This is a genomic window from Bacillus sp. RC51 (assembly GCF_044908115.1).
GTDB lineage: Bacteria > Bacillota > Bacilli > Bacillales > Bacillaceae_G > Bacillus_A > Bacillus_A mycoides.
The window spans coordinates 288358-345089 of record NZ_JBIYCW010000003.1 but is presented as its reverse complement, the minus strand read 5'-3'; the positions used below and the strand labels follow the sequence as shown (position 1 = coordinate 345089).

The 56732-nt window shown below is 36.9% G+C and carries 70 protein-coding genes, 2 pseudogenes and 1 riboswitch (2 of these 73 only partly in view); of the genes and pseudogenes, 21 read left to right on the top strand and 51 right to left on the bottom strand.

Features of this window, described 5'->3' with window-relative positions; genetic code table 11:
• A protein-coding gene (locus ABH959_RS10215; protein ID WP_404492541.1) for a phospho-sugar mutase crosses the window boundary here: on the bottom strand, positions 1-68 show its 5' portion. Its footprint begins 1657 nt before the window's first position; 68 of the gene's 1725 nt are visible here — the first part of the coding sequence; the start codon lies at positions 66-68; its stop codon lies beyond the left edge, outside the window.
• A gap of 143 nt (positions 69-211) precedes the next feature.
• On the opposite strand from ABH959_RS10215, the gene cdaS reads away from it, so the two are divergent.
• A complete protein-coding gene (gene cdaS, locus ABH959_RS10210) occupies positions 212-817 on the top strand; it encodes a sporulation-specific diadenylate cyclase CdaS (RefSeq protein ID WP_002067925.1) in 606 nt (201 codons plus the stop codon).
• 189 nt (positions 818-1006) lie between these two features.
• Here cdaS and pepA read toward each other — a convergent pair whose 3' ends face one another.
• From pepA to ABH959_RS10185, 5 genes are all read right to left on the bottom strand, one after another.
• Entirely contained in the window at positions 1007-2491 is a 1485-nt protein-coding gene (pepA, locus tag ABH959_RS10205; protein ID WP_404492540.1) for a cytosol aminopeptidase, read from the bottom strand.
• A 276-nt stretch (positions 2492-2767) separates the two neighbouring features.
• Entirely contained in the window at positions 2768-3394 is a 627-nt protein-coding gene (locus ABH959_RS10200; RefSeq protein ID WP_219301091.1) for a 3D domain-containing protein, read from the bottom strand.
• Positions 3395-3480: 86 nt separating this feature from the next.
• Complete coding sequence (locus ABH959_RS10195; RefSeq protein ID WP_002089308.1) at positions 3481-3798, bottom strand: YuiB family protein; 318 nt, start codon at positions 3796-3798, stop codon at positions 3481-3483.
• Positions 3795-4301, bottom strand: a complete 507-nt coding sequence (locus ABH959_RS10190) for an NUDIX hydrolase (RefSeq protein ID WP_002015875.1) — start codon at positions 4299-4301, stop codon at positions 3795-3797. Before ABH959_RS10190 ends, ABH959_RS10195 begins: the two co-directional genes overlap by 4 nt.
• Positions 4302-4420: 119 nt before the next feature.
• Positions 4421-5629 carry an NAD(P)/FAD-dependent oxidoreductase gene (locus ABH959_RS10185; RefSeq protein ID WP_002067919.1) on the bottom strand — a complete coding sequence of 403 codons (1209 nt, stop codon included), beginning with the start codon at positions 5627-5629 and terminating at the stop codon, positions 4421-4423.
• A gap of 464 nt (positions 5630-6093) precedes the next feature.
• Here ABH959_RS10185 and ABH959_RS10180 point away from each other — a divergent pair, with 464 nt between their 5' ends.
• From ABH959_RS10180 to ABH959_RS10170, 3 genes are all read left to right on the top strand, one after another.
• Complete coding sequence (locus ABH959_RS10180) at positions 6094-7083, top strand: NAD(P)/FAD-dependent oxidoreductase (RefSeq protein ID WP_061690105.1); 990 nt, start codon at positions 6094-6096, stop codon at positions 7081-7083.
• 165 nt (positions 7084-7248) lie between these two features.
• Positions 7249-7725: a GyrI-like domain-containing protein gene (locus tag ABH959_RS10175; RefSeq protein WP_113938362.1), complete on the top strand. Its 477-nt coding sequence runs from the start codon at positions 7249-7251 to the stop codon at positions 7723-7725.
• A gap of 175 nt (positions 7726-7900) precedes the next feature.
• Positions 7901-9148 (top strand): MFS transporter, encoded by a 1248-nt coding sequence (locus ABH959_RS10170; protein WP_098168722.1) that lies wholly within the window; start codon positions 7901-7903, stop codon positions 9146-9148.
• A 17-nt stretch (positions 9149-9165) separates the two neighbouring features.
• Here ABH959_RS10170 and ABH959_RS10165 read toward each other — a convergent pair whose 3' ends face one another.
• A complete protein-coding gene (locus ABH959_RS10165) occupies positions 9166-10047 on the bottom strand; it encodes a helix-turn-helix domain-containing protein (protein ID WP_113938363.1) in 882 nt (293 codons plus the stop codon).
• 80 nt (positions 10048-10127) lie between these two features.
• On the opposite strand from ABH959_RS10165, the gene ABH959_RS10160 reads away from it, so the two are divergent.
• The gene (locus ABH959_RS10160) at positions 10128-10589 is read left to right on the top strand and encodes a 2-thiouracil desulfurase family protein (protein ID WP_002139334.1); all 462 of its coding nucleotides are present in this window, start codon (positions 10128-10130) and stop codon (positions 10587-10589) included.
• A gap of 30 nt (positions 10590-10619) precedes the next feature.
• On the opposite strand, the gene ABH959_RS10155 is transcribed toward ABH959_RS10160, so the two are convergent.
• The 7 genes from ABH959_RS10155 to ABH959_RS10125 form a co-directional block, all read right to left on the bottom strand.
• Positions 10620-10973 carry a YxeA family protein gene (locus ABH959_RS10155; RefSeq protein ID WP_113938364.1) on the bottom strand — a complete coding sequence of 118 codons (354 nt, stop codon included), beginning with the start codon at positions 10971-10973 and terminating at the stop codon, positions 10620-10622.
• Between the two features lie 170 nt (positions 10974-11143).
• The gene (locus tag ABH959_RS10150) at positions 11144-11323 is read right to left on the bottom strand and encodes a hypothetical protein (RefSeq protein WP_113938365.1); all 180 of its coding nucleotides are present in this window, start codon (positions 11321-11323) and stop codon (positions 11144-11146) included.
• A gap of 32 nt (positions 11324-11355) precedes the next feature.
• Positions 11356-11547: a hypothetical protein gene (locus tag ABH959_RS10145; RefSeq protein ID WP_016093487.1), complete on the bottom strand. Its 192-nt coding sequence runs from the start codon at positions 11545-11547 to the stop codon at positions 11356-11358.
• An 87-nt stretch (positions 11548-11634) separates the two neighbouring features.
• A complete protein-coding gene (locus ABH959_RS10140; RefSeq protein ID WP_404492539.1) occupies positions 11635-12393 on the bottom strand; it encodes a hypothetical protein in 759 nt (252 codons plus the stop codon).
• A 268-nt stretch (positions 12394-12661) separates the two neighbouring features.
• The gene (locus tag ABH959_RS10135) at positions 12662-13015 is read right to left on the bottom strand and encodes a HesB/IscA family protein (protein WP_002034566.1); all 354 of its coding nucleotides are present in this window, start codon (positions 13013-13015) and stop codon (positions 12662-12664) included.
• A gap of 41 nt (positions 13016-13056) precedes the next feature.
• On the bottom strand, positions 13057-13923 hold the full coding sequence (gene dapF / locus ABH959_RS10130) for a diaminopimelate epimerase (RefSeq protein WP_002015893.1): 867 nt from the start codon (positions 13921-13923) through the stop codon (positions 13057-13059).
• A gap of 328 nt (positions 13924-14251) precedes the next feature.
• Positions 14252-14491, bottom strand: coding sequence for a YuzB family protein (locus tag ABH959_RS10125; protein WP_002015892.1), 240 nt, complete (start codon positions 14489-14491; stop codon positions 14252-14254).
• A 428-nt stretch (positions 14492-14919) separates the two neighbouring features.
• On the opposite strand from ABH959_RS10125, the gene ABH959_RS10120 reads away from it, so the two are divergent.
• From ABH959_RS10120 to ABH959_RS10110, 3 genes are all read left to right on the top strand, one after another.
• On the top strand, positions 14920-15990 hold the full coding sequence (locus tag ABH959_RS10120) for an NAD(P)/FAD-dependent oxidoreductase (RefSeq protein WP_002192372.1): 1071 nt from the start codon (positions 14920-14922) through the stop codon (positions 15988-15990).
• A 263-nt stretch (positions 15991-16253) separates the two neighbouring features.
• Entirely contained in the window at positions 16254-16913 is a 660-nt protein-coding gene (locus ABH959_RS10115; protein WP_063218121.1) for an ABC transporter ATP-binding protein, read from the top strand.
• Positions 16897-17691 carry an ABC transporter permease gene (locus tag ABH959_RS10110; protein ID WP_002191065.1) on the top strand — a complete coding sequence of 265 codons (795 nt, stop codon included), beginning with the start codon at positions 16897-16899 and terminating at the stop codon, positions 17689-17691. The genes ABH959_RS10115 and ABH959_RS10110 overlap by 17 nt, the downstream gene beginning before the upstream one ends.
• Before the next feature lie 50 nt (positions 17692-17741).
• Here ABH959_RS10110 and phnA read toward each other — a convergent pair whose 3' ends face one another.
• Both phnA and ABH959_RS10100 read right to left on the bottom strand, forming a co-directional pair.
• Entirely contained in the window at positions 17742-18083 is a 342-nt protein-coding gene (gene phnA / locus ABH959_RS10105; protein ID WP_002089332.1) for an alkylphosphonate utilization operon protein PhnA, read from the bottom strand.
• A gap of 281 nt (positions 18084-18364) precedes the next feature.
• The gene (locus ABH959_RS10100; protein ID WP_404492538.1) at positions 18365-19138 is read right to left on the bottom strand and encodes a DUF2628 domain-containing protein; all 774 of its coding nucleotides are present in this window, start codon (positions 19136-19138) and stop codon (positions 18365-18367) included.
• A 487-nt stretch (positions 19139-19625) separates the two neighbouring features.
• Here ABH959_RS10100 and ABH959_RS10095 point away from each other — a divergent pair.
• Positions 19626-19901: pseudogene (locus ABH959_RS10095) on the top strand (DUF4304 domain-containing protein); the annotation flags it as partial.
• Between the two features lie 2 nt (positions 19902-19903).
• Here ABH959_RS10095 and ABH959_RS10090 read toward each other — a convergent pair.
• The 5 genes from ABH959_RS10090 to ABH959_RS10070 all read right to left on the bottom strand — a co-directional run bounded on the left by ABH959_RS10090 (position 19904) and on the right by ABH959_RS10070 (position 23432).
• Positions 19904-20707, bottom strand: a complete 804-nt coding sequence (locus tag ABH959_RS10090; RefSeq protein ID WP_404492537.1) for a leucine-rich repeat domain-containing protein — start codon at positions 20705-20707, stop codon at positions 19904-19906.
• Between the two features lie 11 nt (positions 20708-20718).
• Positions 20719-21387 carry a hypothetical protein gene (locus ABH959_RS10085; RefSeq protein ID WP_404492536.1) on the bottom strand — a complete coding sequence of 223 codons (669 nt, stop codon included), beginning with the start codon at positions 21385-21387 and terminating at the stop codon, positions 20719-20721.
• Positions 21388-21500: 113 nt separating this feature from the next.
• On the bottom strand, positions 21501-22178 hold the full coding sequence (locus tag ABH959_RS10080; protein ID WP_131246961.1) for a CPBP family intramembrane glutamic endopeptidase: 678 nt from the start codon (positions 22176-22178) through the stop codon (positions 21501-21503).
• Positions 22179-22276: 98 nt separating this feature from the next.
• Positions 22277-23071, bottom strand: coding sequence for a nucleotidyltransferase domain-containing protein (locus ABH959_RS10075; RefSeq protein WP_404492535.1), 795 nt, complete (start codon positions 23069-23071; stop codon positions 22277-22279).
• A 52-nt stretch (positions 23072-23123) separates the two neighbouring features.
• Positions 23124-23432, bottom strand: coding sequence for a YuzD family protein (locus ABH959_RS10070; RefSeq protein WP_404492534.1), 309 nt, complete (start codon positions 23430-23432; stop codon positions 23124-23126).
• A 206-nt stretch (positions 23433-23638) separates the two neighbouring features.
• Here ABH959_RS10070 and ABH959_RS10065 point away from each other — a divergent pair, with 206 nt between their 5' ends.
• The gene (locus ABH959_RS10065; protein ID WP_000431159.1) at positions 23639-23875 is read left to right on the top strand and encodes a NifU family protein; all 237 of its coding nucleotides are present in this window, start codon (positions 23639-23641) and stop codon (positions 23873-23875) included.
• A 438-nt stretch (positions 23876-24313) separates the two neighbouring features.
• The gene (locus ABH959_RS10060; protein ID WP_001137788.1) at positions 24314-24529 is read left to right on the top strand and encodes a hypothetical protein; all 216 of its coding nucleotides are present in this window, start codon (positions 24314-24316) and stop codon (positions 24527-24529) included.
• 59 nt (positions 24530-24588) lie between these two features.
• Here ABH959_RS10060 and yutH read toward each other — a convergent pair whose 3' ends face one another.
• Positions 24589-25590, bottom strand: coding sequence for a spore coat putative kinase YutH (gene yutH / locus ABH959_RS10055; RefSeq protein WP_404492533.1), 1002 nt, complete (start codon positions 25588-25590; stop codon positions 24589-24591).
• Positions 25591-25710: 120 nt separating this feature from the next.
• Here yutH and ABH959_RS10050 point away from each other — a divergent pair, with 120 nt between their 5' ends.
• A complete protein-coding gene (locus tag ABH959_RS10050) occupies positions 25711-26202 on the top strand; it encodes a phosphatidylglycerophosphatase A family protein (protein WP_078179370.1) in 492 nt (163 codons plus the stop codon).
• Between the two features lie 174 nt (positions 26203-26376).
• Here ABH959_RS10050 and ABH959_RS10045 read toward each other — a convergent pair whose 3' ends face one another.
• The 4 genes from ABH959_RS10045 to ABH959_RS10030 all read right to left on the bottom strand — a co-directional run bounded on the left by ABH959_RS10045 (position 26377) and on the right by ABH959_RS10030 (position 29464).
• Positions 26377-26856 carry a GNAT family N-acetyltransferase gene (locus ABH959_RS10045; RefSeq protein WP_404492532.1) on the bottom strand — a complete coding sequence of 160 codons (480 nt, stop codon included), beginning with the start codon at positions 26854-26856 and terminating at the stop codon, positions 26377-26379.
• A gap of 584 nt (positions 26857-27440) precedes the next feature.
• Positions 27441-28205 carry a TIGR01457 family HAD-type hydrolase gene (locus tag ABH959_RS10040; RefSeq protein WP_219301046.1) on the bottom strand — a complete coding sequence of 255 codons (765 nt, stop codon included), beginning with the start codon at positions 28203-28205 and terminating at the stop codon, positions 27441-27443.
• 107 nt (positions 28206-28312) lie between these two features.
• Positions 28313-28945: a helix-turn-helix transcriptional regulator gene (locus ABH959_RS10035; protein ID WP_113938375.1), complete on the bottom strand. Its 633-nt coding sequence runs from the start codon at positions 28943-28945 to the stop codon at positions 28313-28315.
• 78 nt (positions 28946-29023) lie between these two features.
• Entirely contained in the window at positions 29024-29464 is a 441-nt protein-coding gene (locus tag ABH959_RS10030) for a DUF86 domain-containing protein (protein WP_078422102.1), read from the bottom strand.
• Between the two features lie 147 nt (positions 29465-29611).
• Here ABH959_RS10030 and glpX point away from each other — a divergent pair, with 147 nt between their 5' ends.
• The 3 genes from glpX (at position 29612) to ABH959_RS10015 (ending at position 31738) form a co-directional block, all read left to right on the top strand.
• Complete coding sequence (glpX, locus tag ABH959_RS10025; RefSeq protein ID WP_002015911.1) at positions 29612-30583, top strand: class II fructose-bisphosphatase; 972 nt, start codon at positions 29612-29614, stop codon at positions 30581-30583.
• Between the two features lie 16 nt (positions 30584-30599).
• Positions 30600-30866 carry a DUF3055 domain-containing protein gene (locus tag ABH959_RS10020; RefSeq protein WP_002034592.1) on the top strand — a complete coding sequence of 89 codons (267 nt, stop codon included), beginning with the start codon at positions 30600-30602 and terminating at the stop codon, positions 30864-30866.
• Positions 30867-31240: 374 nt separating this feature from the next.
• On the top strand, positions 31241-31738 hold the full coding sequence (locus ABH959_RS10015) for a cytoplasmic protein (RefSeq protein ID WP_404492531.1): 498 nt from the start codon (positions 31241-31243) through the stop codon (positions 31736-31738).
• A 42-nt stretch (positions 31739-31780) separates the two neighbouring features.
• On the opposite strand, the gene ABH959_RS10010 is transcribed toward ABH959_RS10015, so the two are convergent.
• Positions 31781-32083: a YutD family protein gene (locus ABH959_RS10010; protein ID WP_002015914.1), complete on the bottom strand. Its 303-nt coding sequence runs from the start codon at positions 32081-32083 to the stop codon at positions 31781-31783.
• Between the two features lie 118 nt (positions 32084-32201).
• Here ABH959_RS10010 and ABH959_RS10005 point away from each other — a divergent pair, with 118 nt between their 5' ends.
• Positions 32202-32780, top strand: coding sequence for a YhcN/YlaJ family sporulation lipoprotein (locus ABH959_RS10005; protein WP_002015915.1), 579 nt, complete (start codon positions 32202-32204; stop codon positions 32778-32780).
• A gap of 37 nt (positions 32781-32817) precedes the next feature.
• On the opposite strand, the gene ABH959_RS10000 is transcribed toward ABH959_RS10005, so the two are convergent.
• Entirely contained in the window at positions 32818-33549 is a 732-nt protein-coding gene (locus ABH959_RS10000; RefSeq protein WP_404492530.1) for a MerR family transcriptional regulator, read from the bottom strand.
• 108 nt (positions 33550-33657) lie between these two features.
• Here ABH959_RS10000 and ABH959_RS09995 point away from each other — a divergent pair, with 108 nt between their 5' ends.
• Complete coding sequence (locus ABH959_RS09995; protein ID WP_404492529.1) at positions 33658-34473, top strand: YhfC family intramembrane metalloprotease; 816 nt, start codon at positions 33658-33660, stop codon at positions 34471-34473.
• 301 nt (positions 34474-34774) lie between these two features.
• On the opposite strand, the pseudogene ABH959_RS09990 reads toward ABH959_RS09995, so the two are convergent.
• Positions 34775-35086: pseudogene (locus tag ABH959_RS09990) on the bottom strand (hypothetical protein); the annotation flags it as partial.
• A gap of 135 nt (positions 35087-35221) precedes the next feature.
• Between ABH959_RS09990 and ABH959_RS09985 the strand changes: the two are divergent.
• A complete protein-coding gene (locus ABH959_RS09985) occupies positions 35222-35776 on the top strand; it encodes a histidine phosphatase family protein (RefSeq protein WP_404492528.1) in 555 nt (184 codons plus the stop codon).
• A gap of 74 nt (positions 35777-35850) precedes the next feature.
• Positions 35851-36330, top strand: coding sequence for a YbaK/EbsC family protein (locus ABH959_RS09980; protein ID WP_002089362.1), 480 nt, complete (start codon positions 35851-35853; stop codon positions 36328-36330).
• 20 nt (positions 36331-36350) lie between these two features.
• Here the strand turns inward: ABH959_RS09980 and lipA are convergent, their stop codons facing one another.
• A complete protein-coding gene (gene lipA / locus ABH959_RS09975; protein ID WP_002015922.1) occupies positions 36351-37247 on the bottom strand; it encodes a lipoyl synthase in 897 nt (298 codons plus the stop codon).
• Positions 37248-37436: 189 nt separating this feature from the next.
• Between lipA and ABH959_RS09970 the strand changes: the two genes are divergently transcribed.
• Positions 37437-38420, top strand: coding sequence for a M23 family metallopeptidase (locus ABH959_RS09970; RefSeq protein WP_113938382.1), 984 nt, complete (start codon positions 37437-37439; stop codon positions 38418-38420).
• 36 nt (positions 38421-38456) lie between these two features.
• On the opposite strand, the gene yunB is transcribed toward ABH959_RS09970, so the two are convergent.
• The 19 genes from yunB to ABH959_RS09875 form a co-directional block, all read right to left on the bottom strand.
• Positions 38457-39188, bottom strand: coding sequence for a sporulation protein YunB (yunB, locus tag ABH959_RS09965; protein WP_088291923.1), 732 nt, complete (start codon positions 39186-39188; stop codon positions 38457-38459).
• Positions 39189-39243: 55 nt separating this feature from the next.
• Positions 39244-39546 (bottom strand): YunC family protein, encoded by a 303-nt coding sequence (locus ABH959_RS09960; RefSeq protein WP_002015926.1) that lies wholly within the window; start codon positions 39544-39546, stop codon positions 39244-39246.
• Between the two features lie 65 nt (positions 39547-39611).
• Positions 39612-41003: a bifunctional metallophosphatase/5'-nucleotidase gene (locus ABH959_RS09955; protein ID WP_113938384.1), complete on the bottom strand. Its 1392-nt coding sequence runs from the start codon at positions 41001-41003 to the stop codon at positions 39612-39614.
• 696 nt (positions 41004-41699) lie between these two features.
• Positions 41700-43097: a Fe-S cluster assembly protein SufB gene (sufB, locus tag ABH959_RS09950; RefSeq protein WP_002015928.1), complete on the bottom strand. Its 1398-nt coding sequence runs from the start codon at positions 43095-43097 to the stop codon at positions 41700-41702.
• 48 nt (positions 43098-43145) lie between these two features.
• Positions 43146-43577 (bottom strand): Fe-S cluster assembly sulfur transfer protein SufU, encoded by a 432-nt coding sequence (gene sufU / locus ABH959_RS09945; RefSeq protein ID WP_002089369.1) that lies wholly within the window; start codon positions 43575-43577, stop codon positions 43146-43148.
• Positions 43567-44787, bottom strand: coding sequence for a cysteine desulfurase SufS (sufS, locus tag ABH959_RS09940; protein WP_002015930.1), 1221 nt, complete (start codon positions 44785-44787; stop codon positions 43567-43569). The genes sufU and sufS overlap by 11 nt, the downstream gene beginning before the upstream one ends.
• Complete coding sequence (sufD, locus tag ABH959_RS09935; protein ID WP_002015931.1) at positions 44787-46079, bottom strand: Fe-S cluster assembly protein SufD; 1293 nt, start codon at positions 46077-46079, stop codon at positions 44787-44789. Before sufD ends, sufS begins: the two co-directional genes overlap by 1 nt.
• Before the next feature lie 15 nt (positions 46080-46094).
• The gene (gene sufC / locus ABH959_RS09930) at positions 46095-46880 is read right to left on the bottom strand and encodes a Fe-S cluster assembly ATPase SufC (protein WP_002015933.1); all 786 of its coding nucleotides are present in this window, start codon (positions 46878-46880) and stop codon (positions 46095-46097) included.
• A 237-nt stretch (positions 46881-47117) separates the two neighbouring features.
• Positions 47118-47924 (bottom strand): methionine ABC transporter substrate-binding lipoprotein MetQ, encoded by an 807-nt coding sequence (metQ, locus tag ABH959_RS09925; protein WP_085312709.1) that lies wholly within the window; start codon positions 47922-47924, stop codon positions 47118-47120.
• 73 nt (positions 47925-47997) lie between these two features.
• The gene (gene metQ, locus ABH959_RS09920) at positions 47998-48810 is read right to left on the bottom strand and encodes a methionine ABC transporter substrate-binding lipoprotein MetQ (protein ID WP_219301037.1); all 813 of its coding nucleotides are present in this window, start codon (positions 48808-48810) and stop codon (positions 47998-48000) included.
• A gap of 22 nt (positions 48811-48832) precedes the next feature.
• Positions 48833-49498 (bottom strand): methionine ABC transporter permease, encoded by a 666-nt coding sequence (locus ABH959_RS09915; RefSeq protein WP_002129754.1) that lies wholly within the window; start codon positions 49496-49498, stop codon positions 48833-48835.
• Complete coding sequence (locus tag ABH959_RS09910; RefSeq protein WP_113938386.1) at positions 49491-50516, bottom strand: methionine ABC transporter ATP-binding protein; 1026 nt, start codon at positions 50514-50516, stop codon at positions 49491-49493. Before ABH959_RS09910 ends, ABH959_RS09915 begins: the two co-directional genes overlap by 8 nt.
• 307 nt (positions 50517-50823) lie before the next feature.
• Positions 50824-50931, bottom strand: a riboswitch (SAM riboswitch).
• Between the two features lie 125 nt (positions 50932-51056).
• Positions 51057-51401 carry a hypothetical protein gene (locus tag ABH959_RS09905; RefSeq protein WP_002015939.1) on the bottom strand — a complete coding sequence of 115 codons (345 nt, stop codon included), beginning with the start codon at positions 51399-51401 and terminating at the stop codon, positions 51057-51059.
• Between the two features lie 152 nt (positions 51402-51553).
• Positions 51554-51862, bottom strand: coding sequence for a thioredoxin family protein (locus ABH959_RS09900; protein ID WP_181777960.1), 309 nt, complete (start codon positions 51860-51862; stop codon positions 51554-51556).
• Between the two features lie 3 nt (positions 51863-51865).
• Positions 51866-52210, bottom strand: coding sequence for a toprim domain-containing protein (locus ABH959_RS09895; protein ID WP_000640865.1), 345 nt, complete (start codon positions 52208-52210; stop codon positions 51866-51868).
• A gap of 65 nt (positions 52211-52275) precedes the next feature.
• Positions 52276-52605: a hypothetical protein gene (locus ABH959_RS09890; protein ID WP_181777961.1), complete on the bottom strand. Its 330-nt coding sequence runs from the start codon at positions 52603-52605 to the stop codon at positions 52276-52278.
• 101 nt (positions 52606-52706) lie between these two features.
• Complete coding sequence (gcvH, locus tag ABH959_RS09885; RefSeq protein WP_000026895.1) at positions 52707-53090, bottom strand: glycine cleavage system protein GcvH; 384 nt, start codon at positions 53088-53090, stop codon at positions 52707-52709.
• Positions 53091-53131: 41 nt separating this feature from the next.
• Positions 53132-53497 carry an arsenate reductase family protein gene (locus ABH959_RS09880; protein ID WP_002129756.1) on the bottom strand — a complete coding sequence of 122 codons (366 nt, stop codon included), beginning with the start codon at positions 53495-53497 and terminating at the stop codon, positions 53132-53134.
• 590 nt (positions 53498-54087) lie between these two features.
• Positions 54088-54615: a hypothetical protein gene (locus ABH959_RS09875; RefSeq protein ID WP_404492527.1), complete on the bottom strand. Its 528-nt coding sequence runs from the start codon at positions 54613-54615 to the stop codon at positions 54088-54090.
• Positions 54616-54759: 144 nt separating this feature from the next.
• Between ABH959_RS09875 and ABH959_RS09870 the strand changes: the two genes are divergently transcribed.
• Entirely contained in the window at positions 54760-55407 is a 648-nt protein-coding gene (locus ABH959_RS09870) for a phosphatase PAP2 family protein (protein WP_113938390.1), read from the top strand.
• 54 nt (positions 55408-55461) lie between these two features.
• Here the strand turns inward: ABH959_RS09870 and ABH959_RS09865 are convergent, their stop codons facing one another.
• Positions 55462-56475, bottom strand: coding sequence for a PTS sugar transporter subunit IIC (locus ABH959_RS09865; RefSeq protein ID WP_002089394.1), 1014 nt, complete (start codon positions 56473-56475; stop codon positions 55462-55464).
• A gap of 22 nt (positions 56476-56497) precedes the next feature.
• Positions 56498-56732 carry the 3' portion of an L-lactate dehydrogenase gene (locus ABH959_RS09860; RefSeq protein ID WP_420196576.1) on the bottom strand. The gene runs 716 nt beyond the window's last position, so 235 of the gene's 951 nt are visible here — the last part of the coding sequence; its start codon lies off the right edge, out of view; its stop codon occupies positions 56498-56500.

Here is a 56732-nt window from a genome sequence, read left to right as displayed (position 1 = left end):
TGTTCTTTTAATTCTGCGTCTAATTCTGCATATGAAAGCCAGCGACTAAATTCTTGTTTCCAATTCATACTTCCATCTCCTCTCGCCTGTCGTACCTTCATTATATGAAAAAAACAACCTGAATCTCAATATTTTTTAAAATCTAGCAGGATTTTACTATAAATATTTGTATACACTATGGTTAAATACTCCACCAAAGGGAATGAGGATTATGCAAGAATGGGGCTTGTCAGAAGAGCTCAAAATAAAAACAAAGCAGATGATTGAAATTGCTGAAAAAGAATTATCAAACATGAAGCATGCAATCGATAAAGAAGATGAATGTATTTTATGTAAAATGGAAGATATTCATCATATGTTAACAAATGTACAGACGTTAGCAGCTACATATTATATTCAAGCATATTTATCACCTTATACGGAAAGCTCACATTTCATCACTACAGCTGTCCAACATTTAAGCGCTCGAAAACACGGTGCTCTTATTATTGTGGAACGAAGTGACGCTCTTGATTCTTTCATTCAAACTGGAACGACATTAAACGCACACTTAACCGCGCCACTACTTGAATCGATTTTTTATCCAGGGAACCCTCTTCATGACGGAGCCGTTCTCATTAAAAATAATCATATTGTCTCAGCAGCTAATATTCTCCCATTAACAAAAAGCATGGAAATCAATCCTGAGCTAGGAACACGTCATAGGGCTGCAATTGGCTTATCCGAGAAAATTGATGCACTTATATTAGTTGTCTCTGAGGAAACAGGGCGTACTTCATTCGCTTTAGGCGGGACGTTATATACGATTTCTTTATAGGACGAATCTTTCACTATGTAGCACTTTTTGAAACGGTAAAATAGTAAATGAAATTATATGAACCGTAACTCCAAATATATCGACGTTTCGACAAGGAGTATCGACTTACCGACAAAAACTTACAATAGTCATACCATATCAATAAGAAAAGGCTATCCCAAAAATTTGAGACAGCCTTTTCTTCAAAAATTATTCTTCTCCGAAACGCTCAACAAGTGTTGCAAGTGTACGCACCATTGCACCTGTTGCTCCAGATGGTCCTAAATCATGTGCTCCTGATGTTTCAGATGTTCCAGCGATGTCCAAGTGTACCCATGGTGTTTCTTCTGCAAATTCACCAATGAATGTCCCAGCCATAACCGCATGTCCTTCACGGCCTGGTGAGTTATTTAAATCAGCAAATTTACTGTTTTTTACACGTTCTTTATCACGTTCAAAAATCGGCAATTGCCAAATTGGCTCATCCGTTTCCATAGAAGCCTCTAACACTTGTTCAAACAATTCTTCATTATTTGTCATCGCGCCTGTTGTATGATTTCCAAGTGCAACAATTACACCGCCTGTTAATGTTGCAACATCAACTAAGTAATTTGCGCCAAGTTTCTTCGCATACGTAATACCGTCAGCTAACGCTAGGCGACCTTCTGCATCTGTATTTAATACTTCGATTGTTTTTCCGCTCATAGATGTAATAACATCATCTGGCTTAAATGCTGTACCACTTACAACGTTGTCAGTTGATGGAATAACAGCAATTACATTTTGCTCGGGGCGAAGTTCACCGATGATCTCCATCGCGCCAAGAACAGCTGCAGCTCCGCCCATATCACCTTTCATACCAACCATGCCTTCACGTGGTTTTAAAGAATAACCGCCTGTATCATATGTAATCCCTTTTCCAACAAATCCAATTACATCTTTCCACTCTTCTTTTCCTTTATAAATAAGAGCGATCATTTTTGGAGGTTCAGTAGATCCTTGGTTTACTGCAAGTAATGCACCCATACCAAGCTCTTCCATCTCTTCTTTCTCAAGAACCTTATAATCCATATCGTATTTTTCTGCTAATTCAACTGCATACTCAGCAAGCTTTGTCGCTGTTAATACGTTTGGCGGCATATTTACAAGTGTACGAGCTGAATTTGTTGCACGTCCATGTACGTAGCCAACTGTTAATGCAGCTTCAATTTCTTGTGCATCTTCCGCTGTAATAGCCGTGAACTCCTCTAGTTCCACACGATCCTTTTTATCTGATTTATACGTTTGTAACTCATATGTACCAAGACCTTGTACTTCTGCTGCAATATGAGCTACATCAATCGCATCTAATTTCTCTGTTACGAAAGAATCAAGCAAGATTGCTGCATCTTGTACTTTTGCTGCTTGTAACGCTTTAAACGCCTTACCAAGAGCAGCACGTAACGTTTCCGTTGTATATGACTCTTTCTTACCTAAACCAACAAAATAATAACGTTTAACATTTGTTTTTCCTAAGCTGTGTACTTTTGAAATGGCTTTCTTCTTAGTTGAAAGTTCTTTTTCTTCTAATAAAACTTGTAATTGTCCTTCAAACGCTTTATCCAGTTCTTGTACAAAGCTACTCGTTTTATCTCCTTCAAATAAGGCAACAATTACCACTTCATGACTTACTAATTCTTTTTGTACTCGAAACATGTTCAGACCCCCTAAATTTCTCTACGTCCATTATAACTTTATTTTCGATAAAATGCGACAATTCTAAATTCTGTTATTTCATATAAAGTGAAACTTTAATCAGCCCGCACCAATCGGGCGTTTACGGGCAGCAGGGCTCCCCCCTAACTTCTTTGCCCCAGCTGAATTTTGAGATGGGAGTTTTACCGGCCGCAAATAGCAGGATAAAGATGCTATCTCCAATATCTTCTATGGTGAAATAAGACAAGAAAAAAGTCTAGCGTTATTACCACTAGACTATCTTTGTTTTAAATATTGTCCACGAAACACTTGCATCGTTTCGTCTTGATTTAACATCGTTAACTCTTCTTCCGAGAACTTGCCATTTCCTATTTTCACTATATACACATTTACTTTTTTCTTACCCCATTGGCTATAAACATCTTTCACCGTATCATAATATAAATCGAGACGATTTCCTTTTATAGCACCGCCCTTATCAGCTACAACACCATATCCGTAACCTGGCACGAATAGAATTGTCCCAAGCGGGAATACGCGTAAATCGGCAGCGATTGTGGAATATAAATCCCTTTTTGCTTTAACACCTGAATATGTAATGCCATACTCTGGATGCCCCGCCCTCTTTCCAGTTGACTCTATACCTGATGTATAACCAGTTGCAGTCATTTCTATAACACGATATTTAGACCAGTCATTTGCCTGCTCTAAAGCATTTATCACTTCTTTACTCGGAGCAACTTTTTTCTCAATTTCTGCTGCATGTACTTCTTTTACACTTGTTCCTTCATATGATTTTATAATCTCTAATAAAGAAACTCCTGTGAAAGCCTGCCATGTTACGCATAATGCGAATGCAAGTAAACAAGTCATCATAATGCGAATACAATATCGTTTTAACATTTTTATATTCCACACTCCTTCATCGTTAATCATTCCCTATACGATGAAGGAATATGCAAAAAAATAATCTCCAAATTGATTGGAGATTAAAACATTTGATATCCACTTTTTCGAAGTTTTTTAATTATGATTCCTGCTAAAGCAGCACCTACTAATCCAGTAGATAGAATAAACACATCTGCGTGTCCTAAATGCGATACACTTGTCCCAAATGAAGAAAATGTTTCTTTTGGCTTTGAAAAATAGTCCCATACACTCGCTTTATTAATAATAAGCATACAAATAATCGGATATACAATAACCATTACCCACGTAGCTCGCAAAATCATGTTGAGTAAAAATCCAATTCCAAAAAATAAAATAAAGAACAACATCATTGAAATAAGTAGTACCGGTATACTCACTTCTTCTCCCTCTCCTTCGCATACGCCGTAAACACATGATAAGCCGTATAACCAAATTGCTCTCCTGGATTTAATGTTTTGTCCATTTCAAAATGCGACTCTGCTCTTCCTTCTAATAAATATTTGATGAGTACAGAAGTATTTTGATCATCTGCAATATTTTCCGGATGTAAAAAAGCTACTTCCGACAATTCTTTCTCCTGTACGATAACGTCTTCTCCCTCTGGCTCTAGAAGAAAAATAATCATATTATCACTAATTTCATTATGAATAACACCTGAGCGAATACCAATGATCCCCTTTACATGAGCAACAATGCCTGTCTCTTCCAATATTTCACGTTTCACAGCTTCATCAACAGTCTCGCCTTCATTAACAAAACCAGCAGGTAAAGACCATTGCCCTTTCAATCCACCGTATTTTTTCTTAACGAATAGCCATCTCCCATCTTCTGTAGCTACTAAGCCACTGACAGCTAACCACACTTTCCCTCGCTTCCCCATGATGTAACCTCCTCCATCAAAACGAACAGAATATTCTTTCTTTTTGTTTATTATACTATATTTTCAATACGAAAAAAGCAGAAACAGCTCATAGCCGTTTCTGCTTTTTCTACTATATATTAAAAGAACTTCAATTTACCTTTTTTAAGAACTAATAAAGGTCCGCCTAGTAAGAATAAGTAACGGTTGTCAATTACTTTCTTCATGAATGAAGCTTTCCAACCTGTTAATTTTTTGCCCATAACAACGCCCATTGCATCGTCATGACCTAATGAACATACAGATCCTTTATTATCAAATGCGAACTTTTTCATTTCACCTTTGCCGCGAACTAACACAGTTAAATTGTGTGCAATATTATAACCTTCTTGAATTGCAATCTGTGCTGTTGGTGGGTATGGACGGTTAATTTCTTCGTTGATGATTAACGCTGCATCACCAACCATGAATACATCTTCATGACCTGGAGCGTGCATGTACTCATCCACTTTAATACGTCCGCGCATTGCTTCAAATCCAGACTCTTCCACAATACCATTACCACGAACACCTGCAGCCCAAACTACAGTTTCAGATTTAAGAAGTTCAGCATCATCACCGTTGGCAACGATAATACCTTCTTCAGTTGCTTCCTTAATTGCTGTACCGATGCGGAATTCTACACCTTTTTTCTCGAGTTGTTTTACAGCGTACTCTACTAATGCTGGATCGAAACCAGGAAGTGCTGTTGGAGCAGCTTCTACACAGATGATACGTGCTTTTTCACGTGGAACATCATACTCTTTGCAAAGTTCAGGAATACGGTTTGCAAGCTCACCTACGTACTCGATACCAGTAAATCCAGCGCCACCAACAACGATTGTTACTAACTCATCACGTTTTTCAGTCGCATATTGAGCGAATTTTTCTTCCATATGCTCACGAATTTGACGAGTTGCATTAATGTTAGTGATTGAGAATGCATGCTCTTTTAATCCTTTAATTCCGAACGTTTCTGATTCGAAACCAAGACCGATTACTAAGTAATCATACTCTAATTCACCATCTTTTAAGATAATACGTTTTTCAGCAGCTTTAATCTCTACTACTGTATCTTGTACAAAGTTCACTTTATTTGTATCGATAACGTCTTGAATATCTAGACAGATTTTATCATCTTGTAATGTACCAGCTGCACTCTCATGTAACCAAGTTGCTTGGTAGTGATAGCTGTTGTTGTTTACTAACGTAATTTCAGCTTCACTTACAGATAATGTTTTTTGCAGACGAACAGTCGTAATCATCCCGCCATAACCTGCACCTAAAACTACGATTTTTGGAGTCTTCACTAAATCACAACCCTTTTCTTTATATAATAGTAATAAAAAATAATACCAAGTACTAAAAAATCTATTTGTCAAGAATGTGGAATTTATCACATTCTATATCATAACAAAACGCAGTCAAAAAATCGTACGAAATTTGTCATAGAAATTTAACATAATACTTCCCTATATTAGTCGGTTTCATTCCATAATTCAAGCACCTAGAGAATTATCAATATTTTAAAATAACATAGCGTTTTCAAGGGTTTTTCAGCCTTTTTTTCATGTATTTTCCTTTCGTTATATTTTATACAATTCTAAAACATCTATGCGAAAACTTACTTATTATTCAGTCGTTTCCAGAAGTATTATTAACTGAAATATGCTATCATTTATTTGAAAGTGTCATCATTTGCAGGATTTTCATGTACATATGAACAATATATGAAATCAATATTAAAATTCCATCATCTATAGGGGGAATGAAAATGACAGAAAATCAAAAAGTTTACGACATAACGATTATTGGTGGTGGCCCAACAGGACTATTCACCGCATTTTATGGCGGAATGAGACAAGCAAGTGTAAAAATTATTGAAAGCTTACCTCAACTTGGAGGGCAATTATCCGCACTATATCCCGAAAAATATATTTATGATGTAGCTGGATTCCCAAAAGTGCGCGCACAAGAGTTAGTTGATAACTTAAAAGAACAAATGAAAAAGTTCGATCCAACCGTTTGCTTAGAAGAAGCTGTTGATACTCTTGAAAAACAAGCTGACGGTATATTTAAGCTTGTTACAAATAAACAAACTCACTACTCTAAATCTGTCATTATTACTGCTGGTAATGGTGCTTTCCAACCACGCCGCTTAGAATTAGAAGGCACAGCAAAATACGAAAAGAAAAACTTACATTATTTCGTTGATGATATGAATAAATTTGCTGGAAAACGCGTCGTTGTATTCGGCGGTGGTGACTCAGCAGTAGATTGGACAATGATGTTAGAACCGATTGCGGACAAAGTTACAATTGCTCATCGCCGCGATAAATTCCGTGCACATGAACATAGCGTAGAAAGCTTAATGAATTCCCGTGCAGAAGTAAGCACACCTTACGTTCCAGTTGAACTTATCGGTGATGATACTATTGAACAAGTTGTTCTTCAGCACGTAAAAACAGAAGAAAAAATTATCATCGATGTTGATGACGTAATCGTAAACTACGGCTTCGTTTCTTCACTTGGTCCAATTAAAAATTGGGGCTTAGATATTCAAAAGAACAGCATCCTCGTGAACTCAAAAATGGAAACAAATATTCCTGGCATTTACGCTGCTGGTGACATTTGTACATATGAAGGAAAAGTAAAACTCATTGCTTGCGGCTTTGGTGAAGCACCGACAGCAGTAAACAATGCAAAAGCTTACTTCGATCCAAACGCAAAACTTCAACCAATGCATAGCTCAAGTATGTTTTAATATAAAAATGAAAAGAGCTCCTTTTACATGAAAGGAGTTCTTTTCATACTCTCTCTTTTCCCTAACTAAAATACATCGCAATTTGATAAAAAACACTATTCCCTTCCAAAATATGTTACAATAAAACAGAACGTACGTTTCATTTAATAAAGGGAGGTTTTATTAATGAAAGAACCTATTATCGTAAAAAAAGAAGCTTTCCAAGCAATCGGTGTTTCTATTACAACTACAAACGAAAAAGAAGCATCAACTGAAGGAAAGATTCCGATGCTTTGGAATCGCTACTTCCAAGAACAAATCATGCATCAAATTCCAAATCAACAAACAAAAGAAACATTCGCTTTCTACTCAAACTACGAATCAGATGAAACTGGTACATATCAATTTACTATTGGCATGCCTGTTTCTTCATTAGAAGACGTTCCTGAAAATATGATAACTTTAACAATACCTACTGCTACGTATGCGGTATTTACAACGAGAAAAGGTCCTGTGTCTGAAGTCGTTTGTGAAGCTTGGGAATATATTTGGCAATGGTCGAAAGAAAACAAGCGTGCTTTTACAACAGACTTTGAGCTTTATGACGAAAATGCAGTAGATCCAAATAACGTACAAGTGGATATTTATATTGCTTTAGCGTGAATGACAAAAAAGAAGATACCCTTTGGTATCTTCTTTTTTGTCGTTAAATAGCCACTGTGCAAATTCATTATTATTGTCTACAATGAGAAAGTGCAGTATAGAAATATTAGAAACTGTATAGAACAATTGTTAATAGGTTTTTCAGTCTAAAATCGGTACATAGAAAGGAAGCACTATGGAGGAACTACAACAAAATAAATCTGCTTTAGAAGGAAGCGGAAAACCGTTATTAAAAAATACGAACTTCCTTTTTCTTTGGGCAGCTACTCTCTTTTCAAGTTTTGCTTTAGCCTTTTTTACTTTTTCACAAACATGGTACATAGCAAAAACATTAAACCTTGAGGCTTCACTCGGTATTGTTTTCGTGGCTCTTAGTGTTCCAAGGCTAATCTTTATGATTATCGGCGGAGCATTAGCTGATAAATTCCCGAAAAAAAATATTATGTTTTACTCTAATATTATTCGCGCTATTCTTGTCGCAACCATTCTCACCTGGTTCATCGTCGGTGATGTAACACTATATACATTTGCTTTGTTCGCTTTGTTCTTCGGGCTTGCTGACGCTTTCTTCTGGTCAGCAGATGGATCTATTCTGCCTGAACTTGTAGAAAAAAGCCGTTTAACACAAGCAAATTCACTTACTCAAATGACAAACCAAGGATCGGTCATCTTGGGCCCTGTACTTGGCGGTATTCTCATTAAATTTACGAACTATGAAACAATCTTTTCAATTACAATCCTGCTACTCATTATCGCTGCAATACTCGTTCAAAAAATACAATTTACAGTACCCGAAAAAAATGAAACAGATAAAGGCATGTTTACTTCTATTAAAGAGGGAATTTTATATGTAAAAGAATCACCATTTCTTTCAACTTTCCTCATATGTAGCGCCTTTTTAAATTTATTTTTAATCGGCCCAATGCAAGTAGGATTTCCGCTCTTCGTCAAAAACGTTCTGCACGGTGATTCACTTCAGTTTAGTTACTTAGAAGCGTCTGTTGGCGGCGGGATGGCGATAGGAGCTGTCATTGTCGGATTAAAAAATATTAATCGTAGACGTGGACTATTTTGCATTATCATGATGCTACTGTCTGGTGTATTCTTCCTAGCCATCAATTTTAGCACCGTACTTTGGCAAGCGTTATTAGCTGGAATGTTTTACGGTATTACAATTGCGATGGCTATCGTTCCACTTATGGCAATGATTCAATCAACAGTAAAAGAAGAGATGATGGGACGCGTTATGAGCTTACTCATGCTTTCATCGATGGGATTCATTCCGCTCTCTTACGCATTTACATCGCTTGCACTTGGGATAGGCATTCCAATTGTAACGGTTATGAAAAGCGGTGCAATCGCTGTTATCGTCTTTGTACTATTTGTAGCAATTCGTGTTCCAGTTGTAAGAAAGTTCGATTAGCTACTTGGAGTCATGTATTATACGCATGACTCTTTTTTAAATGGATCGAATAACGGTATTCCCTTACTTCTTCTTAATGCCGCTCCCCACTCTAATCCAATTTCTAAAAATAAATCTCGCATCGTACTATACAATAATGCTCCAACATCTTTACGAATTTCTCCGTACTTATACGCTCTCACAACACTTTTCACCCGCCAAATTAAATTTCCATACGCTTCTTCATCAGCTAATATCCCCTCTAATAAAGCACCTTGTTCTAGTAATCCGCTCTTTTTATAAGCAAGTTCCACCTTACTCCAAAATATATTAATCTTCTTCGGGTTACTCGTCATCGGCACCAGCGCGTATATAAAAGGCTTCGGTATATCGTGACGACAATACGTTTCATCAAGCTCGTACGTTACTTTTCTTTTCTCTTTTATTTGTGGAATGTTTTTAGAAAGAATTGTTTCCCCCTCATTTTTTTGCTCATTTCCACTACAGCCATCTGCACAATCACCACTTTCACATGCGGACATTTTCATACGGTCATCCATGCGGTCAATTGCAGATTTAAGAAATACATATAAGTTTGCACTATATCCCCCGCGCTTATATCTTTCTTTTGTCGCAACACGCTTTATAATTCCAAGCTCCTCTAGCTTCGCAATCGAGCGACGTACCGTCCGAATACTCTTTCCAATATTCGTCGCAATTGTCTCCATTAACGGACAAGCAACACCAACTGTTTCGTTCTTCTCATTAACCGCATATTTTCCTAAAAAATGAATAACTAAAGAATCAGTCTTATTTAGTTGAAACTGATAACATTTAAAAACTTGTTTTTGATATGCATTAAACTCCTCTTTACTTCGAAATTCACTATATGGTTTCATTAAGTTATATAAGCTTCCCATTTTTATCACCTCATTTATAGGTAAGATTCAGGAAGAGAAATTGGCGTGATATTTAATATTTTTTTACTGGAGATGAAAATATGATTGTAATTAGTGCTTGTTTAGGTGGCATTGCTTGTCGTTATGACGGTAACGATAATCTCGTTTCAAAAATAGAAGAGTTATTACAAAGGGAAGACACCATCCTCGTTTGCCCCGAAGTATTGGGCGGTTTACCGACACCTCGTCCTTCGGCTGAAATTATCGGCGGTAATGGTGATGACGTTTTAGATGGAAAAGCAAAAGTGATGACGAAAGAAGGCCAAGATGTCACGGAGGCTTTCGTGCGTGGTGCTTATAAAGCATTAGAACAAATAAAAGATTTAAACCCAGAATATATAATTTTAAAAGAACGCAGTCCTTCTTGTGGTAGTTCCACTATTTACACAGGGGAATTTAACGGCAATAAGCAAACTGGTTACGGGGTAACAACGGCTTTATTTAAAAGACATGGATTTAAAGTCATTTCAGAAGAAGATTTTGAGAACGAAAAAAGGAATTGACCCTGTTCGTCAATTCCTTTTCCATCTGTCTTATTTCACACCTAATTTTTCTTTCACTTTCGCAGGAAGCTCGTCCTTTTTCACTTCTTCCCAAGCAGTTACACCTTTTTTATCTGAGTGGAATACACGCAAGAAAGCTTCTTTACGAAGATTTTTTTGAGCTGTGAATTCTAATTCTTTCTCTTTACCTTCTTTATCAAAACCAGTTAATTTATATTGGTAATCTTTATATGGCGCACCATCATTAGATTTACCATTGTACTCTTTTCCATCAACTGTAATTTGAACGTAATACTCATCTTTACCCATACGGTTTAAATCGCAGCCAACTAAAAGGCTTGCAAATACAACTAAAATACTAAAAAGTGCAATATATCTTTTCAATTCCTTCACCTCATATGTTTTTCTTATATTGTTATCTTACAGCCTAAGCTTTAAAGAAGAAATTCAAAAACATGACATAAACATTACACTTTTGTAAGATAGTAAATTAAAACTTTAATCAGTGTTTTTTACCGACACTCATCTAGCCTAGTCATGACAATCTATTAACGCTAATAACGTCTTCCACGCCAATTTTCCCACTTGTCACGAATCTTATCACGTAATTTCCTTATGCCGCTTATTACACCTTCTATTACGCACTCTATTATGATATCAATTACAAGGTATCTTACAAATCTAATTATCGGTTTAATCACATATCTCCCTACGAATTCAAAAATATCATCGATCTTGCGTCCCCTCCTCTTCGTACAAACAACTGCTACTTCCCACCTTTTTTGCGTAACCTACGTTCTGTTACAATCGCTGCGCCTACTGCAGTAGCTATCAACAAAAATAGTACGGCGATAGCGTCCACAATGAGGCTATTGAATTTGGACGAAACCCCAACAAATACTAACGCTATCGTTAATACCGCTAGCATAATTATCGTTATCTTATCTTCGTTCATCATTGTCCTCTCCGATTACTCACGGTTCTCTCTCCAAGACTTTATAAAGCCACCGACAACTTTACTGCAATTGTTCCCATAATTAATTTATTATCGTTGTAATCCATCTTCTACTACCTGCGTAACAGTTCCATTCGGTTCGAAGATTACCCGTAATGTTCCTTCGCCGCCATACCCTGTATAGCCGTATACTGAATACGATTTATATTTCTCAATCATACGTGGCTGTCCAATCGCAGCTTTCACCTGATTTGCGGGCATACCTTTTTTGATTTTCAAATAGTGATTATAGTCTACTTCCGCCGAATCGTTATTTACATCTTTATACCACGGTACGCGGTCGTTTTTTTCTTCATATTCCTTTACAGGCTCTTCACTGCGTTTCGTAGATACCTGATTCTCTTTATCCGCATCCCTTATAGCAGTACGTTCAATATTCACAACGTAGCCATACGTATTTAATTCAACCATAATTTCATATGTACCATCCGTATCCTTTTCAGTATAAAACACGCGTTTTTCCTTGTTATTATAATGTTTTATGTTCTCACCACCGTAGTCAATCGTATTAAGAATATCCGTATATGTCATGCCTTCCTCAATCTTTTCGGCTTCGTCACGAGAAATATAACGCTTCTGTGATGATGTAGCGTCCTCATATTTAATGCTGTCACCTTTGCTCGTAGTCATATGCGCTTCCTTCTGTTCTTTTAGTACTTCCGCTTCCGATTTCACCTGTTGCTTTGCTCCCGCTTTTGTTAACACGTCAGTATCGTTAGAACAAGCTCCAAATATTGATGCTGTAACCAACGTCATCCCTAATACCAGTACTTTCTTAAATGACTTCATTGTAATTCCTCCGGTAGTTTTTAATTTCTAGTAATCAGCGTATTTTAATTAATATGGAACGAGTCAGTTCTATACAATTCGATATAGCCTGCACCTTCATGCATCCTCTTTAGCCTTCTTCTTGCATATATTCGTTATCTTTGTCATGCTCTTTTTCTTTTTAGCGCAAAAGAAAAGACCTTCCTAACGATTTGGTTTCATCGCTAAGAAGGTCTTTATATGCAACCTACCCATTCAATTTCCACTTAGAATAAAGGGATGAAAAAACTTAGCAATCTTCTGGCTTACCAGCATTCGACGCTGTACGGAAAGATGATCCACATCCACATGATGCGATCGCGTTTGGATTGTCGATTGTGAATCCGCCGCCAAGCATAGATTGCTTATAGTCAACTTTCACTCCCTTTACAATCGGAGCACTTTCTTTATCGATAACAAATTCAACACCGAAAAACTCAAGAACTGTGTCGTCTTCTTTTGGTTCTACTTCAAATCCTAAGCCGTAAGAAAGACCACTACATCCGCCGCCATGTACAGCAAGGCGCACGTACTTCTCTCCATCTTCAGCATCTTTTAACATATCTTTAATTTGAAAAGCTGCTTGTTCTGTTACTTCAATCATGAAATACACCATCCTTTCTGTTCTCATTCTATTATACATCTTTACGCTTCTATCTTGTACTCATACACTCCGCGGCAAATTATTTCCGCAGGTCCTTTCATTAATACATTTCCTTCTTCTGTCCATGCGATCATTAAGTCGCCGCCTGCTAAGTGAACCGTAATTTCTTTACCGTGTTCCATTTTCCCATTTAAAATTGCCGCAACGACAGCTGCGCATGCTCCTGTCCCGCAAGCTTGTGTTACACCAGATCCTCGTTCCCAAACGCGGAAATTCATCTCCTCATCATTCAAAATCTCGATGAATTCAACATTCACTCGCTCTGGGAACATTTCATGCGTCTCAAGAACCGGTCCTAACGTTGTAAGAGGCGCTTTTTCTACATCATCAACAAAAATAACCGCATGTGGATTCCCCATTGAAACAGCTGTAAATGCATAACGGTGATTATTGTATAAGAAGTTTTCACGAATAAATGGTGTTTCTCCTTCACCAAGCATCGGTATCTCTTCACGTGTTAAACGAGGTGCTCCCATGTCGATTTTCGCTAATGTAACTTTGTCATCTTCTACCGTTACTTCTGCCGTAACAATGCCCGCTAACGTTTCAATTGTGAAAACTTTACCTTCTACTAGTTTATGCTCATACGCATATTTCGCTACGCAGCGTAAACCATTTCCACAGCTCTTTCCTTCTGAGCCATCGTTATTAAACATGCGCATTTTTACTGGTGCCACGTCAGAAGGACAAATTAAAATCATTCCATCTGCACCAATACCAGTATTAATATTTGAAACCTTTTCCGCTACAATTGCTAAATCTTCTTCTCTAATTTGTTCCTCAAACATATTTACATATATATAACTATTTCCAAGACCATGCATTTTTGTAAAAGAAAATTGGCTCATTTTTATTCACTCCAAAAATAATTTATTATTTCAAGTATAAAATGCATGCTTTTAGAACACAATATGAATGTCCCCCGTTTCTCATATTTGACAGTGTTTTGGCAATAGGCCGTTCTTACACAAATCGTGTAAGAAAAAAGCCCTTCTAAAAGGGCTTTTTTTTTCGAAATAAACACTCCTAATAAAGTGAAACTTTAATCAGTGTGGGGACGGGCAACAGGGCTTCAACCTAACTTCTTTGCTTCAGCTGAATTTTGAGGTGGGAGTCTTACTGCCCGCAAATAGCGGGATAAATGAAAAAAGAAAAACGTTGCCTGTTTGCAACGCTTTAAAACATTGGATTTTCATCCATATAATCATATACATTATTTACAAGTTCTTCTACTGTTGCACCTTGTACCACTTCACCATTTACAAGTGCAAATGGACCTTCAAAACAGATGCCACAATATCCTAAACAACCATATTCCATTACGTCTAAATTAGGATCTTTTTCTAATTTTTCTAAAGCTGCTTGCGAACCGCTTGCAAGGTTACCTACACAAAATTCGATTAATGGTTTAATCAAAACTCTCTCCCCCCTGTATCTCTAAACAAATTACCATTTACTTTATATGGTATGTGCATACCTAATTTGCGAAACGGATAAGTAACCCTCTCTACTTATTACCATTCCACTTTATTTATAAGAAGAAAACTAAGCTGTTTCTTGTTGTTTTCGTTATATATTCTAAACTATTTAGTTACTTCACTATTTCACTTCATAATAGATGGTCTTCTTTATATAACATACTACTCATAATGAAATAGTAAATAGTAACTAGAAAATGAAAACCACTTACTTTACTTTTCTTCTTATTGTACAACAGAGTATTCATTCATGCATTGTTATTTGTTCACAAATTCGATATAATTTGATTGTGTAAAGTCAAAATATTTTATTAATATAAAATTGTATGATTAGGGGATATTTCAACAGAAAAGGGGTAATCCATCATGAAACACCTCGTACTACTAGGTGGTGGCTACGGTGGAATGAGAATTCTGCAGCGGCTACTTCCAAGCAACCAACTTCCAGATGATGTACAAGTGACATTAATCGACAAAGTACCATATCATTGCTTTAAAACTGAATATTATGCATTAGTTGCGGGTACAATTTCAGAAACGCATATTCGCATACCGTTTCCTGAGCACCCACGTCTCAATATTCAATACGGAACAGTAACAAATATTGACCTCGAAACGAAAGCCATTCATCTCGATGGCGGTGAAACGATTCAATATGATGATTTAATTATCGGGCTTGGCTGTGAAGATAAATATCATAACGTTCCTGGGGCAAAGGAATATACACATAGCCTACAATCAATTGAACAAACACGTAAGACATATGAACAATTAAATAGCTTAGAACCAAATGCAACAGTAGCTGTCGTTGGGGCTGGTTTAAGCGGCGTTGAAGTGGCAAGCGAACTTCGCGAAAGCCGTTCAGATTTAAAAATCTATTTATTTGATCGAAAAGATAGAATTTTATTCCCATATCCAGAGAAATTAAGTAGATACGTAGAAGAATGGTTTGTAAAACATAAAGTTACCATTATACGAAACTCTAACATTACAAAAGTGGAACCAAACATTGTATACAACCATGATGAACCACTTGAATGTGATGCAATCGTCTGGACAGCTGGTATTCAAGCAAATGAAGTTGTTCGAAACCTTCCAGTAGAACAAGATGGTAGCGGACGGGTTGTTTTAACTAAATATCACAATATTCCAAATAATGAGCACGTTTATGTCGTAGGAGATTGTGCAGCACTTCCACACGCACCATCTGCTCAACTTGCTGAAGGTCAAGGAGAACAAATTGTCCAAATATTATTAAAACGTTGGAATAATGAACCCCTTCCTGATGAACTGCCTGTTATTAAATTAAAAGGTGTTCTCGGTTCTCTCGGCAAAAAACACGGATTTGGTTTACTAGCAAACCAACCATTAATGGGACGTGTACCGAGATTATTAAAATCCGGTCTTCTTTGGATGTACAAATATCATAACGGTTAATACTTTAAAGGCTGCCTACATAGTAGACAGCCTTTTTCTATTCATTTTTTGTAACTACTCAGTCACTCTATGAAAAACCGACAAAAAAGCATTTTTTTAAATGGTCGAGAGGGACTGGCTATGTATAGGATCGGTCAGTGACTTTTCCTGCCACGCGCAAAGTTTTAAAACAAAGAAAAAAGATGTTCCTTCTAAAGAGACTTTATTTTTCTATTTTTCTCTCTTTTTGATACGATATAACTAGAATCAGAAAGGAGCAATTTATGTTTATATTAAAAGACATCACATATAAAGATATTCTACACATTCCTTATTTACAGATTCAAAAAGAAAAAACAACTTGTATTATCGGTGAAAGTGGTAGTGGTAAAAGCACATTACTTCGCATGTTAAACGATTTACAATCACCCACATCTGGCACAATTGAGTATAACGGAAAATCTATTTTAGATTATCCTCCCATTCAATTACGCCGTGAAGTTGTCATGCTCGGACAAACTTCGCCTATTTTTGATGGAACAATTAAAGATAATTTATTAATGGGACTTCGATTTTCTGAAAAGCCATTTCCAAATGACGATGCCCTGCAAGGCGCATTAACGACTGTTAGCCTAGATAAAAAATTAGAAGATAACGCCTCTTCTTTATCAGGTGGCGAAAAACAAAGACTTGCTTTCGCTCGTATTATACTAATGGATCCGCCCGTCTATTTATTAGATGAACCAACTTCGGCACTAGATGGTGACACAGAACGCCGCGTTATGAAACAATTCACTCTACTGGCAAGAGAAAAGAAAAAAACAGTTATCTTCATCACGCACTCGCAACAACTTCCAGAAGAAATCGCAGACGATATTATTGAAATTAGTAAAACAAACGGTGCAACTAGAAAGGAAGTGCTATCAATTGAAGGGCGTTATTGAACTACAAATTTGGCAACTTGCAGCTGCATATATTTTCATCCTTATTTTAATCGGGCTTGTGAAATTAAAAGGAATACCGCGTGAGAAACAAATTACAATTGCTACATTACGTATGACAATTCAGCTCGTACTAGTCGCATATGTTCTTACATACATATTTGAAAATAGTAATCCGTTTTATACAATAGCTCTCATTACTTCTATTACTACATTTGCGATTTTCAACATTTATAAACGAATAAACCTTCCTATGTCAAAAGAATTAAAACGAGTAGCCGCCCTCTCCATGATCGCTGGATCAATTGGCCCTCTTCTACTATTTATCTTTGTCATTATCGGACACGATCCTTGGTATGCTCCGCAGTATATCGTTCCTATTGCCGGCATGCTAATCGGTAACGCTATGACAGGTATTTGCCTCGGGGCAAACACCTTTTTAAACAGTATGAAATCACAAAGAGACCATATTGAAGGTGCACTTATGCTTGGCGCAACTCCAAAACAAGCAGCTGCTCCGCTCATACGGGACGCTTTCGATTCTGCTATTTTACCAACAATTAATTCCATGGTCGGAATGGGAATTATAAGTCTTCCAGGCATGATGACAGGACAAATTTTATCCGGTGTATCACCATTTACAGCTATCCAATATCAAATTGCGATTATACTTGGCATTTCTGGAAGTACAGCTTTCTCTGTTATTATCTTCTTACAGCTTGGGTATAAAACGTTCTTTAATAAGCGGTGCCAGTTGAAAGAAGTTGAAGTACAATCATAAAAAAGACGCTCTGCAAGTTACTTACAGAGCGTCTTTTTTCTTTGCTAATCTTACGCTTTCTTAACGAACTGTGATTTTAACTTCATAGCTCCGAAACCATCGATTTTACAATCAATATCGTGATCTCCCTCAACTAGACGGATACTCTTTACTTTCGTACCAATCTTTACAACTGAAGAAGTTCCTTTTACTTTTAAATCTTTAATTACAGTAACAGCATCGCCATCTTGAAGAACGTTTCCGTTCGCATCTTTTACAACTTTTGCACCATCATTACTTTCAGCTTCCGCTTCTTGACCCCACTCATGGGCACATTCTGGACATACGAAAAGAGCGCCATCCTCATACGTATATTCTGAATTACATTTTGGACAATTTGGTAAAGTAGCCATAAATTCATTTCCTCCGTTCATTATTTATACGTAAAAATCAAAATTGATGTTTACATCTCGATAAATAAAATTTGTACAGCATTTCTTTATAGTGCCATAGTCTTACGTTATTGACAAGCCTACCTGGAATTCTCATTTTTTATTGTATTTTACAAAATTTCAATTCGTATGGCGTTTGTTTACTAATAGTTTTCTCTTCTTGTTACATATCCTTTCTCATAAATAAAAAGAAGAATCTTCATTAGACTCTTCTTTTTGCGATACATCATTATCTATTTATATTAATACCAGGCATTTTCTTCAATATAAAATTGATACTCTTCTGCTTCTTCTTCATTTAACTTTTTATCGTTTAAATAAATTTCTTTCCATTCAAATCTCTGTTTATCTAAATACACAGCGAACTTAACCTTTACATCCCTTTTTTTCTCATAATCATAACCAGTAAATTCTACTATATCAAAACGTCCTTCTTTTTTTACATACGTCCATTTTGGATCATCAGTAAAAACTTCCAATGTAATCCCTTCATCACTTAAACGAATTACATCTTTTATATTCGGTTCCGTCGGTAAATACGATAACCCGTAACCAGCTGCACCAAATACTACAAATAATAACGCATTTAATCCAAGCATACTCCCAACATGAGTGCCACCCTTTGTTTGGAAGTAATAATTGTGTTGTGCATCAGATAACTCTTTTGCCTCATGTAAAACGCGAACTGTATGCTTGTAATATAAACGATTCCCTTGCCATCCAGTAAATAGCATAGTTCCGAAATAAACAATAAAATCGATCCACATCGGGATATCTATAAAAACAGAGGTAATTAAAGTAGGAACTCCTACTAATGCAATAATAATAAATAATTTATACATTTTGCGATAAGCTAACCAGAATAATGGGAAGAAAAAGGCTATCCAGTTCCAACTATTTCCCTTCTCGGGATCTTTTGCTTTCCCCCACTTAAAGTCGTAATATGCAGTATTATTTCTCACAACTTTATGTAACTCTTTAGGAGCTATCGCTTCCTGTAAAACAGTGTCCTTCACGTACATCATCCTTCTCTTATTTCTATATAACTTTATTGTATATCTATAAAAAGAAGGAATCTAACAAAAAATAGTTATATTTCATAAAAATGAACAAAAATCGAATACATTCCGACAATTATCCATTCTATATTCCATTTTACTATTAAATATATTAGAATACTCATATATAAGACATTTAATACACTATGTTAAACATCTTGTATATTCACAAAAAAGGATGTATCAAAATCATTTTGACACACCCTTCTCCTATTAAACTACTATTGTAATATGACCTAGCCTAAAATCTCGACTTAAGAGACTTCACAAATTAGCTTTCTACTATTTCAAACATATTTCCACTTACACAACTAATGAATAATCTATCATTAACTTCCTCAATTGATACAATAAAATCCACTTCAACTACATTTTTAGGCAGTTTAATTATACCTTTCGTTTCGCCAGATTTTGAAGTGAGAGTCTTACTGCCCGTTAATGCGGGATAAACATCAAAAAGAATAGTCTATTGCATAATGTTTCACATGAAACTATCCATTCCATGACTCCTGTACTAGCTGTCGTTCCAATATTACAAGAAAAAGCATTTTTACTTCTTACCTGTTTCTCTTTCTACAACTTAAAACAGTACGAACAAGCTAATCTTTACTTACAGCAATACTTGCATTGTGCTGTGTATCTTAATACCAAGGAGAAAGAGCTAGTACTCTTTCATGAAGTTGATATGTATATGAAAAAACTAGTAGAAAGTGCAATGTAACTTCACATTGTGCTTTCTACTAGTGCTTTATATTCCTCTTGTAACTTTTTAAATTGTTCTTCATACTTTTGCATCTTTACCGTATCAGTTTTCGAATTAAGGAATGGCCTTCTTCTCCCAATCACCATTATATTTTTCCCTTCTATTGCATCGTTTATATATACATAAGGTTTAAAAAACTCACATTCCGTATATGGCAATGCTACAGATAGTTTCGCATACTCTTCCACCTTAAATTGATTAGATAAGCTTAACTCCCGCAAATTTTTTAATCGTGTTAAAGGTTCTAACGAATCATCTTTAACCTTTAAGTTCATAAGGGTAAGCTTTTTCAAATGTTGTAATGCAGCGAGTGGTTTTAAAGTTTGTACTTTCATCGTTGTATTTATCCCACCACCCATATAAAAGGTATTGAGTTGTGGACACTTACTTAAAGCACTTAAATCTTCTAGCTTAGAAAAATCATCAATTAGTAAGGATTTGAGTTTTTTATTATACGCGATATCCCATAACGTCTTTGCTTTTGTATTCCAGCACATATATAACTGTTGTAAATTAGATAATTTCTGAAGGCTACTTAAATCCTCTATCCTCATTTCGTAAACGTATAATATATTGGGACGAGCATACGTAAGAATATGCTCAAACTGCTTTTGATTTACTGCGAAAATCCATAACTTCTTAATTTGTAAAGATGCTAATCGTTCTATATTTTTTGTTTTCCCCTCAATCGCTAATTCTTCTAAACTAGCAGTAACATTTTCCAAGTCCTTTATAATCCTCGGTTGCTCACCAATTGGAAACATTTTATCCCCTCCTACAACGCCCAAGTAATATTCATTTCTTCAAATGACTCCTTACTTACTTCCAACCCTTCGCCATCATCCGTTCCAATCATCGCTACTTCTTCTTTAGACAACATAATTTTCTCGTTTGGATTTTTGATTTTTTTCTCATACACTAATTGTAAAAGATCGATTTGTTCCTCTGTCAGTTCATACTCTTCTTCCAATCTTTCAATTGCTGATTCCGTATCAAGTAATGGGATTTCTAATAAGAATCCACCGTGTTCTTCCATCTCTTCAAATGAATCTATTGAATATGCACCGTGATCATCAATCCAAAATGCTGTTGTAATGAAAGGAACTGTTTCGCCTTCTACTTCTTCTAATACGTATTGGAGTGCTTCCTCTTTAGCAATGTCTACTACTTCCGAAGGCGCCCCTTCAAAATAATTTGCCGCATCAATCCACTCGTCAATTCGATCACTATTCACATCTTGAAGACATACGATTGTGTACTTCGGATGAAAGGTAATTGTACCTCTTCCGCCTTGACTATCTTGCATACTATAGTTGAATCTATCCCACGAACTTTCATGTGAAAAATCAGGGGCGTGTGCTACAAAAATTGCATCTGCAATCGACTTTAAGATGCAACCTCTCCATAATTGTTCTTTGTCTATATGTAATTTATATTTACTCATCGTCTTCCCCCATACACATATTTTTTCTATTATCTTTCCTCTACATAATACTTGTAAAGCCTTTTCTACCTACTGCAAAATAGGAAAGACGCCCTTTTCAAAAAGGCGTCTTTTTACATTTGAAAATTTACTAATATAAAAAATGAATTATTTAATAAATGAATTCCCCATGGAACGAGTAAATTATTTGTTTTCTTATATGTGTAGGCTAAACATACACCTATACCAAAAATATATAACATACTACCTAAAGTAAGGGGATGACCTAAAGTAAATATAAAAGCACTTATAACAATACTAGTAAGTGTAGAGAAGCGCTGAGATAATTTCGTGAAAAATATCCCCCGAAATAAAAGTTCTTCCCAAATCGGTGCAAAAATGGTGAGTACAACTACGTATAAAATGATTTCACTTATAGTAGGCTCTATTACTATATTTGACTCATCCACACTAAGCCCATGTGGTAAAACTAAATTTAATACCGCGAGATATATAAGCAGTATGATCATCGTCATTACTATTGTTACATAATGTTTAAAATTATTGAACTGTAGTGATTTTACTAGCTGTGAACAATACTTTCTTGCTGGTGCATACATTACAATAATCGTACAAAACGTAAAGGGTGGAATAAGATGGTCTACATACCATGGATATAATGAGGAGTCATATAAAAAGTTCAAAAAACCCATTCCATGCATTACCCCAAAAGTAATTATTATAATGCTAATTACTTCGAGCATACTCATTTGTATATTCTTTTCTTCATATGTAGCTAATTCTGTGTTCATCCTATCTCCTCCAGTATAATTAAACCTTTTAAACCATTATATACCAATTTTAACACAAAAACAGACGATACAATTTACTGTATCGTCTGTTTTTTCCCCTACCATTTCTCTCCACATGTTTCAATTAAATGCAGCAAATACCTCTTCGTCATATCAGCCCTCCTCCAAATAGAGAGCTTGCGCTTTCCTTCTGGATTCTGCCGCATTCGCTCTACTTCCCTTAATAAAGGCTCCCACTTATGAGAGTAAAGTTCCAACATGTATTGTAATCCTCTATCTTTTGAAACGATTGTTTTATGATCTAACGTATATAAAATACGTCCCATCGTAACGACAGCTGATTCTACCCATTCTTCTATGAAAAATAAATAAGGACGCTTCGCTTTTTCAAGCCAGTAATGTTCTACGTTGTATTTCATTGTATTTACTACATCGTCCCACTTTATTTGAAAGGAAAGGTCTTCTACTTCTTTCCCGCTAACTGTAATACCTTGATTTTTCAATGTCCACCATGTGACCGCGTTAATATCCCAATCACCAATATCAGCCTTACCATCTGCACAATACACGTACTCATTCATTTCATCATTGTATTTCCCTAAATCAGCAAGCGGAATATACATACCATCCATTCTTTTACCTAACGTACTCTCACTAATTTTTTTATGCAGTTCTATAATTTGTTGTTTTTCAGCTCCATTCACGGAATCACTTATTACCGTAACAAAATCAACATCGCTCGTTTCTATATGAAATGCTCCTAACGCGATTGATCCGTAAATGTATACCCCGACTATTTTTTCATCCGAAAAAATTCCTTTTAATTCTACTATGTACTGCTCCATTAATTGCTTTACTTCTTCTGGTAAAGCATGTTTTATTCCATTCTCCACATCTATCCCTCCAATAAAAAAAGCCTTCGCAAATTCGCAAAGGCTTCCTGCTTTATAAATATTTCTCGATTTCTTCGTAAACATCCTTCAAACGAGGATTTCCTTCTCCAACAATTTCTCCATTTACAAGAACGACCGGATAAAATAGATCTTCTTCCACTACGCGCTCTGCGAATACTTTTTTATCTTCATCTTCTTGTTCTTCTTGAAAATCAATATACTCAAACTTAAATTTTTTTTCTTGTCCTTCATATTTACGACCAATCGCCGCTTGTAACCACTCAAACGTTTCTGTTGAAGATGGCATTCCGACGCAGCTCGCACAAATTACTTTCGTCCCATACACTTGCACATTAACCATTTCTTCTCCCCCACTTCTTGCCCTAACAGTATATTCAGATGTCTTAGTACATAAGCACATCATTTTACAAACTTATTCCATACCCCTATACTGAAAAAACACGTTGTACACACGATATAATATTTTGACAATAAAACAAGAAGAGAAAAAATAGATTTTCCCCTCTATCTTGATTATAATAAAACTGATGAAAGGAGTCGATAAAAATGGAAAACCCACATATGCAAGAACAAGTACTAGAGGTATTAGATAAATTACGTCCATTCTTACTTCGCGATGGCGGAGACGTTGAATTAGTAGACATTGAAGAAGGTATCGTAAAATTACGCCTTATGGGTGCATGCGGAAGCTGCCCAAGTTCTACAATCACACTAAAAGCTGGTATCGAACGTGCACTACTTGAAGAAGTACCAGGCGTTATTGAAGTAGAACAAGTATTTTAATTTAAAAGCGGCGGTGGCTCTTTCAGCTCTGACTGGCTAAGATTCTTTCGCATAGAAGGCGCTTTTTGCCTTCTTATGCGGAAGGTTCTTAGACACGAAGAGCTAGCCACCAGAGCTAGATAATATCTAAAAGCAGAAGCGGCTCGTTCAGAACAGAAGGTCATTGGAGCTCCTGACGAAGAGGCGCTTTTTGCCTCACAGGAAGGCGCGAAATGGCCGACTGTTCTAGCCGCTGGAGCTAGACATTATCTAAAAGCGGAAGCGGCTCGTTCAGAAACGCTTCCTAGAAAGAGACCCAAATGGGTCTCTTTTTTTATTCAAATAACACTTCCCCTTTAACATCATAAAACAAAATTGGAAATCCTTCTCAAAAAGTGCGATAATTAATACTATAGAATCGTTCACACATATACAGAAAAAAACATAGGGGGACGACACATGCCAAGAATGGGGAACACTTTCTTAACAATTCAAGAACTAGAAAAGAAAAAAGAGTATTTATTAGACCTTTCATCCGTTATACCAACATGGAATGCAAGTTATCAATTTTTATTTAAAGAAATCCAGCAAGAATTATTGAGTAAAGTAAATGAAAAAATCGAAAGACATCAATTCATTTTAAATATATGTGCAGATCAACAGGTAGGGGCATAATGTATTACATACAATTGTGATATATAAAAAAGAGACCTCACCCGGTCTCTTTTTTCATTTTAAGATAGCCAATCTAATTTCCTAATGCCTAACTTATCAACAGGTAAACGAAATGACTCGTAAAAATGATTCATAAATTGCTCAGTGCGCTTCACATCATGTAAAATGATTTCTAAACGGGCTCTATATATGCCTTTTTGTTCTTCGTTTCCTGTTTGATAATATTGTTCAATTGTTTCAAAGTAGTGAAGCGGGAACAGAAGCCTTGCGAATAATAAGCGCCAACCAAATGAAGAGAGCGAATAATTACGTTCATAATCTGTAATGAATTGAACTACCGTTTGCTCCCAATCTTTCTTTTTTTCTATCATCATATAGCGAATACATTCTGCTATATCTCTACTTGGGTGATCATATACCCAATCAAAAGGAAGTTTTAAACGCTTCGTTTGCTGCCATAATAAAGGTGTAAATCGTTCTTGGCAAATTGTTGCTGCGTCAGTTATTTGTGGTGTATCGTCCATTTCTGTATCGACAACATATTGAATTGCATTTTCTGCAACTCCTAAGTAATACGGGAAGGATTCAATAAACAATTGATCGAATACGTCTGAAGGATGGTTCATCACTTGCGATTGCCAAAACCTTTCTAATTGGTCGAGCCTTTTTTCCCATAATGCTTTCCATTCACCAATGCGGCTTAATTGCTCAACTTCTTCTGGAAAGAATGCGCCACGTTTATGGAATATAGAAAGCTCACTTCCTAATGATGTAGCATGTCGCTCTAACATACGCATACCTTTTAATAAGCAGTAATTTTTTTCTTCTATCTCACTTACATAGTAGCCGTGTATAGTCGGAACGAAAGTCGAAACAGTTATATCCCCTTGCTGGTTCATATAATCACTGAGCTTTTTCATCTCTACAAGTACTTCTTCCTCCATTTCTCCAATTGGAACAAGTACATAAATTTTGTTGCGAATCCAAAAGCTTTTATAGGGGCCAAGGGGGATTAATTCTTTAATATGCATGTGATAATGCTCATAAATATGCTGAATCATCGCAGTCGCCACCTATGGTTTTTCTTTATATATATGAGCTTGTGCTCGCCTTTCATTCCTATGCACATGATAAAGCAACGAAACGTATACAAATACTAAAAAGAAAAAAAGGTGATAAACATGAAAGACTCAAATCAACTACAAGAAAGAGCATTACAACTATTACAAGAGCGCGGTGTAACAATTGACGATATTGCTGATCTTGTTCATTTTCTTCAAAAGAAATACCATGCAAATTTAGAGATGTCAGAATGTCGCTATAACGTTGAGCGTGTACTATCAAAACGAGAAGTACAAAACGCTCTTATTACAGGCATTGAACTTGATGTCCTCGCTGAAAAAGGACTATTAAGTCAACCGTTACAAGATATCGTAAAACGCGATGAAGGACTATATGGAATCGATGAAGTCATCGCACTTTCAATCGTTAACGTGTACGGCTCTATCGGTTTCACGAACTTTGGATATATCGATAAATTAAAGCCAGGTATTTTAGAATACTTAAATGATAAATCAACTGGAAAAGTTCACACATTCCTTGATGATATTGTTGGCGGAATCGCTGCCGCTGCTTCAAGTCGTTTAGCGCACCGTGCTGAGCATTCGGAATAAAGTGAAACTTTAATCAGTGGGGATTTTGTCCATTCCCCACTGATTATTAGTTGAACCAATCGGGCTTTTACGGGCAGTTATCTCCCGCCTAACTGACTCGCATCCGCCGAATTTTGAGGTGGGAGGGAGTCTTACTGCCCGTTAATGCGGGATAACGTATCTAGGCCGTCAGTTTCATACTGACGGCCTTTCATATTCCATAAGCATGAACTCTCTTCCACGGCTCAAAAAAAGAGGTCCTACTTGAAATCCAATGTTTTTATACAGCCTAATCGCTCTCTTATTGAATGTCGCTACACTCAGTCGAAACATTTTCGAATTCAATTCCTCAGTAGCAAATGCTATTCCCGCTTGAAAAAATATTTCCCCCATCCCTTTCCCTGTTAACTCCGGCTTCATTCCAAGCCCAATATCTACTACATCTTCTCCCCTATATAAATTAGCATTTCTTCCCCCTGGCACTTGTGCATTTTCTCCAAAACAAAAATAGCCGATGAATTCTCCATTCTCTCCGCAACAACCGTAATACGTCCCATCTAGCAACTCTTCTATTACTTCAGCATCTCCTGAAAAGCTATATAACGTATAGGGATTTTCATACTTCCACGTATTTATTTCTTTCGCTTCTTCTTCTGTTAACTTATGTATATCCATTCATCTCGCTCCTTATCAAATACTCTACTAATCTATATGTATTACTCATTCATTTTCCAAACTTGATTCTCCTCTAATCGTAATATGCATAGTTACATACGCACACCCCTTTAAAAAATGCTACAATTTATTCGAATCGCTGTTGCTACACTTCTTGATTAAAGAAAAGACGTTAAAACGGAAATTAGCGTCTTATCAAACTCAAGCAATTGACACATTTTGTCATCATGAAAGACACTCGAAAGAGTGTCTTTTTTTCTATACCTGAGCAGGACCTGCTCATTTACAAAATTAATGCATAAATTAATATAACTCTTAAACGCATTATTCCCTTTCTATACGTTGCAGCGTTCGTTGCGACAGATTCGGATAATAAAAAGCACTCCAGCCAGAGTGCTTTTTACTTTCAAACAAGGAGGTTACATATATGGATAGTACTCTTGTATTTAACTTTGGCATTGGTATTGTTATCATTTTATTCGTCTTCTTTGTACTTTGTATGAGCGGGATATAGAACGGCTATTTTTAGCGTCTTTATTTTAGAAATAAAAAACAGGCAACCTCTTCCGGTTACCTGCCTTTCATTACATCTTCTCAATCCACTCCGTCAAGTTGTGCACAACTTGCGTCGGTTGTACTTCATATTCTGTTAACTTGTCCACAGTTGTTACTCCAGTGTGGACAAGAAGGGTATGCATACTAGCATTTATCCCCGCTAAAATATCTGTATCGTAGTTATCCCCAACCATTAAAGCTTCTTCTTTTCCTATGCCAAGCACTTTTAACGCTTGTTCCATAATGATTGATTCTGGTTTACCAATAAAGATTGGGTCCACACCTGTTGATACTGCAACAACTGATGTTAATGAACCGTTACCTGGTAATAATCCGCGCTCAGTTGGAATTGCGATATCCCCATTTGTTGAAATAAACGTTGCACCGTTACGCACAGCAAGACATGCTTTTGCTAATTTTTCATATGTGATATCACGATCTAAACCAACAACAACGAAATCAGGATTTTCATCCACAAGTTCAAAGCCTTTTTCCACAAGTGCAGCGTGTAAGCCCTCTTCACCAATCATATATACAGTTGCATCTTGTTTGCGCTCATAAATAAAGCTCGCTGTAGCCATACTCGTTGTGAATACTTGCTCCGCTTTCGCTGGAATATCGAAACGAACAAGCTTTTCTGCAACTTGTTCTGGTTTACGAGTTGAGTTATTTGTAACGAATAAATATGGAATACCGCGTTCTCCTAATGCTTTTACGAAATCGCTTGCTTCTTCAATTTGTTCTTCACCACGATACATTGTACCGTCTAAGTCAATTAAATAACCTTTATACATCTATTTGTCTCTCCTTCTATGCTAACGTTCTCATCTATCATACCACTCTTATATTAACCCCTTTTTCAAAAGAAAAAAACGCTTTACCTTAAAGCGTCCCATAACGTTCATTTTTTCTCTTTTATTTGGTACGAACAATTACAATCGCCCACGCACATGTTTGCTAACGTCTTCACATTTGCATCTGCAAATAACCGCTTATACATCTCTTTTTCATCTTCACACACTTGCGGGAACCTCTCTGCAATTTCCTTTAACGGACAGTTTTGCTTTTCAAATATGAAAGAATGCTCCCCATCTCGCTTTATTTGAACCATATAACCGTTTCTCTCTTGCATAGCAGCTACTTCTTGAACTTTATACGCTAAATTGCTTTGATTACTTATCCTCTTTTGCAACTGTTCTTCCATTCGTTTCGTTCTCGCTTGCAAGACGTGACGCAGCATTTTTTCATCGCCCATTCGAGCCAAATCTTCTAGCATATCAATAGCAAATTGCTTATATTCTTTCGGGAATGTATCTTCTCCCTTTTGACTTAATCCATACAAATATGTTGGTCGTCCGACATGCTGTCTTACCATCTTTGAATAGATTAGCTCATCATTTTCTAGTTTACTTAAATGTCGACGAATCGCCATCTCAGTAATCTCTAAAGCTTCGGCTAATTCTGCTACAGTATGCTCTCCTTTTATCTTCAGTAATTGTACAATCTCTTCTCTCGTAGTACGTGCTTCCCCCATAGCTCACCCTTCTCCCTTTTCTTTCTCCTATACAATATAAGATCCCCAAAGGAATTCCCGGGGATCTTATAAGCACAATTATTCTGGTACAAATGCAGATACAGGTCCTAATTCCTTTTCTAAATAACTGTGAATATTCGCTGGGTATTTCTCTACCACGGCGATATGTTTTTGAATCGTCTTATATAATTCATCATGATTCATTTGAATATAATCTTGCGTAAGCATTTTTCGAAGAAGAATAATTTCTTTAATATGCGCTCCCTCTTCTCCACTTATAACTCTCTCGTCCATTAAAATATCAATAATATCTTCGTAACTTCCTGGATCGCGCATAATAAATCCATCAATCATCGCATTCCCTACATCTAATATACAATCGATAATAAGATGGGCTATGCGCTCTAATGCGTAAAATTCAAACTCTGTTTCATATGTCTTTTTCTCTTGAAATGTATTTGTTGCTCGTTCTAAACATACTAGCATTTGTTCTATTTTTTTTCTGTCTACGAAGTACATGAATGTCACCTACCTGGAAATTAAAGCATTTACATTTTAATTGTAACGCTTTCTTCTGAAAAAATCGACAATTTTTCGAATTCACCTTTTCCTCGTTATTTGTTATAGTTATATTTGTATGATTTTTGAAATTGGAGGAATGCAACCTTGGAACGTGAACTCGCACTAGAAATTGTCCGTGTAACAGAAGCAGCAGCCTTAGCATCCGCACAGTGGATGGGCCGCGGAAAGAAAAATGAAGCAGATGATGCAGCAACTACAGCTATGCGTGATATGTTCGATTCAGTAAACATGGCAGGTACAGTTGTAATCGGTGAAGGAGAACTTGATGAAGCACCGATGTTGTATATTGGTGAAGAACTAGGAACAGGTAACGGTCCAGAAGTAGATATCGCTGTTGACCCATTAGAAGGTACAAACATCGTTGCGAAAGGCCTTGCAAATGCAATGGCAGTTATCGCAATCGCAGATAAAGGAAACCTTCTTCATGCTCCGGATATGTACATGGAAAAAATCGCGGTTGGTCCAAAAGCAGCTGGTAAAATTAGCTTAGATGATCCAATTGAAAAAACAATTGATATTGTAGCAGAAGCAAACAATAAAAAAATTCGTGACCTAACGGTTATCATCCAAGAACGTGAACGTCATCAAGATATTATTGACCGTGTTCGTGCAAAAGGTGCACGCGTAAAACTATTTGGTGATGGAGATGTTGGTGCATCAATCGCTACAGCTTTACCTGGAACGGGTATCGACTTATTCGTAGGTGTAGGCGGAGCTCCAGAAGGCGTTATTTCTGCAGCAGCATTAAAATGCCTTGAAGGTGAAATGCAAGCTCGCTTAGTTCCAATGAACGAAGAAGAAGAAGCTCGTTGTCGTGAAATGGGATTAGAAGATCCTCGTCAACTTCTTATGTTAGATGACTTAGTATCTGGTGATGATGCAATCTTCTCAGCAACAGGTGTATCTGCTGGTGAATTATTAGACGGCGTGAAATTCCTTGGCGGAGATTTAGCTGAAACATATTCTATCGTAATGCGTTACAAAACAAGAACAGTACGTTTCATTAAAACGCATCACCATTTAGATCATAAACCACACTTAAACTTAGATATTTAATAAAGGAGCCATGTGTATGGAAGAACGTTTCTTTCTGTACGACGATACAGTCGCTACAAAAACTCGTTTCGTTAGCTTTTTGGGGGAAAATGAGCGTCATGATTTAGCGCTTTTATACTCCGATCGTCATTACGGTAAAACGATAGTCCTTGATATGCAAAGCAACAAATTTGCTATCATCGGCCCTGACGATTTAAACGAACAAGGCTACTTAGAGCATGCATTTTCGATGTCTGAAGAAAATGCAGAAGAATTACGCTCATTTTTATTTGAACTTATATAATTTATCTGGTGCACCAGCTATGTTAGCTGGTGTTTTTTTACAATTTATATTTTGAATTTTCAATCTTATGTGTTATACTTATGAACAAATCTATTTGGATAGAAAGGACGTTATCTGCGTATGCCAACATTTACTTTGTAATGGACCAGCAATTGGATAGCATTACTCTCAAAAAAGCACCGTGCTTTTTCAAGGGAGTAGTCTGCCCATTCCCATTACGAAGGAACGTAACGCATCTGTAGTATGATGTTTACGGAGGTTCCTCTTGGGGGAACCTCCTTTTATTTTTGTCTCTTTCTTATGTCTTCATACTGCAAGACATCCAAATAACTGTATTACGTTCCTTTTACCACTACTATAAGAGGTGAAGGAAAATGCAGAAAGTACAACTTTCTTGGAGTTTATATGAAAATGAGCAAGACACAATCGAAAAGTATTGTAAAAATTGCAGACGCACTACCCTATTTACTGACACGAATATTCGTAGGCATAACGCCAACGGAAAAAATATATACCGCTTTGCCATTTATAAATGTCCGAAAGATCATACGTGGAACCAAAAGCTTCACATTTATAAATCATTTACTGATCACGTCGAAACTGTCGATATGACTCAGCAAGAACAAACTGAAACAAGTACTACCATTTCCATTACACAATACAAAGAAAGTGGCATAGCCGAAATAACAATCGTATTAGACATCGTTTTTGGTTCCCACCGAATTGATAAAGTGTTATCCACATATATTTCAGATTGGAGCCGTGCACTCATTGTGGATAAAATTAAAAATGGGCATATCCAATTGAACGGACAACAAATGAAACCAAACGCAATACTTTCTGAAGGCGATCATATTTCGATTTGTTTGTGAGCGAGTATAAAAAAATCCTCTTACAATCGTAAGAGGATTTTTTCATTTCTTCACTTTTCGTAATACGAAGTGTGCACAACCGAAGTTACAGTACTCGTATAAATACTCTGATAAAGTACTAATTTTCGTATCATATGTCGAACGTTGATTACTATCATCAAAGAATCCGCGCAATCTAAGTTGCTCATAACCCCAGTCTCCAACGATATAATCATATTTATTTAAAATTTCTGCATAGCGCTCTTTAAGTGCTTCTTCACTAAAACCGTCACGAAAGTTTTTAATCACTTCGTACTGAACATTATTAACGCTCACCGTAGTATGAATCTCTTGCTTTTGCTCCATTATGAACTTCCTCTCTAAGCATTCTTCTTTTTATCGTATCACAAAGCATAACAACCAACAATTTCAAATACAAAAAATTGAAAATTAGTGCATGCTATGGAGAAGGAGGTGATACATCGTGAAAAAGCAAATTATCCTCTCTCTTCTCACTCTTTCCTTATTTGCAGGCTGCCAATCAACTAATAAAGCCGAAATGGAGCGTGAAGAAGGAAGTCGTGTTCTTGTTTCCAACAAAAACGACATGTATCATACGGAAAATACAAATACACGGCTCACAAGGGTGGGCTATTCATCTAAACAAAAACATGAAGTATCTAACAAACAAGTAGGCGCCATTAACCGTGAGAAAGTCGCTGAAATGATTACAAGCATGACAGTCAAACTTCCTGACGTCACCAATGCCGCTACACTCGTTACCGACGACGAAGTGTTCGTTGTATACCGTGCAAACACAACGGATCCGAAACTCGTAACAGATCAAGTATATAAAACTGCTTTGTCCATCGTTCCTCGCTATTATAAAGCATATGTATCAACAAACCAAAAGTTGATTTCTCAAATTCAAGGTCTTCAATCTGGTAGCTTAAACGATAAAGAATATGAACAAAGTCTTGATATGTTAAAACGTGAAATGAGCGATAATCCTCATTTGAACAATACGGGGGATCAAACTTTGAATGATATGATTAAAAAATAAAGAAGATGGAGAAAACCTCCACCTTCTTTATTTTTGACTATTTCTTACGATTCGCATAAACCTCCATCGCATCACACATAAACTGCGCTAAACCTTCACCAAACTTATCAATATTTTTCGTGAAACGCTCATCAGCAACATACATTTGACCGAGTCCCTTAAAGGCCTCTAATGAATATTCACCGAAGTTTTGCAAGTAATCGTACCATACCCCGATTGCAGATTGCGCCTCTTTAGAATCAGGTGCTCCATTTCGAAGTGTTGCTAGATTTCTGTAAATATTATTAAACTCCTCCTGTTTCTCTTTAGACATCCCCTTCGCTGTTTTATTCGCTTTATCTACAGCCTCATCTCCCCATCGTTCACGTGCTTCTTCTTCGTACGGGTTATGACTAAAATCAAATCCTTCAAATTTCTCTTTATTCGTCATATCAATCTCTCCTTTTGTATGCTGAATTGTTTTATTAATCGTCGCTATCACCTTATCTAACCTGGCACGCTTTTCAAGAAGCATTTTCTTATGAAGCTGTAGTGCTTCTTCATGATCAAATGATGGACTCATGATAATTTCTTTAATCTTCTTCAAAGGGAAGCCTAGTTCTTTAAAAAATAAAATTTGCTGCAACGTTTCTAAATTTTCATTGGAATACAGACGATATCCAGACTCTGTCGTCTCATCTGGGGTTAACAACCCAATTTCATCGTAATGATGCAGTGTGCGCACACTAATTCCAACTAAATTAGCTACTTCTTTTACCTTCATTGTCATGCGTATCTCCCCCTTAATACATACGATAAAGTATGACGCAACGTTAGAGTCAATAAAAATTCCATTTTGTTTTTGAAAGATTCATCTCTCCACATTCTCCTACATTTCATGCATAATATATATGTACATACATTAGAAAGCGGTGAAAGTATGGTTTCAAATACTGTAATTGCCAGCATCATATTTCAACTCGTTGCTTCGATTCTGGTCCCAATTATTGTACTCGTTTATTTCCGTAAAAAATATAATATTAATTGGAAAGTGGTCGGCGTTGGTGTTCTTATCTTTATTGGATTTACCCAAATTCTCGAAACACCGTTCCACCTATTTATGCGTGGTAATCCAGCAATCGCTCCATTTTTAGAAAATCCGTATGTCTTTGCAATTTATGGCGGACTAACTGCTGGTATTTTTGAAGAATTAGGACGCTTCGTTGCCTTCTTCTTCCTACTAAAAAAATATCTAGAATATAAAGATGGCTTCGCTTATGGAATTGGTCATGGCGGGATTGAATCGATTTTAGTTGGCGGATTCTCTGCATTGCAGACACTTATATTCGCTAATGCTATTAACAATGATAGCTTCGCTCAAATGGCAGAAAAACTACCACAATTAAATCTTGTAAAGGATATGTTAATAGAACAACCTGCCTATTTATATTTACTGGGTAGCTTAGAAAGAATTATGGCACTCGTTCTGCAAATTGCTTTTACAATGCTTGTCGTATACGCAGTAAAACAAAAGAAATACATTTTCCTCGTATACGCTATACTATTCCACGCACTTGTAGACTTTTTCGCAGCACTTTACCAAACAAAAATGATTAACATCTTTGTAGCAGAAGGAATTACTCTTCTCTTCGCGATTGGTGGTTTCATTCTTATTCGTAAAATGAAAGAGAAATTAATGAGTGTACCGGAATAAAAAATAACCCACCAACTGGTGGGTTATTTTTTACCACGATTTTCGCAATGATGATAACTCTTACCCTCTTGCAGCTCCCTCTTTGTTTCTGCATCTATAACAATGTACTTACGAAATTCGTCTACTTCATTTTGAGAAAAGGAAGCGAAAAAATAAAGTGAAACTTTAATCAGTGGGGGTTTATCCACTGATTATTAGTTGAACCAATCGGGCTTTTACGGGCAGTTAATCTCCCATTTAACTACTTTTCTTTAAAACTGAATTTTGAGGTGGGAGTCTTACTGCCCGTTAATGCGGGGTAAACTTGGCGATCAGGGTGAATAAAAGAATCTTGAAACACCACACTACTCCGACAACCCGCGGCTGTTTTTTGTAGGAAAGAAAATTCTTCATCAGGCACTTCTTTAAATAAAATCTTTTTTCGAACGCTATATGCTGCATTGTTATATTCTTTATAGATTTTCTTATCTAACTGTTCGTAAAACACATCCTCATTCACAAATGGCTTATTTCGATTGCTTGGATATTCTAATTTTTGATTTGATTGTGCATATGTTGTGGACAATTGCGCGAGAAAACAAATACTGAATACAATGCATATCATTTTTTTCATCATTACACCTCAAATGTTCATTTATCCACATTACTTTTCCACATATTTAGATCAATATGCCGTTTCCAATAAAAAGGAATTTTTTCCACATTTGTCGAAGTATATAAGCGTCAACTTGAAAGATGGGGATGAATTATGAAGAAATTGATTGTAATACGACATTGTTCAGCAACTGGACAAGAACGTGATGCCGAATTAACGATTGCAGGAAAAAATCAAGCAAACACTCTTGCTGCATTCCTCTTAGAAAATCAGCTACAAATAGATCATATTATTTCGAGCCCATTTGTCCGAGCTATCGATTCCATTCGGCCCTATGCGCTTCAAGCTAACCTATCTATCGAAGAGGATGAACGATTAGCTGAACGTATATTAAGCAACCTTCCGATGGATGATTGGATGCAAAAACTAGAATCTACTTTTACAAACATAGATATTGCCTTTTCAGGCGGAGAGTCAACAAAACAAGCAACGGACCGTGCTATATTGCTTATCCAAGACGTTTTGAAGTTAAACCATACTACAACACTACTCGTTACACATGGAAACTTACTTACGCTCATTTTAAAGCACTTTGATCGTACGATCGGCTTTCATGAATGGAGAACTTTAACGAATCCTGATGTTTACGAAATTACAATCGATGAACAAAGTTTCATAAAACGATTATGGGAAGCATCGTCCAAGTAGTATCCCTTTCCAAAACACTCAGTTGACGCCACGAGAAGAGACTGTATTAACAATAGAGAGGGGTATCATTCCATATGTATGAAGATGTACTTTCTTTACTACATAAAACAAATGCTTCTTATGAAAAATTTGAACACGAACCAGTACTTGACTATGAAACAGATCGTATCGTTCGTGAAAGACTTGGTTTGCAAGGGACTCCAAGTAAAAGCTTATTTTTAAAATCAAAATCCGGGGAGCATTACGTATTCTTTACGTTAGAAGGCACTCGCCTCAACCGAGGAGAGATGAAGGAAATAACAGGAGAGAACTTATCTCTCTGTTCTCCTAATGAGCTAAGAGAAGAAACTGGTTGCACTCCTGGATGTGTAGCTCCTTTCGGTTATTCACAAGATGTAACGATTATTGTGGACAGTTCAATTTATACTTACGATAAAATTTTAATTACACCTGGTGTACCTGAATTTACAATTGAATTATCCACAGAGGAGTTAAAAAAGATTTTATCCACATGTCAAAATAAAGTTTTAGAGTATAAGAAAAAAGAGAGCTAATGATTAGCTCTCTTTTTTCATTATTTCGCTTCTGCTACTTTTTCTTTTGCAGAACGTACTTGCTCGTCCGCATGATAAGAAGAACGTACAAGTGGGCCAGCTTCACAGTGGCTAAATCCTTTGCTAAGTGCAATTTCTTTTAGCTCTGCAAATTCTGCTGGTGGGTAATATTTAATAACTGGTAAATGCTTCTTAGATGGTTGTAGGTATTGTCCAAGAGTTAAAATATCCACATTGTTTGCACGTAAGTCATCCATTGCTTCAATTAAATCTTCTCTCGTTTCACCTAAGCCCAGCATAATGCTCGATTTAGTTGGAATATCAGGCTGCATTTCTTTTGCTCGACGTAAAAACTCTAATGAACGGTCATATTTTGCTCTAGCGCGAACTCGGTTAGATAATCGACGTACTGTTTCAATGTTATGGTTCAAAATATCTGGTTTTGCATCCATTAACATTTTTAAGTTTTCTTCTACCCCACCCATATCAGATGGTAATACTTCGATAGACGTGAATGGATTTTCACGACGTACAGCGCGTACTGTTTCAGCAAAAACAGCTGCTCCGCCGTCCTTTAAATCATCACGTGCAACCGCTGTTATAACAACGTGCTTTAAGCCCATTTGTACTACAGAATCTGCTACGCGTTCTGGCTCTTGTAAATCAAGCTCAGTTGGCAAGCCTGTTTTAACCGCACAAAAACGACAAGCACGTGTACAAACCGCACCTAAAATCATAAATGTTGCTGTTTTCCTTACAGCCCAGCATTCATGAATATTCGGACATTTCGCCTCTTCACAAACTGTATGAAGATTCTTAGAACGCATCATTTTCTTTAAGCCTGTATAGTTTTCATTCGTGTTTAACTTAATTTTCAACCATTCGGGCTTGCGCTTATACTCTGTTTGTTTTGTCATGGTTATCAACTCCGCACAATATGAAATAGTTTACCGTGTTCGCTTCTTTCAATGTAACATATCTATTCTAACGTATGAAAGCGATTTGCTCAAATGAAGATTCTAAGATTTTTTCCAATCGTTCCCTATAATGAAATACTCCGTATATCCCACACTAAAAAGAGTGATGTTGTGAAAGGAGTCTATTTCATGCTTCGAAAAATTTCTCTTTTGCTTTCGATTTGCTTTCTTCTCCACCAAAACATCGCTTACGGTGAAGATAATCAGCAAAGCATATATGAAAAGCGCATGGCACTATATAAAGAAACTGAGCAATCTTCAGGTATTCCGTGGTATTACTTAGCTGCAATGGATCAATACGAAAGAAACATACGGAGCGTAAGAAAGGATATTCCGAAAAAACCAGATGCCATCATTTCCCTTTATTTCAAACCTGAAATATGGGCTGGACCTGTTAATAGTAATAATACTCTCCCCCATACGATTTCTTTATTTGGCGGAATGGGTTTAGATGGTGACAAAGATGGATTTGCAAATGCAAATAACGACCGTGATCTTCTGCATACCGCAGCAACTATTTTAAAGAAACAAGGAACGTCAGAAGACCGTATTAACATTATGCTTTGGGAATATTATAGACGTGCAAAAACAGTTGAATTAATTACAGAGTACGCCCGAATTTATAAACATTATGGACGCATTAATTTAGAAGGAAATGCTTTCCCTCTCCCTATTCGTAGTGACCATAGCTATCGTAGTACTTTTGGTGCTGGTAGAAGTTTTGGCGGCAGGAGAATTCATGAAGGAACCGATATTTTTGCTGGATATGGCGTACCAGTACGATCAACTTGCTATGGCGTTATTGAAACAAAAGGATGGAATCGTCTTGGTGGATGGCGCATTGGTATTCGTGACCTTCATAATAATTACCACTATTACGCTCATTTAGGCGGGTTCTCTAAAGAAATACAGCTCGGACAAATTGTCGAACCAGGAAAAGTAATCGGATTTGTCGGTAGTACTGGTTATGGTCCTCCTGGCACAGCTGGAAAGTTCCCGCCTCACTTACATTTCGGCATGTATAAAGACAATGGCTATAGCGAATGGGCTTTCGATCCATACATGCATTTAAGCCTTTGGGAACGAAAAGAACGAGCAAATACAAAACGATAACCGTAGCGAATTGCTACGGTTATTTTTTTATATTCGCTAACTATCCGTTTTCTTTTTATCTGGTACAACAACTCCGCCACTTCCGTAATAAGTAGGCACTTCACCTTGAACGATGCGCGTCGCAATCGGAATGTTTTGCTTCACTTTAATTTCTTTCGTGCGTAACGGAATCATAACTTGTAACGTCACTTCCACTTCCATAATAATTTTGATCGCTGTATTATTAATTCCTTGCGGCTCAACTAATTGTTTAATATCCGTATTCACATGACCAATTGGCGTAAAATTAATCGGAATATCCGGTCCTATATTACCAAGAAGCGCATTATCAGTTATACGCCCAAAAGGAACTGACATAGATACCCCATTCTCTTCAAAAATACCAAGTGCTTTCGTATCCCCTTTTTCTACTTGTTGTAAATATTTTTCTATGTATGCAGTAGTCGATGTTAATATTTCATTTACTTGTTTTGTATTTAAATCAATTGTAGATACTTTCCCGTTCCTATCCGTTTGTACTTTCATTAATGAATCTACATCAAACCCTTCATTAATTCGGTCTTTTACCGCTTTTGTCATAACTGCTGTTGCCATTTTATGAGTCTCTGTTTCCCCATACTTAATTAACGTTGGCTGAATACTTTTATTTACAATCCATAAACCTTGAACTACCATTACGATAAAAATAATAAATGAAATAAGCAGTATATACCGAAAGGAAATCGGTCCCCTTCGAAACCGCGAATTTTTCGAACGAAATATGCCCATAAGAAAACCCTCCTTCTTATATTATTTCTATGCAAGAAAGAGGGACGATATATGCTTATCTCATTTTTAATAGTGCATCTTTTCCGATTGTGCCTACCGGAATACCTAAAGCTTCTGCTCCAGTCGTTACTGATTCCAGCGGTGCTTCAAGAAGTTGTTCAATCGTTCTTACACCAACCGCACGGCCAGCAATAATTCCTCGATCACCTAACTTCTCATTTAGAAGACCTACATCTAAAGCACCGCACATAATATATCCTTTATCGCTCATTACAGCTAGCAAATTTGTCTTTGGAAGTTTTACGCTAACAGCAATGAACGTATAGTTATCAATTATAATTGGCTCTACATTAACCATAGTTCACACTCCTCTCTTTCTTATCTTTATGACAAGAGAAAAATGAGTGTTACAAGTTAACTAGCCTATAGTTTGACTGAAGATGTATAAGTTATCAACATGTCTGTTAGTACATCTCTAAGCAATTCCGGCATATAATATTGTTTGTCAGAAAGTGTGGATAGCTCTGGGTATAAGTATCCGAATGTAAACATATCAATCGTTCCTACCGTATATATCCGGTCTAATTCCAGCGATTCGCCGTTAATCAATACATCTTCTAGTAAAATTTTATTCCCTGGAATCGTATCTGGAATCACTTCCAAACCATCGTAAATCATTTTCCCCATTACTTTTCCACGAAATCCGAATCCTTTCACCTCAAGATTCTCCATATTCGGGCGGCGCGCTTTCAAAATAACTTCTCTTAACGTTTTCCCTGGTACTTTTAACATACATGGATTAATGGGATGTGGACAAATCCGATGAATATCTCCGCGCGTCACAACACCTTCATTTAATCCCTCAAGAAGTACACCAGCATTCACCATCCCAACATCCGCATTACACCACTCTTTAAGTGCACTTGCCAACATATGAGAAAACGTCGTCTCCTTAAACCAATCAACCGGCAATGATTCTTTTAAATGAACGACAGGCTCAGCCATTATCTGTTTACTTTCTTCCTTTAGCATTTCAATTGTGGATAACGGCTCGCTATAAGCACCTAACCGTTCTGTCTTAATCGCTCTACCGTCTTTTTTCAACAGTCTCTTCGTCTCTTTATCCACAGTAAGCTGAACGTGACCAACGTAATGTCCCCACTTTTCACAACAGCAAAGCAAAGTATTATCCACAAGAACACCGCGCTCAAATAAATGATGCGTATGTGCCCCTAAAATAACATCTATATCATAATGCTCCGCCATATACTCATCCATACTTTTTCCAAGATGAGAAAGCACAACAGTAATATGAGCTGTATCCTTAACTTCTTCTAAAATAGACTCTAAATGGATGATTGGATCTTCAATATGCCAGTCTAACATATGATAAAACTCTGGATAAGCTACCGTTAATCCAATAAAGGCAATCGTAATCCCATCTGTCGTTGTATGTAATTTATAAGGCTGCGCCCACGCCGGACGTACACCTTCTTTTTCAAATAAATTCGCTACAAGCACCTCAAAACCAGCATCATCATATAGACGATTCAAATGCTCTTTTGCCAATGTAATTCCTTCATTATTTCCGATCGTTACATAATCATATAACGCCTCATTTAATAATTTTGTATTCCCAATTCCATTTGTCGCTTCCGAAATACTATGAAAACGATCCACATGATCGCCAATATCCACAGTTAAAACAGTCTCTCCCGCTTCCTGTCTTCGCTTTTTCTCCCCTCGTACAAACCGAGAAATTTGCGGCCAATTTTCAAAATGACTATGTATATCGTTTGTATGATAAAGGTGGATGATTGTTTCTTTATTTATATTCAGAGAAAAAACCTCCTCTCAGTTCCTTACTGCCATTTACGCTATACGTACGCAATAATCCTGTAAATACTTTTCGTCTTTTCTTGCTATTCTACATTGTACTCGCATTATAAGAAAAAGCCAAAGATTGCCCTTTTAATATGGAAAACTTTATATTACTTTTTCTAGTCTGTTGATTAGTTTGAGGGGGGAATTTTTGTGAAATGATTCTAGTTGGTGGGGGGAGGAGATTTGTCAGTATCTTTGTCTTACTTTGTCGACAAATCGATATTCCTTGTCCAACCGCTGATATATTGAAATAATCGCCGATATATTCCGAGTTGTGGTCGATATATTTCATTAAACACCTACCCGGGTATCTTACAGCCGAACCCGAATATACAACATAAGAAAGCGCCCTGCTGTGCAGGGCGCTTTCTTCATACATATATTATCCAGTTCCAGCGGCTAGAATGTTCGGTGGCTTCACTTCTTCCTGTGAGGCAAAGAACGCCTCTACGTCAGAAGCTCCATCCCCCTCACATTCTGAACGAGCCGCTTCCACTTTCATATATTGTCCAGCTTCGCCTCCTAGCCCCTCATGTCTAAGAACCTTCCGCACCAGAAGATAAAAAGCATCTTCTGTACGAAAGAACCTTAGCCAACGGGTCTGGACAGTCGGCTCCGCATTTCTATTTAACCGATAGAACCTTCCATCTCAAACTTGATTAGACGGTTCATTTCAACTGCGTATTCCATTGGAAGTTCGCGAGTGAATGGCTCGATGAAGCCCATTACGATCATTTCTGTAGCTTCTTGCTCAGAAATACCGCGGCTCATTAGGTAGAATAATTGTTCTTCTGATACTTTAGATACTTTCGCTTCGTGCTCAAGTGAAACGTAATCGTTTTTGATTTCGTTGTAAGGAATTGTATCAGATGTAGATTGGTTATCCATGATTAACGTGTCACACTCGATGTTAGAGCGAGAGTTTTTCGCTTTTGGTCCGAATTGTACGATACCACGGTAAGTTACTTTACCACCATGCTTCGCAATCGATTTAGAAACGATTGTTGAAGACGTGTTTGGTGCTAAGTGAATCATTTTCGCACCAGCATCTTGGTGTTGGCCTTTACCAGCAATCGCGATAGATAATGTTAAACCACGAGCGCCTTCGCCTTTTAAGATAACTGCTGGGTATTTCATCGTTAATTTAGATCCGATGTTACCGTCAATCCATTCCATCGTTGCGTTTTCTTCACAAACCGCACGTTTTGTAACTAGGTTGTATACGTTGTTCGCCCAGTTTTGGATTGTTGTATAACGGCAATATGCATCTTTCTTAATGATGATTTCTACTACCGCACTATGAAGTGAGTTAGTAGTGTAAACAGGTGCTGTACAACCTTCTACGTAGTGTACGTGTGCGCCTTCGTCTACGATGATAAGCGTACGCTCGAATTGTCCCATATTTTCAGAGTTAATACGGAAATACGCTTGAAGTGGTGTATCAACTTTAATACCTTTTGGAACGTAGATGAATGATCCACCAGACCAAACTGCAGAGTTTAATGCAGAGAATTTGTTGTCTGTTGGTGGGATTACTTTTCCGAAATGCTCACGGAAAATATCTTCGTTCTCTTTTAATGCGCTATCTGTATCTTTGAAGACGACTCCTAGATCTTCTAGGTCTTCTTTCATGTTGTGGTATACAACTTCAGATTCGTACTGTGCAGATACACCAGCTAAATATTTTTGCTCAGCTTCAGGAATACCTAATTTATCAAATGTCGCTTTAATTTCCTCAGGTACTTCATCCCAAGACTTCTCAGATTTCTCAGATGGTTTTACGTAGTACGTAATTTCATCGAAATCTAAGTCGTTTAAGTCGCCGCCCCATTGTGGCATTGGCATTTCATAGAACTTATCCAGTGATTTTAAACGGAAGTCTAACATCCACTGTGGTTCTTCTTTCATACGTGAAATCTCTTCAACGATTTCTTTTGTTAAACCGCGTCCAGCACGGAAAATCGAAACGTCTTTATCCTTGAAACCATATTTATAATCGCCGATATCTGGCAGTTGCTTCGCCATGTTGGTGTGTCCCTCCTTATATAACCTCGTTTTTAGGAACCTTTAACATTACTTATCTTCGTTTAAGCCCTTTTCTAACGCTTTCCACGCTAATGTTGCACATTTAATACGTGCCGGGAACTTGCATACGCCTTGTAATGCTTCAATATCTCCTAAATCAATGCTGTCATCATACTCTTTTCCTAGCATCATGTCAGAGAAAATTTTAGAAAGCTTAAGAGCCTCTTCAATTTTCTTTCCTTTTACTGCTTGTGTCATCATTGAAGCTGAAGACATTGAAATTGAACATCCTTCGCCTTCAAACTTCGCTTCTTGCACAATACCCTCTTCTACTTTCATCGTAAGTTGAATACGATCGCCGCAAGTTGGATTGTTCAAGTTAACGGTAACACTATCTTCTAACACGCCATGGTTACGAGGATTTTTATAATGATCCATAATAACTTGACGATATAACGTATCTAAATTATTAAATGACATTTGTGAAATACTCCTTTGTCTTGATTAGCGATTCAACAAATGTATCAATTTCTTCTTTTGTATTATATAAATAGAAGCTCGCACGTGCTGTAGAAGAAGCTTTTAGCCACTTCATAAGCGGTTGTGCACAGTGATGTCCTGCGCGAACCGCAATGCCTTCTACATCTAATACAGTTGCTACATCGTGAGGATGTACGTCTTCAATATTAAATGTAACTAGACCAGCGCGATGCTTTGGACCATAAATTGTAACGCCATCTACTTCTGATAGTCTCTCTAAAGCGTATTGCGCTAATTCATGTTCATGCTTTTCAATATTATGAAGACCGATTTCTTCTAGGAAATCAATTGCCGCACCAAGTCCGATTGCATTACCGATAATCGGTGTACCTGCTTCGAACTTCCACGGAAGCTCTTTCCAAGTAGACTCTTGTAAGTCTACGAAATCAATCATTTCACCACCAAATTCAATTGGTTCCATATTGTTTAGCAATTCTTTCTTACCATATAATACGCCGACACCTGTTGGTCCGCACATCTTATGAGCAGATAATGCGTAGAAATCACAGTTTAAATCTTGTACATCCACTTTCATATGAGGTGCACTTTGTGCTCCATCAACGATCATGATTGCACCGTTTTCATGTGCGATTGCTCCGATTTCTTTTACAGGGTTAATCGTTCCAAGTACGTTAGAAACGTGCATGATAGAAACGATTTTTGTATTCGGTGTAACTGTTTGACGAACATCTTCTAAAGAAATTGTACCGTCTAGTTGAAGCGGAAGGTATTTTAAAGTTGCACCAGTTTTCTTCGCAACTTGTTGCCACGGAATGATGTTACTATGGTGCTCCATGTAAGAGATGACGATTTCATCGCCTTCTTTTACATTATCAAGACCATAGCTAGCTGCTACTGTATTTAATGCAGTTGTCGTTCCGCGCGTGAAAATAATCTCTTCCATTGATTTCGCGTTAATAAACTTGCGAACTTTCTCGCGTGCACCTTCATACGCGTCGGTAGCTTTCGTACCAAGCGTATGAACACCGCGATGCACGTTAGAATTATATTCTTTATAGTAACGTTCTAACGTTTCAATGACTTGAATTGGTTTTTGAGAAGTTGCTGCACTATCGAAATATACAAGTTGTTTGCCGTTCACTTTTTGATCAAGAATTGGAAACTGTTTGCGTATTTCATGAATATTCATTAGCGAACTTTCCTTTCAATTACCTCGACAAGCTGTGCCTTTACTCCTTCAATTGGAAGCTCATTTACTACAGGTGCTAAGAATCCATGGATGACTAAACGTTCTGCTTCGCGTTTTGGAATACCACGGCTCATCAAGTAGTATAATTGGTATGGATCTACGCGGCCTACTGAAGCTGCGTGACCTGCCATTACATCATCTTCATCGATTAAAAGAATTGGGTTTGCATCACCGCGAGCTTTCTCATCTAACATAAGAACGCGAGAAGATTGTTGTGCATTTGATTTAGATGCACCATGTTCAATCTTACCAATTCCATTAAAGATAGATGTTGCACTATCTTTTTGTACTCCGTGTTTTAAAATCCAACCTTCAGAGTGTTTACCGAAGTGAACAACTTTAGTTGTAAAGTTTTGTGTTTGGTTACCACGGCCAATTGTTACTGTTTTTGTATCAGCAAATGATCCGTCGCCCATTAAGTTCGTAACGTTCTCTGAGATTGTATTTCCGTCATTCATAAGGCCTAGAGCCCAATCAATACGGCCGTCGCGTCCAACAATACCGCGGCGGTTAACGTAAGTTGTTACGTCTTTTGCTAATAGATCAACCGCACCGAATTTCACTTGTGCGCCTTGTTCCACGATTACTTCTGCTACGATATTTGCAATACCTTTAGCATTTTCATTTGCAACGTAGTTTTCTACATATGTTGCAGTACTGTTCGCATCAGCTACGAATAATACGTGGTTATATACGTTAGCTTCTTCGCCGTCTACTAAGAATACAGCTTGAAGTGGAGTTTCAAGAACAACGTTTTTCGGAACATATACGAATGCACCGCCGTTGATTAATGCAGCATGAAGTGCAGTTAGACGATGCTCGTCTACTTTCACGCCGTCTTTCATTAAGTACTTTTGTACTAATTCAGCATGCTCTGTTGCAGCTGTTACGATGTCTGTAAAAATAACACCTTTTTCTTTCGCTTCGTCTGCTAAAGAAACGAAAGCAGTTGTACCAGTACGTTGTACTAATACGCTGTTATTTTCATCGATTAAGTTTTTCACTGCTTCTGGAAGCTCTGTTAAAGAACTTACAGGCTCTTGCTTAGCAGCGTCGCCTTTTCCGATAAAGTCCCATTTTTCAATTTTCGTTTTATCAGGCGTTGGCATTGGAAGTTCAGTTGCTTGTGCAAGAGCTTGTAAGCGGAACTCAGTCAACCAAGCAGCTTCGTTTACTTCGCTTGCGCGCTGACGGATTGTTTCTTGATCGAAAGGTAATGTACCGATTGTCATGTTTATGCTCCTCTCTTACGCTTCTTGCTCTGCTGTTTCGTCTTCAATACCTAATTCTTTTTTAATCCAGTCGTAACCTTCAGCTTCTAGACGTTGTGCAAGCTCAGGGCCACCAGATTTAACGATACGACCGTTCATCATAACGTGAACGAAGTCTGGAGTGATGTAGTTTAATAAACGTTGGTAATGCGTAATCATTAGGCAGCCGAACTCTTCGCCGCGCATTTGGTTAATACCTTTAGATACAACTTTTAATGCATCGATATCAAGACCTGAGTCGATTTCATCTAAGATTGCAATTTTTGGCTCGATCATCATTAATTGAAGAATCTCATTACGTTTTTTCTCACCGCCAGAGAAACCTTCGTTTAAGTAACGTTGTGCCATTTCTGGATCCATTTCTAGGAATTCCATGTTTTTATCTAATGTACGGATAAATTTCATAAGAGAAATTTCTTCGCCTTCTTCACGACGTGCATTAATTGCAGAACGTAAGAAGTCAGCGTTTGTTACTCCGCTAATTTCACTTGGATATTGCATTGCTAAGAATAGACCTGCTAGTGCGCGCTCGTCTACTTCCATTTCTAATACATCTTCACCGTCGATGATGATGCTACCTTCTGTTACTTCATACTTTGGGTGACCCATAATCGCAGAAGATAAAGTTGATTTACCTGTTCCGTTAGGTCCCATAATTGCGTGGATTTCTCCACCTTTTACTTCAAGGTTTACACCTTTTAAAATTTCTTTACCGTCGATTGATACGTGTAAGTCTTTAACCGTTAATGTAGAACCAGCCATCTCAATACCTCCATTAATCCTCTATATACATTTTAAAAATTACTAAAACGTTCATATTCTCATTTTATTCTCATTCTAATCTTATAGCAAATAAAATGATATCGCAAACGACAAAAAAAAGTAACAATTTTTTCACAAATGTATATAAGTATTTCCCTTGCATCCTTATATGATACACTTTTCTTCTTATATATATAAAGAAAAAAGGACTGGGAATTTCCCAATCCTTTCCTGCACTTATTCATTTACTGGAAGTACAGCACCTTTATATTCTTTATTGATAAAATCTTGAATTTCTTTTGAATGTAGCACTTCTACTAGCTCTTTAATTTCTTTTTTCTTCTCGTCACCTTTACGAACTGCGATAATATTTGCGTAAGGAGAGTCTGATCCTTCAATTGCGATTGCATCCTTTGTTGGATTTAATTTCGCATCAATTGCGTAGTTTGAATTAATAAATAAAGCATCACCTTCATTGTTTTCGTACAGCTTCGGTGAAAGTCCAGGTTCTACATCTGTTTTAAACTTTAAATTTTTCGGATTTTCTACAACATCTTTTACTGTTGCTTTAACAACATCTACACCGTCTTTTAATTTAATAACGCCGCCTTTTTGTAACAACGCTAACATACGACCACGCTCAGCTACGTTATTACTCATAATAACCGTTCCTCCATCTGGAAGCTCTTTTAAGCTTTTATATTTCTTAGAATAAATGCCCATTGGCTCTAAATGAATTTTTCCTGCATTTACAATTTTGTATCCTTTTTCTTGAATCTCTTTATCTAAATAAGGGATATGTTGAAAATAATTTGCATCGATTTCTTTATCAGCTAATGCCTTATTTGGTAAAACATAATCCTGGAATTTTTTTATCTCTAACTTAATGCCCTTTTTCTCTAATATTGGCTGTGCCTTTTCTAAAATAACAGCGTGCGGTATATTAGAAGCGCCAACGACAAGCTTATTCTCATCTTTCCCCCCGCAAGCAGCTAATGTAAATACAGACAGTGCTGTAACAACTGACAATATAATCTTTTTCATATGATGTCCCTCTTCTCCCCTATAGTTATGTAGTTATAAAAAGAGCCAGCATACACCAGCCCTTTTTCCGCAATTATTCTTTTACAGGAACAACTGCCCCTTTATATTCTTTAGTAATAAAGTCTTCAATTTCTTTAGAATGCAGTACTTCTATAAGAGCTTTAATCTCTTTTTTATCTTTATCGCCTTTACGAACAGCTACTACGTTTGCGTATGGAGAATCATTTCCTTCAATTGCAATCGCGTCTTTTTCTGGGTTTAATTTCGCATCAATTGCATAGTTAGAATTAATTAGAACCGCATCGCCTTCTTTATTGTTATACACTTGTGGCAATAGACCCGGCTCGATATCTGTTTTGAATTTTAAGTTTTTCGGATTATCCGCAATATCTTTTGGAGTTGCTTTAACTGGCTCTACTCCGTCTTTAATTTTTAAAATGCCTTCTTTTTGTAAAATTGCTAAACCACGACCATGATCAGTAACAGAATTACTCATAATAATTGTCGCCCCGTTTGGAAGTTCTTTTAAGCTCTTATATTTTTGAGAATACACACCAATCGGTTCTAAATGAACTTTTCCTGCTATTTCAAAGTCATATTTTTTATCTTTAATTTCCTTTTCTAAATACGGAATGTGCTGGAAGTAGTTCGCATCTAATTCTTTATCTGCTAACGATTTATTCGGTAACACGTAGTCTTGGAATTTTTTAATTTCTAACTCAATTCCTTTTTTCTCAAGTAACGGTTTTGCCTTTTCTAAAATTTCAGCGTGCGGTACGTTAGAAGCACCAACAACAAGTTTTTTTTCATCTTTATCTTTCCCGCCACAAGCAGCTAACCCAAAAATTGAAGTTGAAATAAGTGCTGTAAGTAATAATTTTTTCATTTAAAATATCCCCCTGTTTTCATTATCTTTTATCTATTCGAGTCGTTAAACTATCACCAATCCACTGAATTAAAAATACAACGAGTAATACACAAATTGTCGCAACGATTGTTACATCGTTATTTCCTCGCTGGAACCCTTCTAAATAAGCAAGTGTTCCAAGACCACCAGCACCAACAACACCTGCCATTGCTGTATAGCCTACTAAAGCAATAGTCGTAACCGTAATACCAGATACTAACGCTGGTAACGATTCTGGAATTAACACCTTCAAAATAATTGTGCTTGTTTTTGCTCCCATCGCTTTTGAAGCTTCAATTACACCTTTATCAATTTCACGAAGTGCGATTTCAACCATTCTCGCGTAAAATGGTGCCGCTCCAATAATTAAAGCTGGCAGCGCTGCACTCGCTCCGAGAATTGTTCCAAGAAGAATCTTTGTGAATGGGATTAATAAAATAATTAAAATGATGAACGGTATAGAACGGAAAATGTTTACGAACGCTCCAATCACCGTATTAATCGCTTTATTTTCCCATAAATTATCTTTCGCTGTCATAAAGAGTAATAATCCTAAAATAAGTCCTAAAACAAATGTGGCAAGCGCTGCGATTGCCGTCATATATAACGTTTCACCAGTTGCTTCTAACATTTGATTCCAATCAATATTTGCGATTAACTTATCCATGTGCAATCACCTCCAGCTCTACTTGATCTTGATGAATCCCTTCTATTGCTTGCTGGATCGCTGTTTCTTCACCATTTAAATGAACGACTAAACTTCCGTAAGATCCGTTATTCGTTTGCGCGATATTTCCTTGCAAAATGCTAACTTCTATATCACCGCGCTGCATTAACCTTTGAAGTACTGGTCTTTCTACCGCTTCACCGACAAACTGCAAGCGAACTACTTTTCCATCTGGGTATTTTTCAATTAAACTTTCAATCGTTTCATTTGTATCTTCAGAATCCGTTAACTGCTGTACAAATCGTTTTGTAATGTCTTGCTGCGGATTACGGAATACGTCAAGTACTGGACCCGTTTCTACGATTTTCCCTTTCTCCATTACAGCAACTCGATTACAAATTTTGCGAATAACGTGCATCTCATGCGTAATCAATACAATTGTTAAGCCGAGACGCTTATTAATATCTAACAATAAATCTAAAATTTGATCTGTCGTTTCCGGATCAAGAGCTGACGTTGCTTCATCACATAAAAGTACTTGTGGATTATTTGCTAACGCTCTTGCAATCCCGACGCGCTGCTTTTGTCCACCACTTAGCTGCGATGGATATGCGTCTCCTTTTCCTTCTAATCCAACGAGATGAATTAACTCATCAACACGTTTTCTTCTCTTCGCCTTATCCACACCCGAAATTTCAAGTGGGAATTCGATATTTTCGCGTACAGTTCGTGACCAAAGTAAGTTGAAGTGCTGAAAAATCATTCCGATTTCTTGTCTTGCCTTACGAAGTTCACTTCCTGTAATTGCTGAAATCACACGATTTGCGATTGTAATTTGACCAGACGTTGGTTTCTCTAACTGATTAAACAATCTAATTAAAGAACTTTTCCCAGCGCCACTATATCCGATAACACCAAATATTTCGCCTTTCTCTATTTGTAAGTTGGCGTTATCTACAGCAGTGACATCACCGCTTTTTGCCTTATATATTTTCTTTACATTTTCTAATAAAATCATGATGCTCACCCCTTTTTTGTTTAAAAAGCGCAAGCGGCTCGTTTAGAATGTGAAGTGGATGGAGCTTCTGACGTAGAGGCGCTTTTTGCCTCATAGGAAGAAGCGAAGCCATCGAACGTTCTAGCCGCTGGAGCTGGATTTCATAAAACTTTGGATAGACTCCGCATTTTTTATTTTTCATGCGTGTAGTCCATCGTTATAGCTCCTCTTATTATTTGAATGTCCTCCGCATTCAAACGACAAAAAACCTTTCTGCTTCTAGAGAAGCAGAAAGGTTTTTATGCGTATATAACAACATTATCCCTCTCTCTCATCTCTCAAAGCATTTGCTTTGCAGGAATTGGCACCATTTCAACATAAGTTGACGGTTGCCGGGCTTCACAGGGCACAGTCCCTCCACCTCTCTTAATAAGAGAAATCAGATTAAATTTTCGTCTGATTTAAAATTTATGAAATTGTCTATATTTTATGAATTGAATTGTATCAATATCCACACGCTCTGTCAACAGAAATTTTCGTAAAAAAAGAAACTTCAGAATTTTAAGCTCCGACTGACATCGGTTTACATATATGAAACATCGATTCAACTAATAACATCGTTCGATACGTTCCAGAATATTGTACCCGTCCATCACTCATTAACTTTTGCAACCTCATATTTCCAGTCACTAATTTTTGTACATCCTCTTCCTCTAAACAAACGATTTGTTCCGTTCCTCTCGCCTCTTTCAAAAGTTCTATATAATCTCTTGAAATTTGTAACGAACAGCATTCATCTCCAAAACGAAAATTAACAGTTCTTTCTCCTTGCCTTAAAAGCGGTTCTAAATGATATTGACCATTAGCGTAATTTACAAATGATTGAAGCAAAGAATATAATTTCATCCTAAACCACATCCCTCATATCACTTTCTATTACATACCATTCCCTCTTCTTAAAGGGCAATCCTGTTACTTTCGCTCGACAAATACTGTATCTATCACGCATGTCGACATATTTCCCAAGAAATATGTCGAGGCGGCAAAAACTTTGCCGCCTACTTTAATTCCGTATATAAATATTCAACCGAATGAAATGCATATATCTTCTTCATCAGTGTCCCATTTTCAAAAATAAGTAAACACGGTACACTTTCTATCCCATACTCTTTCGCTAAATACGGGGCATAATTTAAATCTAACATTCCAATTTTCAAATCTTCAATCGTCATCTCAACGACCGTTAACATCTTCTTTGCCAATTGGCATGTTCCACACATTGGTGTATACACATATAACACTGTTTTTTCTTCATTTCCTATTAGGGCTGTAGCTTCGGCACCTGTCCAATCAATCACTTCTATCATTCCTTACCGTAAATATTCTGTATAAACGTCAATGTCTGCTCCCCATAATACATTTGCTAAATGTGAAGAAGGTGCAGTCGCTACCTCGCGATACGAGCGATCAATATAAATATGCTCTGCTTGCGGAAATTCTTTTCGGAATTGTTTCCTTAACTTTTCTCCTGCATCATCAGCATCCACTAGCACATATACGTCCTTATCAAAAAATTGATCAATGAGCTCATCCATTTTCGACAAACCAATTGTACCATTTGTACAAACAATTTCCACTGGTTCACGAATAATAGATTCAATCTTTCTTCTATCCGATTTACCTTCTACAATAATGACTTTTTCCACATAAATCATATGTCATCACCCGATCACCATATACTATACAACCTTTAACTTAGTATATAGTATATTCGTTATTTTCATGTTGTTTCCTGTTTATTTTTGCAAAAGAAAAGCGGAAGCGGCTTGCTCAGATTGTGAGGGGGATGGAGCTTCTGACGTAAAGGCGCTTTTTGCCTTGTAGGAAGAAGCGAAGCCACCGAACAATCTAGCCGCTGGAGCTGGATCACAAAGAAAAGCGGAAGCGGCTCGCTCAGAACAAGAGGGCTTTGGAACTCCTGAACTAGAGGCGCCTTTTGCCTCAAGTGAAGGAGTGAAATGACCGACTGTTCTAGCCGCTGGAGCTGGATCATAATGAAAAGCGCAAGCGGCTCGCTCAGCATGAAGCCTCCATGAAAAAAGTTTTTCAAAAACGTTCTCCTATATAATAATTAATATATATGTTTTTAAATTCATTATGTACACAACATAAAAAAGGACAGCACAAAGGCTGTCCTTTAGTCGACTATAATTAGTCTTGGTTTGTCATTTCTGCATATTTTTCTGCAGTTAATAACTTCTCAACTTGGCTTGCATCAGAAAGTTCAACTTTAACCATCCATGCACCCTCGTATGGAGATTCGTTAACTAGTTCTGGTTGGTCACTTAATTCTTCGTTTACTGCTACAACTTTACCACTTACAGGTGCGTATAATTCAGAAACTGTTTTAACAGATTCTACGCTTCCGAATGGCTCGTCAGCTTGGATTGTTGCACCTACTTCAGGAAGTTCAACGAATACGATATCGCCTAACTCACCTTGCGCAAAATGAGTAATACCGATAACAACCGCATTACCTTCTGTTTTTACCCATTCGTGTTCTTCAGAGTAACGTAAATTATTTGGAATGCTCATGACTGTACCTCCAGTGAATGTATTAATTATGTAAAAATACCTTATTGGTACTTTTTCCACACACTTTCAAACTGCTCTTCGTTAAAACCAAGTGTTACACTCGTTCCATCTGTTACAATTGGACGTTTAATCAACATGCCATCAGATGCTAAAAGCTCATACATTTCGTCTTCGCTTGCATCCTTTAACTTATCTTTTAAACCAAGTTCGCGGTAACGCATTCCACTTGTATTAAAGAATTTTTTTAATGGTAATTCACTTTTCTCATGTAAATTACGTAAATCTTCTTTTGACGGTGGATTTTCAACAATATGAATCATCTCATATGCTACATCGTTTGCCTCAAACCATTTCTTTGCTTTTTGACATGTGCCACATTTTGGATATGAATAAAATGTTACTGTCATAAATTCACCTACTTTTTTACTAACCTTTACCTTTATCATATAGAAAACATTTTATTATTTCAAACGATTATTCGCTAAACTTTTACTTATTTCGTGATAATTTTTAATAATCCTGCTAATTTTTCTTATTTTTCCGCCATTTATTAAGAAAAAATAAATATATAATTTTTTAAAAATTTTTTCTCATCCCACGCCGAACATATATCTTAAACAAACGTTTGATTAATTTCATATTTTTCTACCCCAACCTTCGGAATACGTAGATTCTTTTATACCGAACATATACCTTAAACAAACGTTTGATTAATTTCATGTTTTTCTACCCCAGCCTTTGGAATACATGAATTCTTCCATACCGAACATACCTCTTAAACAAACGTTTGATTAATTTCATGTTTTTCTATATCACCTTTGGAATACATGATTTTCTATACCGAACATATATCTTAAACAAACGTTTATCCCGCTATTTGCGGGCAGTAAGAGCCCGATTGGTGCGGGCTAATAATCAGTGGGGGATGGACAAACCCCCCACTGATTAAAGTTTCACTTTATTTAAAAAATAAGAAGCCCTTTTACAGGATCCTTCATCATCGACTTAAATAGTCCGAAATGGTTTGAAATACTACTATATACATATTATGAATACTTTCTTCTGTATTTCCACCATTCGATAAACCTACTCCCCATTGTTGCCCTTCGCCACTTCCAATATTTGCAAAACCTTGCACGTACATAGCATTTACATCTTTTCGTGCACTGTTATACTCTATCCCTTTTGTAATAAAAGTTGAATATGATTTATCTTGTAAACCAATAAAAAATACTGGTTTCTTTAGCGATGAAAATACATCTTTATACTGCTCTGTTGAGGCTTCTTGAAAGTGATCTTTCATTATTAGAAAACCATCCACTTCCTTAGCTTTCTTTTCCAATTCCTCTAACTTCACTTTTTCAAACTTTATATTTCTAAACGTATCTTTCGGCTTTTCACCAACAGCTCCAATGACGAGTGCTCTCCCGTTATATTCTAATTTCTCTCCTTCTTTATCTTTTGCACACCCAGTACTCACTAGGCATAACAATATAAAAACTAAGAAATAAAATGAACGCTTCATATAGCACCCTCCCCCTCTTTTAAGTCAAGTGACAAAAATGTAAGGTGAATTCAAGAAAATGTAAGTAAAATCGATAGCCCAATTGGATTTTCTATATTATAATCAATTGAATTTATTTACATTACTAAAACATAGGAGATTATCATGAAGAAATTTAAACTTTCATCTCTTCTTCCGTTAAGTTATATACTTCTACTCGTACTCGTAAGTCCCCTTTACGATGTATTAAATAAATCTACTGTTCACGCAGTAGATGTCACAACTGTAGTAGATGATTGGATTCCATTTGTGAAAGCATTTATTATTCCTTACTTACTTTGGTTTCCATACTTATACGGTGCACTTATTTATTACTGTTTTGCTGATCGAAAGCAATATTATGTCACTTTAAGTAGTGTAATTCTTGGAAAACTTGCTTGTTTTTCGATTTATTTTTTTTGGCAGACAACTGTACCACGCCCAACCGTCGTTGGAACAGATGTATTTTCCGAACTAGTCCGCTATATTTATAGTATTGATCATCCAGTAAACTGCTTCCCAAGCATTCATGTCCTTACGACATTTGTAATTATGTTAGCTGCCTTTAAGCGCAAGGAACAGCATACTTTGGAATATTACATCCTTACTTTCTTCGGTACGCTTATTATTTTATCAACATTATTTACGAAGCAGCATGCATTTGTAGACGCCATTTCTGGAATGACGCTTGCAAGCGTACTTTACTTCGGCGTTCAGCTATTATTAGCAAAAGAAACAGTACGTGTTCCAGTAAAACAAAATCATAAAATGTAAAAAAGCAGACTGTGGCTTCAGTCTGCTTTTCTCTATATTAAGGAGATTTTCAAATTAAGATTGCGGTACAGTCATATCACCAGAATGAATACGACCTGCTTTTTTAAGAGCAATGTACAGTATATAAGAAACAGCTACTGGAATGATGATATAAGTGATTACCATCGCTGGGACAACTTCCCACCCTTGACTGGAAATTAAATTAATTGGTGCGATAAGAGAGCTTAATCCAAGACCTGCAATTTCTTTTCCTGCTTCCAGTTGGAAAATTAGTGCCGATACTGGGCCAACTATTGCACTGGCGACGACAGTTGGGACGAGAATCATTGGATTTTTAGTAATGTTCGGTAACTGCACTTTTGGAGTACAAAGTGCCTGGGCTAATATGCCACCTAAGTTATTTTCTTTCGCTGAAATAACAGAGAATCCGATAAATTGAGCAACACATCCTGCAAGTGCTGCACCGCCTGCAACACCGTCTAAGCTAAGCGCTATCGCTAACGCAGCTGATGAAGCTGGAGAGATAAGTAACAATCCCCAAACTACAGCAATCACGATAGAAGCGATAAACGGGCTACCAGCTGAACTATCTTTAATGAATGCTCCAACTGTATTTAAAACTGGGCTAATATTTTGAGCTAACCAAATACCGACTAAACCAGAACCTAATATTGCTGCAAATGGAACGAGCATCATATCTAAAGCAGTTTTTCCACTTAATCGTTTACCAATATAAACTGCTAAAGTCGCTGTTAATAATGCACCGATTGGTTCACCTGTTTTAATGATGAGACCAGCTTCAGTAATTGAAATGGAACCTGCTCCAATTGCTCCAGCTACCATTGCTGAGAAAATTACGAGTCCGTTTGCACCGAGCATAAAGGCAATCCCGGCTCCAATTGCTGGTGCCATAAGTGATTTTGCAACAACTCCGATTGTAATAAGTAATGGGATATCAACAATTCTTCCTATATTTTCGATCAGTAAACCAATTCCAAGGGATACGAAAATACCCTGTGCGATTCCGGCTGAAGCTTTAAACACACGAGACATTATATATTCCTTCATTTGTTTCACCTTCTCCTATAATTTAGTAACCAACTGTTTTCATATAATCGCGTAAAACATCGTTTGATTTTGCAAAGCGACTTTCTTCATCTTCTGATAAGTTTAGTTCTACCACTTCTCTTATACCATCTCTAGTAATAATTGCTGGTACTCCTGTACAAATATCGTATTCGCCATATTCACCATCTAAAATGGCTGAAACAGCGATAACACGGTGATCATCATTGAAAATTGAGCGAGCAATATAAGCTAAAGAA

Bases quoted from the DNA above. Each gene is read 5' to 3' on its own strand.
- ABH959_RS09915 (WP_002129754.1), bottom strand. From the start codon at position 49,498: ATGGATAAGTTAATCGCAAATATTGATTGGAATCAAATGTTAGAAGCA.
- ABH959_RS09895 (WP_000640865.1), bottom strand. From the start codon at position 52,210: ATGATTTATGTGGAAAAAGTCATTATTGTAGAAGGTAAATCGGATAGA.
- ABH959_RS10060 (WP_001137788.1), top strand. From the start codon at position 24,314: ATGCCAAGAATGGGGAACACTTTCTTAACAATTCAAGAACTAGAAAAG.
- ABH959_RS10160 (WP_002139334.1), top strand. From the start codon at position 10,128: ATGATTGTAATTAGTGCTTGTTTAGGTGGCATTGCTTGTCGTTATGAC.
- ABH959_RS09995 (WP_404492529.1), top strand. From the start codon at position 33,658: ATGCATAATATATATGTACATACATTAGAAAGCGGTGAAAGTATGGTT.
- ABH959_RS09980 (WP_002089362.1), top strand. From the start codon at position 35,851: ATGTATGAAGATGTACTTTCTTTACTACATAAAACAAATGCTTCTTAT.
- ABH959_RS10190 (WP_002015875.1), bottom strand. From the start codon at position 4,301: ATGGGGAAGCGAGGGAAAGTGTGGTTAGCTGTCAGTGGCTTAGTAGCT.
- ABH959_RS10040 (WP_219301046.1), bottom strand. From the start codon at position 28,205: ATGTATAAAGGTTATTTAATTGACTTAGACGGTACAATGTATCGTGGT.
- ABH959_RS10000 (WP_404492530.1), bottom strand. From the start codon at position 33,549: ATGACAATGAAGGTAAAAGAAGTAGCTAATTTAGTTGGAATTAGTGTG.
- ABH959_RS09985 (WP_404492528.1), top strand. From the start codon at position 35,222: ATGAAGAAATTGATTGTAATACGACATTGTTCAGCAACTGGACAAGAA.
- sufS (WP_002015930.1), bottom strand. From the start codon at position 44,787: ATGAATATTCATGAAATACGCAAACAGTTTCCAATTCTTGATCAAAAA.
- ABH959_RS09900 (WP_181777960.1), bottom strand. From the start codon at position 51,862: ATGATAGAAGTGATTGATTGGACAGGTGCCGAAGCTACAGCCCTAATA.
- phnA (WP_002089332.1), bottom strand. From the start codon at position 18,083: ATGGCTACTTTACCAAATTGTCCAAAATGTAATTCAGAATATACGTAT.
- ABH959_RS10140 (WP_404492539.1), bottom strand. From the start codon at position 12,393: ATGAAGTCATTTAAGAAAGTACTGGTATTAGGGATGACGTTGGTTACA.
- ABH959_RS09875 (WP_404492527.1), bottom strand. From the start codon at position 54,615: ATGAAGCGTTCATTTTATTTCTTAGTTTTTATATTGTTATGCCTAGTG.
- ABH959_RS09880 (WP_002129756.1), bottom strand. From the start codon at position 53,497: ATGACAGTAACATTTTATTCATATCCAAAATGTGGCACATGTCAAAAA.
- sufC (WP_002015933.1), bottom strand. From the start codon at position 46,880: ATGGCTGGTTCTACATTAACGGTTAAAGACTTACACGTATCAATCGAC.
- dapF (WP_002015893.1), bottom strand. From the start codon at position 13,923: ATGAGCCAATTTTCTTTTACAAAAATGCATGGTCTTGGAAATAGTTAT.
- ABH959_RS10200 (WP_219301091.1), bottom strand. From the start codon at position 3,394: ATGTTAAAACGATATTGTATTCGCATTATGATGACTTGTTTACTTGCA.
- ABH959_RS10165 (WP_113938363.1), bottom strand. From the start codon at position 10,047: ATGGGAAGCTTATATAACTTAATGAAACCATATAGTGAATTTCGAAGT.
- metQ (WP_085312709.1), bottom strand. From the start codon at position 47,924: ATGAAAAAGATTATATTGTCAGTTGTTACAGCACTGTCTGTATTTACA.
- ABH959_RS10020 (WP_002034592.1), top strand. From the start codon at position 30,600: ATGGAAGAACGTTTCTTTCTGTACGACGATACAGTCGCTACAAAAACT.
- ABH959_RS10115 (WP_063218121.1), top strand. From the start codon at position 16,254: ATGTTTATATTAAAAGACATCACATATAAAGATATTCTACACATTCCT.
- ABH959_RS10015 (WP_404492531.1), top strand. From the start codon at position 31,241: ATGCAGAAAGTACAACTTTCTTGGAGTTTATATGAAAATGAGCAAGAC.
- ABH959_RS09960 (WP_002015926.1), bottom strand. From the start codon at position 39,546: ATGGTTAATGTAGAGCCAATTATAATTGATAACTATACGTTCATTGCT.
- ABH959_RS10030 (WP_078422102.1), bottom strand. From the start codon at position 29,464: ATGTACTTCGTAGACAGAAAAAAAATAGAACAAATGCTAGTATGTTTA.
- ABH959_RS10145 (WP_016093487.1), bottom strand. From the start codon at position 11,547: ATGATGAACGAAGATAAGATAACGATAATTATGCTAGCGGTATTAACG.
- ABH959_RS10045 (WP_404492532.1), bottom strand. From the start codon at position 26,856: ATGGATATACATAAGTTAACAGAAGAAGAAGCGAAAGAAATAAATACG.
- ABH959_RS10050 (WP_078179370.1), top strand. From the start codon at position 25,711: ATGAAAGACTCAAATCAACTACAAGAAAGAGCATTACAACTATTACAA.
- ABH959_RS10180 (WP_061690105.1), top strand. From the start codon at position 6,094: ATGACAGAAAATCAAAAAGTTTACGACATAACGATTATTGGTGGTGGC.
- ABH959_RS10080 (WP_131246961.1), bottom strand. From the start codon at position 22,178: ATGAACACAGAATTAGCTACATATGAAGAAAAGAATATACAAATGAGT.
- sufB (WP_002015928.1), bottom strand. From the start codon at position 43,097: ATGGCGAAGCAACTGCCAGATATCGGCGATTATAAATATGGTTTCAAG.
- ABH959_RS10170 (WP_098168722.1), top strand. From the start codon at position 7,901: ATGGAGGAACTACAACAAAATAAATCTGCTTTAGAAGGAAGCGGAAAA.
- sufD (WP_002015931.1), bottom strand. From the start codon at position 46,079: ATGACAATCGGTACATTACCTTTCGATCAAGAAACAATCCGTCAGCGC.
- gcvH (WP_000026895.1), bottom strand. From the start codon at position 53,090: ATGAGCATTCCAAATAATTTACGTTACTCTGAAGAACACGAATGGGTA.
- ABH959_RS09905 (WP_002015939.1), bottom strand. From the start codon at position 51,401: ATGAAATTATATTCTTTGCTTCAATCATTTGTAAATTACGCTAATGGT.
- pepA (WP_404492540.1), bottom strand. From the start codon at position 2,491: ATGTTTCGAGTACAAAAAGAATTAGTAAGTCATGAAGTGGTAATTGTT.
- ABH959_RS10065 (WP_000431159.1), top strand. From the start codon at position 23,639: ATGGAAAACCCACATATGCAAGAACAAGTACTAGAGGTATTAGATAAA.
- ABH959_RS10070 (WP_404492534.1), bottom strand. From the start codon at position 23,432: ATGGTTAATGTGCAAGTGTATGGGACGAAAGTAATTTGTGCGAGCTGC.
- lipA (WP_002015922.1), bottom strand. From the start codon at position 37,247: ATGACAAAACAAACAGAGTATAAGCGCAAGCCCGAATGGTTGAAAATT.
- ABH959_RS10035 (WP_113938375.1), bottom strand. From the start codon at position 28,945: ATGGGGGAAGCACGTACTACGAGAGAAGAGATTGTACAATTACTGAAG.
- yunB (WP_088291923.1), bottom strand. From the start codon at position 39,188: ATGGGCATATTTCGTTCGAAAAATTCGCGGTTTCGAAGGGGACCGATT.
- ABH959_RS10120 (WP_002192372.1), top strand. From the start codon at position 14,920: ATGAAACACCTCGTACTACTAGGTGGTGGCTACGGTGGAATGAGAATT.
- ABH959_RS09870 (WP_113938390.1), top strand. From the start codon at position 54,760: ATGAAGAAATTTAAACTTTCATCTCTTCTTCCGTTAAGTTATATACTT.
- ABH959_RS10135 (WP_002034566.1), bottom strand. From the start codon at position 13,015: ATGATTGAAGTAACAGAACAAGCAGCTTTTCAAATTAAAGATATGTTA.
- ABH959_RS10175 (WP_113938362.1), top strand. From the start codon at position 7,249: ATGAAAGAACCTATTATCGTAAAAAAAGAAGCTTTCCAAGCAATCGGT.
- ABH959_RS09910 (WP_113938386.1), bottom strand. From the start codon at position 50,516: ATGATTTTATTAGAAAATGTAAAGAAAATATATAAGGCAAAAAGCGGT.
- yutH (WP_404492533.1), bottom strand. From the start codon at position 25,590: ATGATTCAGCATATTTATGAGCATTATCACATGCATATTAAAGAATTA.
- cdaS (WP_002067925.1), top strand. From the start codon at position 212: ATGCAAGAATGGGGCTTGTCAGAAGAGCTCAAAATAAAAACAAAGCAG.
- metQ (WP_219301037.1), bottom strand. From the start codon at position 48,810: ATGAAAAAATTATTACTTACAGCACTTATTTCAACTTCAATTTTTGGG.
- ABH959_RS09865 (WP_002089394.1), bottom strand. From the start codon at position 56,475: ATGAAGGAATATATAATGTCTCGTGTGTTTAAAGCTTCAGCCGGAATC.
- ABH959_RS10090 (WP_404492537.1), bottom strand. From the start codon at position 20,707: ATGTTTCCAATTGGTGAGCAACCGAGGATTATAAAGGACTTGGAAAAT.
- ABH959_RS10010 (WP_002015914.1), bottom strand. From the start codon at position 32,083: ATGGAGCAAAAGCAAGAGATTCATACTACGGTGAGCGTTAATAATGTT.
- ABH959_RS10085 (WP_404492536.1), bottom strand. From the start codon at position 21,387: ATGAGTAAATATAAATTACATATAGACAAAGAACAATTATGGAGAGGT.
- ABH959_RS09970 (WP_113938382.1), top strand. From the start codon at position 37,437: ATGCTTCGAAAAATTTCTCTTTTGCTTTCGATTTGCTTTCTTCTCCAC.
- sufU (WP_002089369.1), bottom strand. From the start codon at position 43,577: ATGTCATTTAATAATTTAGATACGTTATATCGTCAAGTTATTATGGAT.